61 protein-coding genes and 4 tRNA genes (1 of these 65 cut by a window edge) are annotated in these 57,295 nt (G+C 44.2%); 21 read left to right on the forward strand and 44 right to left on the reverse strand.

Features of this window, described 5'->3' with window-relative positions; genetic code table 11:
* Positions 1–131: 131 nt before the first annotated feature.
* The 14 genes from MHN32_RS13205 to aspS form a co-directional block, all read right to left on the reverse strand.
* A tRNA-Lys gene (locus MHN32_RS13205) sits at positions 132–207 on the reverse strand.
* Positions 208–237: 30 nt separating this feature from the next.
* Positions 238–313 (reverse strand) — tRNA-Lys (locus tag MHN32_RS13210).
* Positions 314–342: 29 nt separating this feature from the next.
* Positions 343–418, reverse strand: a tRNA-Lys gene (locus tag MHN32_RS13215).
* 29 nt (positions 419–447) lie between these two features.
* Positions 448–523, reverse strand: a tRNA-Lys gene (locus MHN32_RS13220).
* Between the two features lie 149 nt (positions 524–672).
* Complete coding sequence (ybgF, locus tag MHN32_RS13225; protein WP_130163846.1) at positions 673–1,425, reverse strand: tol-pal system protein YbgF; 753 nt, start codon at positions 1,423–1,425, stop codon at positions 673–675.
* A 12-nt stretch (positions 1,426–1,437) separates the two neighbouring features.
* Positions 1,438–1,974: a peptidoglycan-associated lipoprotein Pal gene (pal, locus tag MHN32_RS13230; protein WP_010605122.1), complete on the reverse strand. Its 537-nt coding sequence runs from the start codon at positions 1,972–1,974 to the stop codon at positions 1,438–1,440.
* Positions 1,975–2,014: 40 nt separating this feature from the next.
* Positions 2,015–3,373: a Tol-Pal system beta propeller repeat protein TolB gene (gene tolB / locus MHN32_RS13235; protein WP_010605123.1), complete on the reverse strand. Its 1,359-nt coding sequence runs from the start codon at positions 3,371–3,373 to the stop codon at positions 2,015–2,017.
* Positions 3,374–3,382: 9 nt separating this feature from the next.
* A complete protein-coding gene (tolA, locus tag MHN32_RS13240) occupies positions 3,383–4,324 on the reverse strand; it encodes a cell envelope integrity protein TolA (RefSeq protein WP_010605124.1) in 942 nt (313 codons plus the stop codon).
* Positions 4,324–4,752 carry a protein TolR gene (tolR, locus tag MHN32_RS13245; protein ID WP_010377593.1) on the reverse strand — a complete coding sequence of 143 codons (429 nt, stop codon included), beginning with the start codon at positions 4,750–4,752 and terminating at the stop codon, positions 4,324–4,326. The genes tolA and tolR overlap by 1 nt, the downstream gene beginning before the upstream one ends.
* Positions 4,739–5,443, reverse strand: a complete 705-nt coding sequence (tolQ, locus tag MHN32_RS13250; protein WP_010605125.1) for a protein TolQ — start codon at positions 5,441–5,443, stop codon at positions 4,739–4,741. The genes tolR and tolQ overlap by 14 nt, the downstream gene beginning before the upstream one ends.
* A gap of 993 nt (positions 5,444–6,436) precedes the next feature.
* Positions 6,437–7,441: a Holliday junction branch migration DNA helicase RuvB gene (ruvB, locus tag MHN32_RS13255; protein ID WP_010605126.1), complete on the reverse strand. Its 1,005-nt coding sequence runs from the start codon at positions 7,439–7,441 to the stop codon at positions 6,437–6,439.
* Positions 7,442–7,443: 2 nt separating this feature from the next.
* Positions 7,444–8,061: a Holliday junction branch migration protein RuvA gene (ruvA, locus tag MHN32_RS13260; RefSeq protein WP_239421975.1), complete on the reverse strand. Its 618-nt coding sequence runs from the start codon at positions 8,059–8,061 to the stop codon at positions 7,444–7,446.
* A 2-nt stretch (positions 8,062–8,063) separates the two neighbouring features.
* On the reverse strand, positions 8,064–8,585 hold the full coding sequence (gene ruvC, locus MHN32_RS13265) for a crossover junction endodeoxyribonuclease RuvC (RefSeq protein WP_010605128.1): 522 nt from the start codon (positions 8,583–8,585) through the stop codon (positions 8,064–8,066).
* Positions 8,586–8,708: 123 nt separating this feature from the next.
* Entirely contained in the window at positions 8,709–10,493 is a 1,785-nt protein-coding gene (gene aspS / locus MHN32_RS13270) for an aspartate--tRNA ligase (protein ID WP_239421977.1), read from the reverse strand.
* A gap of 194 nt (positions 10,494–10,687) precedes the next feature.
* Here aspS and MHN32_RS13275 point away from each other — a divergent pair, with 194 nt between their 5' ends.
* Both MHN32_RS13275 and MHN32_RS13280 read left to right on the forward strand, forming a co-directional pair.
* Positions 10,688–11,536, forward strand: a complete 849-nt coding sequence (locus tag MHN32_RS13275) for a DUF72 domain-containing protein (protein WP_158299115.1) — start codon at positions 10,688–10,690, stop codon at positions 11,534–11,536.
* Entirely contained in the window at positions 11,536–12,042 is a 507-nt protein-coding gene (locus tag MHN32_RS13280) for a YgjP-like metallopeptidase domain-containing protein (RefSeq protein ID WP_010605132.1), read from the forward strand. The genes MHN32_RS13275 and MHN32_RS13280 overlap by 1 nt, the downstream gene beginning before the upstream one ends.
* Before the next feature lie 27 nt (positions 12,043–12,069).
* Here MHN32_RS13280 and MHN32_RS13285 read toward each other — a convergent pair whose 3' ends face one another.
* Entirely contained in the window at positions 12,070–12,867 is a 798-nt protein-coding gene (locus MHN32_RS13285; protein ID WP_010377574.1) for a M48 family metallopeptidase, read from the reverse strand.
* A gap of 231 nt (positions 12,868–13,098) precedes the next feature.
* Here MHN32_RS13285 and MHN32_RS13290 point away from each other — a divergent pair, with 231 nt between their 5' ends.
* Positions 13,099–14,304, forward strand: coding sequence for a Bcr/CflA family multidrug efflux MFS transporter (locus MHN32_RS13290; protein WP_239421978.1), 1,206 nt, complete (start codon positions 13,099–13,101; stop codon positions 14,302–14,304).
* Between the two features lie 55 nt (positions 14,305–14,359).
* On the opposite strand, the gene MHN32_RS13295 is transcribed toward MHN32_RS13290, so the two are convergent.
* The 5 genes from MHN32_RS13295 to MHN32_RS13315 all read right to left on the reverse strand — a co-directional run bounded on the left by MHN32_RS13295 (position 14,360) and on the right by MHN32_RS13315 (position 20,416).
* Complete coding sequence (locus tag MHN32_RS13295) at positions 14,360–14,923, reverse strand: YSC84-related protein (protein WP_010605134.1); 564 nt, start codon at positions 14,921–14,923, stop codon at positions 14,360–14,362.
* A gap of 74 nt (positions 14,924–14,997) precedes the next feature.
* Positions 14,998–16,104, reverse strand: coding sequence for an aminotransferase class I/II-fold pyridoxal phosphate-dependent enzyme (locus MHN32_RS13300; RefSeq protein ID WP_239421979.1), 1,107 nt, complete (start codon positions 16,102–16,104; stop codon positions 14,998–15,000).
* A 52-nt stretch (positions 16,105–16,156) separates the two neighbouring features.
* Complete coding sequence (gene ovoA, locus MHN32_RS13305) at positions 16,157–18,262, reverse strand: 5-histidylcysteine sulfoxide synthase (protein WP_239421980.1); 2,106 nt, start codon at positions 18,260–18,262, stop codon at positions 16,157–16,159.
* Positions 18,263–18,564: 302 nt separating this feature from the next.
* A complete protein-coding gene (locus MHN32_RS13310; RefSeq protein ID WP_102057041.1) occupies positions 18,565–19,428 on the reverse strand; it encodes a DUF417 family protein in 864 nt (287 codons plus the stop codon).
* A gap of 118 nt (positions 19,429–19,546) precedes the next feature.
* Entirely contained in the window at positions 19,547–20,416 is an 870-nt protein-coding gene (locus MHN32_RS13315) for a LysR family transcriptional regulator (protein WP_239421981.1), read from the reverse strand.
* 103 nt (positions 20,417–20,519) lie between these two features.
* Between MHN32_RS13315 and MHN32_RS13320 the strand changes: the two genes are divergently transcribed.
* The 5 genes from MHN32_RS13320 (at position 20,520) to MHN32_RS13340 (ending at position 24,829) form a co-directional block, all read left to right on the forward strand.
* A complete protein-coding gene (locus MHN32_RS13320; RefSeq protein ID WP_239421982.1) occupies positions 20,520–21,497 on the forward strand; it encodes a TDT family transporter in 978 nt (325 codons plus the stop codon).
* Between the two features lie 93 nt (positions 21,498–21,590).
* Positions 21,591–22,076, forward strand: coding sequence for a MarR family transcriptional regulator (locus MHN32_RS13325; RefSeq protein WP_039497284.1), 486 nt, complete (start codon positions 21,591–21,593; stop codon positions 22,074–22,076).
* Entirely contained in the window at positions 22,069–23,133 is a 1,065-nt protein-coding gene (locus tag MHN32_RS13330) for an HlyD family secretion protein (RefSeq protein WP_010605141.1), read from the forward strand. Before MHN32_RS13325 ends, MHN32_RS13330 begins: the two co-directional genes overlap by 8 nt.
* A gap of 1 nt (position 23,134) precedes the next feature.
* Complete coding sequence (locus MHN32_RS13335) at positions 23,135–24,166, forward strand: DUF2955 domain-containing protein (protein WP_010605142.1); 1,032 nt, start codon at positions 23,135–23,137, stop codon at positions 24,164–24,166.
* Positions 24,167–24,181: 15 nt separating this feature from the next.
* Complete coding sequence (locus MHN32_RS13340) at positions 24,182–24,829, forward strand: tRNA (adenine(22)-N(1))-methyltransferase TrmK (RefSeq protein WP_239421983.1); 648 nt, start codon at positions 24,182–24,184, stop codon at positions 24,827–24,829.
* Here MHN32_RS13340 and MHN32_RS13345 read toward each other — a convergent pair.
* The 4 genes from MHN32_RS13345 to MHN32_RS13360 form a co-directional block, all read right to left on the reverse strand.
* Positions 24,819–25,412 (reverse strand): DUF998 domain-containing protein, encoded by a 594-nt coding sequence (locus MHN32_RS13345; protein ID WP_239421984.1) that lies wholly within the window; start codon positions 25,410–25,412, stop codon positions 24,819–24,821. The two genes, MHN32_RS13340 and MHN32_RS13345, sit on opposite strands and share 11 nt — an antisense overlap.
* Before the next feature lie 85 nt (positions 25,413–25,497).
* Positions 25,498–26,247, reverse strand: a complete 750-nt coding sequence (locus tag MHN32_RS13350) for a transporter substrate-binding domain-containing protein (protein ID WP_010605145.1) — start codon at positions 26,245–26,247, stop codon at positions 25,498–25,500.
* 156 nt (positions 26,248–26,403) lie between these two features.
* On the reverse strand, positions 26,404–26,985 hold the full coding sequence (locus MHN32_RS13355; RefSeq protein ID WP_239421986.1) for a nucleoside deaminase: 582 nt from the start codon (positions 26,983–26,985) through the stop codon (positions 26,404–26,406).
* Positions 26,986–27,025: 40 nt separating this feature from the next.
* Complete coding sequence (locus MHN32_RS13360) at positions 27,026–28,420, reverse strand: PLP-dependent aminotransferase family protein (RefSeq protein WP_239421987.1); 1,395 nt, start codon at positions 28,418–28,420, stop codon at positions 27,026–27,028.
* Positions 28,421–28,515: 95 nt separating this feature from the next.
* Here MHN32_RS13360 and MHN32_RS13365 point away from each other — a divergent pair, with 95 nt between their 5' ends.
* Positions 28,516–29,898 (forward strand): pyridoxal-dependent decarboxylase, encoded by a 1,383-nt coding sequence (locus MHN32_RS13365; protein WP_239421988.1) that lies wholly within the window; start codon positions 28,516–28,518, stop codon positions 29,896–29,898.
* Positions 29,899–29,915: 17 nt separating this feature from the next.
* On the opposite strand, the gene MHN32_RS13370 is transcribed toward MHN32_RS13365, so the two are convergent.
* The 5 genes from MHN32_RS13370 to MHN32_RS13390 all read right to left on the reverse strand — a co-directional run bounded on the left by MHN32_RS13370 (position 29,916) and on the right by MHN32_RS13390 (position 32,949).
* The gene (locus MHN32_RS13370) at positions 29,916–30,758 is read right to left on the reverse strand and encodes a hypothetical protein (RefSeq protein WP_102057051.1); all 843 of its coding nucleotides are present in this window, start codon (positions 30,756–30,758) and stop codon (positions 29,916–29,918) included.
* Positions 30,759–30,773: 15 nt separating this feature from the next.
* Complete coding sequence (locus MHN32_RS13375) at positions 30,774–31,595, reverse strand: hypothetical protein (protein ID WP_010605150.1); 822 nt, start codon at positions 31,593–31,595, stop codon at positions 30,774–30,776.
* 126 nt (positions 31,596–31,721) lie between these two features.
* The gene (locus MHN32_RS13380; protein WP_239421989.1) at positions 31,722–32,102 is read right to left on the reverse strand and encodes a DUF4440 domain-containing protein; all 381 of its coding nucleotides are present in this window, start codon (positions 32,100–32,102) and stop codon (positions 31,722–31,724) included.
* A gap of 9 nt (positions 32,103–32,111) precedes the next feature.
* Positions 32,112–32,519, reverse strand: a complete 408-nt coding sequence (locus MHN32_RS13385) for a GFA family protein (RefSeq protein WP_239421991.1) — start codon at positions 32,517–32,519, stop codon at positions 32,112–32,114.
* 13 nt (positions 32,520–32,532) lie between these two features.
* A complete protein-coding gene (locus tag MHN32_RS13390; RefSeq protein WP_239421993.1) occupies positions 32,533–32,949 on the reverse strand; it encodes a GNAT family N-acetyltransferase in 417 nt (138 codons plus the stop codon).
* Positions 32,950–33,042: 93 nt separating this feature from the next.
* Between MHN32_RS13390 and MHN32_RS23860 the strand changes: the two genes are divergently transcribed.
* Entirely contained in the window at positions 33,043–33,237 is a 195-nt protein-coding gene (locus MHN32_RS23860) for a hypothetical protein (RefSeq protein WP_343224401.1), read from the forward strand.
* 28 nt (positions 33,238–33,265) lie between these two features.
* Here MHN32_RS23860 and MHN32_RS13395 read toward each other — a convergent pair whose 3' ends face one another.
* Positions 33,266–33,553: a hypothetical protein gene (locus MHN32_RS13395; protein WP_239421995.1), complete on the reverse strand. Its 288-nt coding sequence runs from the start codon at positions 33,551–33,553 to the stop codon at positions 33,266–33,268.
* The gene (locus tag MHN32_RS13400) at positions 33,554–33,943 is read right to left on the reverse strand and encodes an HIT family protein (protein ID WP_010605155.1); all 390 of its coding nucleotides are present in this window, start codon (positions 33,941–33,943) and stop codon (positions 33,554–33,556) included.
* A gap of 176 nt (positions 33,944–34,119) precedes the next feature.
* Here MHN32_RS13400 and MHN32_RS13405 point away from each other — a divergent pair, with 176 nt between their 5' ends.
* The 10 genes from MHN32_RS13405 to hisC all read left to right on the forward strand — a co-directional run bounded on the left by MHN32_RS13405 (position 34,120) and on the right by hisC (position 47,187).
* Positions 34,120–35,193, forward strand: coding sequence for an SGNH/GDSL hydrolase family protein (locus MHN32_RS13405; protein ID WP_239421997.1), 1,074 nt, complete (start codon positions 34,120–34,122; stop codon positions 35,191–35,193).
* A 402-nt stretch (positions 35,194–35,595) separates the two neighbouring features.
* Entirely contained in the window at positions 35,596–37,701 is a 2,106-nt protein-coding gene (locus tag MHN32_RS13410) for a TonB-dependent siderophore receptor (protein ID WP_239421999.1), read from the forward strand.
* 9 nt (positions 37,702–37,710) lie between these two features.
* Positions 37,711–38,430 carry an ABC transporter ATP-binding protein gene (locus MHN32_RS13415; RefSeq protein ID WP_039497249.1) on the forward strand — a complete coding sequence of 240 codons (720 nt, stop codon included), beginning with the start codon at positions 37,711–37,713 and terminating at the stop codon, positions 38,428–38,430.
* Positions 38,430–39,830 carry a DUF3526 domain-containing protein gene (locus MHN32_RS13420; RefSeq protein ID WP_239422001.1) on the forward strand — a complete coding sequence of 467 codons (1,401 nt, stop codon included), beginning with the start codon at positions 38,430–38,432 and terminating at the stop codon, positions 39,828–39,830. The genes MHN32_RS13415 and MHN32_RS13420 overlap by 1 nt, the downstream gene beginning before the upstream one ends.
* Positions 39,827–41,296: a DUF3526 domain-containing protein gene (locus tag MHN32_RS13425; RefSeq protein WP_239422003.1), complete on the forward strand. Its 1,470-nt coding sequence runs from the start codon at positions 39,827–39,829 to the stop codon at positions 41,294–41,296. The genes MHN32_RS13420 and MHN32_RS13425 overlap by 4 nt, the downstream gene beginning before the upstream one ends.
* The gene (locus MHN32_RS13430) at positions 41,293–42,627 is read left to right on the forward strand and encodes an alanine racemase (RefSeq protein ID WP_010605161.1); all 1,335 of its coding nucleotides are present in this window, start codon (positions 41,293–41,295) and stop codon (positions 42,625–42,627) included. Before MHN32_RS13425 ends, MHN32_RS13430 begins: the two co-directional genes overlap by 4 nt.
* A 36-nt stretch (positions 42,628–42,663) precedes the next feature.
* A complete protein-coding gene (locus MHN32_RS13435; RefSeq protein WP_239422005.1) occupies positions 42,664–43,722 on the forward strand; it encodes a cysteine synthase family protein in 1,059 nt (352 codons plus the stop codon).
* A gap of 2 nt (positions 43,723–43,724) precedes the next feature.
* Positions 43,725–44,708, forward strand: coding sequence for an ornithine cyclodeaminase (locus MHN32_RS13440; protein WP_239422007.1), 984 nt, complete (start codon positions 43,725–43,727; stop codon positions 44,706–44,708).
* Positions 44,702–46,078 (forward strand): MATE family efflux transporter, encoded by a 1,377-nt coding sequence (locus MHN32_RS13445; protein WP_206471011.1) that lies wholly within the window; start codon positions 44,702–44,704, stop codon positions 46,076–46,078. Before MHN32_RS13440 ends, MHN32_RS13445 begins: the two co-directional genes overlap by 7 nt.
* The gene (hisC, locus tag MHN32_RS13450; protein WP_239422009.1) at positions 46,075–47,187 is read left to right on the forward strand and encodes a histidinol-phosphate transaminase; all 1,113 of its coding nucleotides are present in this window, start codon (positions 46,075–46,077) and stop codon (positions 47,185–47,187) included. The genes MHN32_RS13445 and hisC overlap by 4 nt, the downstream gene beginning before the upstream one ends.
* A 22-nt stretch (positions 47,188–47,209) precedes the next feature.
* On the opposite strand, the gene MHN32_RS13455 is transcribed toward hisC, so the two are convergent.
* From MHN32_RS13455 to MHN32_RS13470, 4 genes are all read right to left on the reverse strand, one after another.
* Positions 47,210–48,100: a DUF1015 family protein gene (locus tag MHN32_RS13455; RefSeq protein ID WP_239422011.1), complete on the reverse strand. Its 891-nt coding sequence runs from the start codon at positions 48,098–48,100 to the stop codon at positions 47,210–47,212.
* A 165-nt stretch (positions 48,101–48,265) separates the two neighbouring features.
* Positions 48,266–48,853 carry a helix-turn-helix transcriptional regulator gene (locus MHN32_RS13460; protein ID WP_239422013.1) on the reverse strand — a complete coding sequence of 196 codons (588 nt, stop codon included), beginning with the start codon at positions 48,851–48,853 and terminating at the stop codon, positions 48,266–48,268.
* Between the two features lie 201 nt (positions 48,854–49,054).
* The gene (locus tag MHN32_RS13465) at positions 49,055–49,459 is read right to left on the reverse strand and encodes a hypothetical protein (protein WP_010605168.1); all 405 of its coding nucleotides are present in this window, start codon (positions 49,457–49,459) and stop codon (positions 49,055–49,057) included.
* A 101-nt stretch (positions 49,460–49,560) separates the two neighbouring features.
* The gene (locus MHN32_RS13470; protein ID WP_239422015.1) at positions 49,561–50,022 is read right to left on the reverse strand and encodes a GNAT family N-acetyltransferase; all 462 of its coding nucleotides are present in this window, start codon (positions 50,020–50,022) and stop codon (positions 49,561–49,563) included.
* 65 nt (positions 50,023–50,087) lie between these two features.
* Between MHN32_RS13470 and MHN32_RS13475 the strand changes: the two genes are divergently transcribed.
* Entirely contained in the window at positions 50,088–50,894 is an 807-nt protein-coding gene (locus MHN32_RS13475) for a hypothetical protein (RefSeq protein WP_239422016.1), read from the forward strand.
* Between the two features lie 12 nt (positions 50,895–50,906).
* On the opposite strand, the gene MHN32_RS13480 is transcribed toward MHN32_RS13475, so the two are convergent.
* The 9 genes from MHN32_RS13480 to MHN32_RS13520 form a co-directional block, all read right to left on the reverse strand.
* Positions 50,907–52,253: a DUF2254 domain-containing protein gene (locus MHN32_RS13480; RefSeq protein ID WP_239422017.1), complete on the reverse strand. Its 1,347-nt coding sequence runs from the start codon at positions 52,251–52,253 to the stop codon at positions 50,907–50,909.
* A gap of 324 nt (positions 52,254–52,577) precedes the next feature.
* Positions 52,578–53,960 (reverse strand): Na+/H+ antiporter NhaC family protein, encoded by a 1,383-nt coding sequence (locus MHN32_RS13485; RefSeq protein WP_237116591.1) that lies wholly within the window; start codon positions 53,958–53,960, stop codon positions 52,578–52,580.
* Positions 53,961–54,190: 230 nt separating this feature from the next.
* Positions 54,191–54,610, reverse strand: coding sequence for a hypothetical protein (locus MHN32_RS13490; protein ID WP_010605173.1), 420 nt, complete (start codon positions 54,608–54,610; stop codon positions 54,191–54,193).
* A gap of 65 nt (positions 54,611–54,675) precedes the next feature.
* Entirely contained in the window at positions 54,676–54,918 is a 243-nt protein-coding gene (locus tag MHN32_RS13495) for a GNAT family N-acetyltransferase (protein WP_239422019.1), read from the reverse strand.
* A 43-nt stretch (positions 54,919–54,961) separates the two neighbouring features.
* Positions 54,962–55,099: a hypothetical protein gene (locus MHN32_RS13500; protein WP_227387021.1), complete on the reverse strand. Its 138-nt coding sequence runs from the start codon at positions 55,097–55,099 to the stop codon at positions 54,962–54,964.
* A 31-nt stretch (positions 55,100–55,130) separates the two neighbouring features.
* On the reverse strand, positions 55,131–55,505 hold the full coding sequence (locus MHN32_RS13505; RefSeq protein ID WP_237116593.1) for a GFA family protein: 375 nt from the start codon (positions 55,503–55,505) through the stop codon (positions 55,131–55,133).
* Between the two features lie 139 nt (positions 55,506–55,644).
* Positions 55,645–56,112, reverse strand: a complete 468-nt coding sequence (locus MHN32_RS13510) for a DUF4265 domain-containing protein (RefSeq protein ID WP_239422021.1) — start codon at positions 56,110–56,112, stop codon at positions 55,645–55,647.
* 179 nt (positions 56,113–56,291) lie between these two features.
* Complete coding sequence (locus MHN32_RS13515; protein WP_239422023.1) at positions 56,292–56,555, reverse strand: hypothetical protein; 264 nt, start codon at positions 56,553–56,555, stop codon at positions 56,292–56,294.
* 145 nt (positions 56,556–56,700) lie between these two features.
* Positions 56,701–57,295, reverse strand: the 3' portion of a protein-coding gene (locus tag MHN32_RS13520) for a hypothetical protein (protein WP_239422025.1). Its footprint extends 1,664 nt past the window's final position; only the last 595 of its 2,259 coding nucleotides appear in the window; the start codon falls outside the window, past its right edge — the gene reads right to left on this strand; the stop codon is at positions 56,701–56,703.

A 57,295-nucleotide genomic window follows, 5' to 3' on the forward strand; every position in this document is an offset into this window, starting at 1 on the left:
ATTCATCCTGAAGAGGTGTTCCGGCTCGTCGTCCTGACTCGCGTTCAAAAAGCTGCGAAGCGATGCTTCGGTCTTTTTTCACCCAACTGAGCTAATGACCCGCTCAGAATCGAATTCGCAAGCTTATTAAGTGGTGGGTCATGATGGACTCGAACCATCGACCAATGGATTAAAAGTCCACTGCTCTACCAACTGAGCTAATGACCCGCTCAAAATCGAATTCGCAAGCTTATTAAGTGGTGGGTCATGATGGACTTGAACCATCGACCAATGGATTAAAAGTCCACTGCTCTACCAACTGAGCTAATGACCCGATCAAAATCGAATTCGCAAGCTTATAAGTGGTGGGTCATGATGGACTCGAACCATCGACCAATGGATTAAAAGTCCACTGCTCTACCAACTGAGCTAATGACCCGCTCAAACATGAATTCTAAAGCTTATAAGTGGTGGGTCATGATGGACTCGAACCATCGACCAATGGATTAAAAGTCCACTGCTCTACCAACTGAGCTAATGACCCACTTAACGCAGCAGTTTTTTGTTACCAATCGCCTGCTGCGGGCGCTTATAATACTTATTTAAATTTTGAGTGCAACTGAAATAGCTAGTTTTTTTCACTTTTTATGACTAAGCGCCTAATTTTAAGGCACTCAGCTCAAAAAGTGATAACTACATCTTCGCTAAACGCTCTGTTGCCAATTTTGCAGGCGTCGTACTTGGATACTCTTTAATCAATTTATTAAGGAGTGTCTTCGCTTCTGCTGCTTGTCCCTGTTTATGTAAAATAGTACCCAGCTTTAACATCGCTTCTGGACGTTTATTCGATTCAGGGAAATTATCAACAACGGTTGCGAAATGAGACTTAGCTTTACCATCGTCAGATTTTATTAAGAATAGCTGACCTAACCAGTAATGCGCGTTCGGCACATATACTGAGTTTGGATACTGCTGCAAGAAACTTTGAAACTCAGGGATCGCCGCATCGTAGCGTTTATCCTTCATTATCATGTTTACAGTACGGTCGTACGCTTCATTCTCTGATAGATTACTGCTAAATGCTTGTTCGGGCGTAACATCTGGCGTTACCGCAGCAGTTGTTTTTGACTGGTCGTAAGCTTGGCTAACGCGATTTTCAATCTCTTGATACAGCTCACGTTGACGTTGTAGCACTTTTTCAAGCTTATAGCTTTGCTCTTCCGTCACACCGCGTACTTGGCTTACTTCTTCTTGCAGCAGATTAAGTTGTTGCTGTAACTCAGCCTGTAGCAAATTGCGAGTTCTCATCATACTCTCAAGTTGAGAGACACGTTCTTCCAGTGTTTGATTTGAATTTGCAGCTTCTGAAACAGGAGCGGGAGCAGCCCAAACTTGGGCGCTCCCGCTCATGAGTAAGAATGCTGCCAAAATAGTATTCGGCTTCATAATAACTCTTTCTTAGTACACCAATACCGCGCGGCGGTTCTTAGCGAATGCTTCTTCTGTACGTGACTTCACCAAAGGTTTCTCTTCACCGTAGCTCACTACAGAAATTTGGCTGTCAGAAACACCAAGGCTTTGAAGGTACTTAGCTACTGCCTTACCACGGCTTTCACCTAGCGCGATGTTGTACTCAGGCGTACCACGCTCGTCTGCGTGACCTTCTACTAGTACTTTCACACTTGGGTTTTTCACTAGGAAATCAGCGTGCGCTTGAAGTAATTCGGCGTACTTACTCTGAATAGTAGATTTATCGAAATCGAAGTATACGATCTGTTCTTGACGTAGTGCTTCGTATTTCTCTCGTAGTTTTTCTTCTGCAGATTTCTCACGAGAAATAGTGTTTACGTCAACAGTGTTATTATCTTGATTGGTTGCCGCTTGATTGCTTTCGCTCGCCGCGCCCTCGTCAACACTTGAAGATGAGCTACATGCTGCAAGTGTCATCACTGGCAACGCGACCATTAAGGCTTTTAGAGTTTTGTTAAGTTGCATCGAGTATATTCCTATATCTTTATAAATCTAACCAGCAAAATTACTGTAAAAACGGCGACCAGGCTGGTGCCTTAACTTGGCCATCCAAGACAGGTAACCTTGCCTTAAAACGACCATCCATAGACACCAATGCCAATACCTGCTTATTATTGTGCAAGGTGCTGTATATTATCATCGAGCCATTTGGTGCAATACTCGGAGACTCATCTAATCTCGTACGAGTGAGAACTTGAAACAACCCGGAATCTAATTCTTTTTTCGCAATGTGGTAACGGCCAAGCGTGCGGTTAACCATAATCAGACGCTTTCCATCTGGTGTGATCGAACCTGCTAAGTTCATGTCGCCGTCGAACGTCACTCGCTTAGACCTACCAGTTTTTAAATTTAACTTATAAATCTGAGCATTACCACCCCTTTCAGATGTATACACAATTTCTTGACCGTTTGGGTGCCAAGAAGGCTCAGTATCTATACTACGGTGTCGAGTTAAGCGTGTTTCTTGACGAGTTTTAAGGTCAATTAGATAAACTTCTGTCGCACCACCTGAGTCCTTAGAGAGTACCGCAAGTAATTTAGTTCCATCAGGAGAAAACTGTGGCGCACCATTAATACCTGGGTGGCTAGTGATCAGTTCACGCTTTCCTGTATAGATATCTTGAATGTAAATTTGGGATTGGCGATTTTCAAAAGTCACGTACGCAAGTTTGTTTGCATCTGGCGACCAAGCAGGCGACATTAACGGCTCTTTTGAGCGCAATAACACCTGCTCGTTGTAACCATCATAATCGGCAACAACTAATTGGTATGGCTTATCCTGTCCGTCACGCACGATAATGTAGGCAATCTTAGTTCTAAATGCGCCTCGCTCACCTGTTAAAGCTTCATATACTACGTCGCTAATTTGGTGCGCGTAATTTCTAAAGCCTGTACTGCTAACAATACTTTGGCGTCCTTCAAGCACATGATCGTCGCTTTGCATTAAGCGACCATTCGACATTATGCGAGTTTCACCACCGGTCAGCTGTGCTCTGATCACGTCAATCAGTTCATACTTTACCAAGTAACGTCCAGCAGATTGCTGGGTCACGGTGCCTACAACTACCGCTTCAACCCCTGCATCGACCCATGCAGCGTAGTCGATTTCCGAGTCAGTTGTTGGTAATTGAGGCATGTCAGCCTCGGCAACAGGCTTAAATTTACCGCTGCGCATCAAGTCTGCAGAAATAACGTCACTTAAACTCGACGGCATTTCACCAGTGCCATTATATTTAAATGGTACAATTGCAATGGGTCTAGCACTGTCTACCCCTTCTGTTATCACAATTTCAAGTGCGGCTTGCGCAAACTGTGAAACACCCAGAGTAAAAACCAGCAATAAGGTTGTGAACTTCTTTAGCATGTTCGTCCTTTAAAAATTTGGTTTAATTGTTAAATTGATATTCTTAAGCTGTTCAAACACGTCTTTATCTTTAGAAACAGGTAAAGTATCTGCCATTTTCACAGCACGGATAGCGGCTTCACATACAAGCTTATCGCCACCCAATGACTCTACATGCGTCACAAGGCCATTAAAGGCAAGACGAATGTTTACTCGGCATTGTTTACCTTTCATTGTTTCATCAATAAGCAAGTTTGCTTGAATGCGTTGCATAATAAGCGCTTTAAACTTATCCACTTCGCTCAATACTTGCTGTTGACGGATCTTAGCTCTTGCTGCCTGCTCTTTGGCAAGCTGGTCACGCAGCATTTGTTCTTCAAGTGCCTTTTGACGTTGACGCTCCGCTTCTTCCGCTTTTCGTTTTTCCTCAGCTTCGCGACGTTTCCTCGCCTCTTCGGCCTTTCTTAAGCGATCTTCCTCAGCTTGGCGTTGGGCAGCAGCCTTTTTAGCAGCTTCTTCCGCAGCGGCTTTTTCAGCTCTCGCTTTATCAGCCTGCTCACGTTGCTTTTTCTCAATTTCGCGAGCGCGTTTAGCTTGCGCCTCAGCTTGGCGAGTCTCTTCCAACTTAGCTTGACGCTCTTGCTCCAGCTTTTTTATGCGCCGAGCTTCGGCTTCACGGTCTTTCCTAGCTTGCTGTGCTCGCTGTTCAAGATCGCGAATACGGCGATCTTCAGCAGCTTGCTTTTCTTCTTCACGCTTTTTTAAATCAGCAATCTTTTTCTCAACCGCTTGCTGATCAACCGACACTGCAGAAACCGCCCTTTCAGGCTTTTGATCTTTCTGCTGTGGATTTAAGGTGACTTCCATCACAGTAGGTGTTTCAACTTGAAAATTTGCCGTAGCAAATAGCAGACCGCCAATCGCGCCATGAAGCAATACTGACTTAACTACGCTGCTAGATAATGAACTCATTACTCATCCTCAAATGATTTAGTCATTAAGCCAACAGAAGGAACACCCGCTTTTTTCAAGAAGTCCATTAAATAGAGTACTTCTTGATATGACACTCTGCCTGAACCTTTGATCATCACAGGAGTATCTGGATTTTGTTCTAACTTTAGTTTAATCACCGCAGCTACTTCTACGGCATCCATCGGTGCTTCAGGATCGGTACCGACAGTAACAAAATAGCGACCTTCAGCATCAATGGTGGCAATAATCGGTGGCGAGTCTTTGGTTTCAACCAATTCAGACTCTTCCATCTGAGGTAAGTCTACTTTTACGCCGTGTTGGATAAGTGGAGCCGTTGCCATAAAAATGATTAACAGCACCAACATAACATCAATATAAGGAACGACGTTGATCTCCGCGACGGGACGACGTCTCTTACGCTGATACATTTTGTTTTGCCTCTACTTGTGTTGCAGCCTGACGATAAAGAATGTTAGCGAACTCTTCCATAAAGTTAATGTACTGAGTTTCTAGCTTTTCTACATTTTTGGCAAATCGGTTATACGCCATAACCGCTGGAATTGCCGCAAACAGACCCATGGCTGTTGCAATCAACGCCTCAGCAATACCTGGTGCAACCATTTGCAGTGTCGCTTGTTTCACTTCGCCAAGCGCGATGAAAGCATTCATGATCCCCCAAACAGTACCAAATAGACCGATATAAGGGCTGATAGAGCCAACTGTCGCTAAGAAAGAGAGGCTCGATTCTAACTTTTCAATTTCACGAGAAAGCGCGACACGCATTGAACGGTGAGTACCTTCAACAACAATCGAAGGAGATTGGATATTGCCTTTTTTATGCTTTGCAAATTCTTTAAAGCCGGATACAAATAACGCTTCTAACCCTGTTGCGCTACCAGCCCTTGCAGCTATTTCATTATAGAGTTTGCTAAGATCCATACCGGACCAAAATTTTTGCTCGAAATTCTTTGATTGGCTTTGGGCTTGAGAAATGACAGTTTTACGTTGAAAAATAATTGCCCAAGAAGCAATAGACAATCCCACCAGGGTCAACATTACAAGTTGTACCAAAAAACTGGCTTTTAAAATTAGATCGACAAAATTTAGTCCCGATTCCACGTTATTATACTCCCAAAAGTGTTTCGGCAATGGTAGCCATTTATATTCTTGCGCTCTACTGAGCAATATCTAGAGATAGACTAGATTTACTACCAAAAGGTTCAGCTAGTTTAACCACACTACAAATACCTTACAATCTCAATACTGCGAATTCATTGTATTTGACGATAAATAGAGCAAAACAGTGTAACTCCCTTTGCTTTACCCAAACTTAAGCAAATTCGGCAATCTCCATCACAGTCTCTAAATATGACCCAAAACTGCATAAAATAGGAGTTTTATGCACAAATAGAGAATAAAACCTCAAAAAACAGATTGGTCTTACCAATTAACAACAGATTATCTAATATTTACATTTTGCGCATTTAACATACAACCCCATATTTTACATGAACTTATACAAATACATCGCCACATTTAAGCTCACTTTTTAGCCTCAATAAAAATTCTGATATTAGTTTTTTTTATCTGAAAAAAGAATTTTTCTAGTTTGATGAAAAACCAAAACCTCTTTAATATACACCCTGTACTGAGCGAGCAGCTGAAGTTTCAGCAAAGCACAGTTACTTGCAATAGGATTCTGATTTTTCGTATTGCTTAGATGATGCATTTTGTGGATAAAACCCAAAGTAACTCATCTTGTTCCCTGGATTACTTCCTTCAACTTGTTGTTTTGCCCGCATTATTTGCGGGCTTTTTTTTGCCTGAAATTTGGTGCACGCCCCTTATTACTCTCCTCGTTTTCTTTAACACTCGATTATTTTGCGGTTTTTATTTAGCACTTGGTTTAAAGGACGAGGCAATCTACAAATAGTTTAAGCAACGTATAACACACAGGTAAATTACTTCAGCGGTAATGAATCTTGCTTGAATTGAGCTGATACAAAATTATGGATTTATGCAAACGTGATTTGCAAAACTCTAATGTAGAAATGAGATAGCCGAGTGAATACTCGGCTATGAAGAACAAAGGTGTTCGTTACCCAGTTTGGATTATTCTGGCTTGCTTAGCTCAAAATGCATATAGGCTTTATCAGAGACAATACGTCCTCTTGGCGTGCGTTGAATAAAGCCTTGTTGGATCAAAAATGGTTCTATCACATCTTCGATGGTTTCTTTTTCTTCTCCAATCGCCGCAGCAAGGTTATCAAGACCAACCGGGCCACCGGTAAACTTTTCTATGATTGCCAGCAGATATTTGCGATCCATATAATCGAAGCCACATTTATCAACATCGACCATATCCAGCGCCAAGTGTGCAATCTCTTCAGTGATAGAGCCATCGCCCTTCACTTCAGCAAAGTCTCTTACCCTGCGTAGTAAACGATTTGCTATTCGTGGTGTACCGCGCGCTCGACGCGCCACTTCAGTTGCACCCGACTCGCTGATCTCTAGATTTAAATGATGCGCTGAGCGCGTTACAATCGAAGACAAATCCGCAACCGAGTAAAACTCCAAGCGCTGCACAATACCAAAACGATCTCTTAATGGTGAGGTTAATGAGCCGGCACGTGTCGTTGCGCCAACCAAAGTAAAAGGCGGTAAATCCAGTTTAATCGAGCGTGCTGCAGGGCCTTCACCAATCATGATGTCCAATTGGTAGTCTTCCATAGCGGGATAGAGAATTTCTTCCACCTGAGGGCTTAAACGATGGATCTCATCAATAAATAACACATCCCCTTCTTCAAGGTTAGTGAGCAATGCGGCCAAGTCTCCCGCTTTTTCAAGCACAGGTCCCGAGGTGGTTTTTATATTAACCTCAAGCTCGTTTGCGACAATGTTCGCAAGCGTGGTTTTACCTAAACCCGGTGGACCAAATATCAGCAAGTGATCTAAGGCTTCCTGTCTTGAACGTGCCGCCGCTATAAAAATTTCCATTTGCTTTTTGACATGCGGCTGACCGGTATAATCATTTAGTAATTTAGGTCTAATCGCCCTATCAACTAAATCTTCATTACCTTGGATCTCAGGTTCAATTAATCTATCTGCTTCAATCATAGTTACATCATCGATTTAAGAGCGTCTTTAATGATACTCTCGGTCGTCATGCCTTCTCTGTTTACGGCTTTTACCGCTTTTTGTGCTTGAACTTGTTTATACCCTAATGCCATTAAGGCTGCAATCGCTTCATCTGCTGGGGTATCACTTACCGTCGGATGCTCTTGCGGCACAAGTACAGCGGCATCGCTAAACGGTGTGAGTAAGTCATTGCCAAAGTCTTTTAGCTTATCTTTCATTTCAAGCACTAAGCGCTCAGCGGTCTTCTTCCCAACTCCTGGGATCTTAACCAAAGTCGTTGCATCGCCATGATTCACGCAGCTAACAAATTGCTCTGCAGACATGCCCGACAAAATTGCAAGTCCGAGCTTTGGACCGACTCCGTTTGCTTTAATTAACGTGCGAAACAATGCACGTGCTATCTTGGTATTAAAACCAAACAGTAACTGCGCATCTTCACGCACTACAAAGTGAGTAAATACTGAAACCGGCTCGCCCACGCTCGGTAATTCATAAAAACAGGTCATTGGCATTTGTACCTCATAACCTATACCTGCAACATCAATTAATATCTCTGGTGGCTGCTTTTCTAACAGTGTTCCGCTTAATTTTCCTATCATCGTTATCTCAACCTTCCTCTTACGGTTTTACGCGCTGCGCCTGCCATTTTTATTAAGTTTTGCCTTGAGTGCGCGTGACAAATCGCCACCGCCAACGCATCTGCTGCATCAGCTTGGGGTGTGCCTGGCAATTTTAATATGCGCTTTACCATTTCCTGTACTTGGGCTTTGTCTGCACCACCGGTACCCGCAACGGCTTGTTTAACTTGCCTTGCCGAATATTCACTCACAACCACTGACTGCATGGTCGCTGCAACAATGGCCGCACCTCGCGCTTGACCAAGTTTTAAGGCTGAGCTTGGATTATGCGCAACGAACACTTGCTCAATCGCAAAGTCGCTCGGCGAAAACTGCTCTATGAGCTGTGTGATCCCTTGATAGATCATTTTTAATCGAGTGGGAAAGTCATGTTCACCAACTTTAATGCAACCGCTCCCCAAATATTGGAACTTTGCACCTTGGTGAGCAATCACACCATAGCCTGTAAATCTTGACCCCGGATCAATTCCTAAAATGACAGCCAAACGCATCGTCTCTTGGTTTTTTGGTTATAATGCCAAAATACTGTATAGATTACCAGTTATAAGCTAGTTCATCTGATCAAAAAAGGCGACCTAAGTCGCCTCTTTTACATCAGGTTGACGAACTTACTCGCCTTCACCTTGCTCTGTTAACTGCTTTTCTATTGAGATAGCAAGCTCTTTTAGCGCATCTGGGTTTGCAGGGCTTGGCGCATCAGTCATCAAGCACGACGCTTGCGTCGTTTTCGGGAACGCAATAACGTCACGGATGTTGTCAGTGCCACACAGTAGCATCACCAAACGGTCAAGACCGAATGCCAAACCTGCGTGCGGAGGCGTGCCATACTTCAGAGCATCGAGTAAGAAACCAAACTTCTCTTGCTGCTCAGACTCTTCAATACCTAGGATCCTGAACGCCGCCTGTTGCATTTCGTTGTTGTGAATACGAACCGATCCGCCACCGACTTCGTAGCCGTTAAGTACCATATCGTATGCATCTGAAAGTGTACCGGCTGGATTTTCTTCAAGTTCTGCAGCACTTACGCCTTTAGGCGCGGTAAACGGGTGGTGTACCGCGTGTAGGTTACCTTCGTCGTCTTCTTCGAACATCGGGAAGTCAACAACCCAAAGTGGTGCCCACTTAGTTAGATCAGTGATTTCTAAATCAAGACCAATCTTCAGACGTAGCGCGCCCATCGCTTCGTTTACAGTATTACGCTTGTCTGCGCCGAATAGAATAATGTCACCTGTGTTTGCGCCTGTGCGCTCAAGCAGTGCATTGATCACTTCTTCATTCAAGAACTTAGCGATTGGTGACTGTACGCCCTCGATACCCGCATCACGGTCGTTCACTTTCATCCAGGCAAGGCCTTTCGCACCGTAAATACCTACAAACTTAGTGTATTCATCGATTTGCTTACGTGAAAGTTGTGCGCCACCAGGTACTGATAGTACTGCAACACGACCTTTTTCGTCATTCGCAGGGCCACTTAGTACTTTAAATTCAACGTCTTTTACGATGTCTGCAACGTCGATAAGCTCAAGCGGGTTACGTAGGTCTGGTTTATCCGAACCATATTTGCTCATCGCTTCGCTGTATGGCATCACAGGGAACTCACCCAAATCCACATCTAGGAAAGACTGCCACATTTCACGGATCATTTTTTCTGTCACGCCACGAACTTGGTCTGAGCTCATAAATGACGTTTCGATATCTATCTGAGTGAACTCTGGCTGGCGATCGGCACGTAAGTCTTCATCACGGAAACACTTTACGATTTGATAGTAGCGGTCAAAACCAGACATCATTAGTAGCTGCTTAAATAGCTGCGGCGACTGCGGTAGCGCATAGAAACTGCCTTTGTGAACACGACTTGGTACTAGATAGTCGCGTGCACCTTCAGGTGTCGCTTTCGTTAGTACTGGCGTTTCAATGTCTAAGAATGCATTTTCATCCAAGAAACGACGCACGAAGCTACTCGCTTTAGCACGCATTTTAATGCGATCGCTCATTTCTAGACGACGTAGGTCTAAATAACGGTACTTAAGACGACGCTCTTCAGAGTTTTGCTGATTGAAGTCAAGCGGTAATGGTTCTGAACGGTTGATAATGGTTAAGCCAGTACCTAAGATCTCAACTTCACCCGTTGCCATGTCTTTGTTAACTTGGCTTTCAGGACGCGCACGGACAACACCTTTGATCTGAACACAGAACTCTTGGCGCAACGTATTCGCTTTATCCATTAAGCCTTCCACTTCAGGATCGAATACCACTTGCACAAGCCCTTCTCTATCTCTTAAATCGACAAAGATTAGGCCGCCAAGGTCACGACGTTTATTGATCCAACCACATAGTTCAACTTCCTGATCTACATGGCTCTTATTTAGTTTTCCGCAGTATATAGAGCGCATAAAATTCCTGTCAGTCCAGTTTGCTCTTACGACTAATCACTTCTCACCACACAATATGAATTCACAGTATTGGTAAGCCAGTCGCTAAGACTCATTTTCAATAACCGCCAATTATATAAAAATACGCTGCATTGTCATCCTCAATCTAAGGATCTGATACACTATTCACACATTTAATCGTTGTTTTGATCACTATGTTGTATCTGGGTTGCCCACAATGGAGTAGCGCACACTGGAAAGGTCGAGTATTTTCCAGCCATTGTAGTGCCACAAATATGCTCAAAGAGTATGGCCAAATTTTTAATAGCGTTGAAGGCAATACGACTTTTTATGCCGATCCAAATCCGCAGACCGTATTAAAATGGCTAGAACAAGTGCCCGATGACTTTCGCTTTACGTTTAAAATTCCTAAGCGTTTTAGTCATGAAATGGCACTTAGCCACTGCCAAGATGAATTATTGGCTTGGTGTAAAAACATGGCGCCGCTGTTTCCTAAATTAGGCGTGTTAATGCTGCAATTACCTGCACAGTTTGCGCCTGAACATATAAATAAAATGCGACAATTTTTATCTTGGTTGCCCAAAGCGCTAACTGTTGGTGTTGAAGTACGGCATTGGGACTTTTACCGCAAAGGCGATGCTGAGCGCAGATACAACCAATATTTAATCGAAAATAACTACAACCGCATCGTGATGGATACTCGCGCACTCTTCAGCGAGCCTGCCAGTACTCCTGCGATAGTAGATGCACAGCAAAAGAAGCCGCGATTACCTGTGCATGCAATTGCCACTGGAGACAGCCCTATTCTGCGATTTGTTGGTTGCTCTCAGCTTGAGTCTAATAGAGACTTTTATCAGCCTTGGTTAACTAAACTCAATCAATGGCTCAGCGAAGGTAAATCACCTTATGTGTTTTTCCATACCGCAGACAATTTTGATGCGCCATTTTTAGCGAGACAATTTATTGCAGATTTAGAGATACATCATCAAGTAAGCAATCCATTCCCCGCTGAAAAAGAAGCAAAGCAAGAGGCGCTGTTTTAATGTCCCATCCCTATTTTTTAAACTACTCAGAGCAAGTCCAGACTCAAGTCACTCAATTAATAGAGAGCAAGCGACTCAGTGCTTTTTTCAAAAGCCGCTATCCTGAAGCGCATCAAATCAAAAGCGATAAGCTACTTTACGAATATGTGGAAGGATTAAGACAGCAGTACTTAAAAAATACCCCACGGGTATCGCAGGCCAAGTTTGAAAAGCGCAACAATATGGTATTGAATGCGTTAGGAACCCATACGTTCAAAACCACACGACACGGGCAAAAACAAAAAACGTCGCACCAAATACACATCGCAGCACAGTTAAAACACGCACCCGAGGCAGTGCTACGAGCATTGGTTGTACACGAGCTAGCGCACTTTAAAGAGAAAGACCATAACAAGGCGTTTTACAAGCTTTGTCAGCATATGGAACCCCACTATCATCAACTTGAGCTAGAGCTACGGCTATTTATGCTGATGTGTGAAACAGAAGGCAACACCAATTACACTTAACTTAAGGGTAATTGGTGTTTTGAGAAATTAGCGTTTACAGCTTGGTGCAAAACCACCCGTACGCGCTTTGTTAGCGGTTGCTTGGGCAGTTGTCATGTTTGCTTGTAATTGCTTAATTCGATTTTCAGGCGCAGGGTGCGTCGACATAAATTCTGGTGGACGCTGTTCGCTCATTTTCGCCATATTTTGCCAAAGCGCAACCGAGCCTTCAGGGTTAAAGCCAGCCTTGGCCATTAGATCTAAGCCGATAACGTCCGCTTCGCTTTCATGAGAGCGGCTAAATGGCAGCGCGACACCATACTGCGCGCCAAGACCTAATCCCTGCATAATGGCATTGCGATATTCGATATTATTCATTTCAAGCACCGCCGCCCCTGCCTGCAGGCCAAACTGCAACACACTGTTTTGCGATACGCGCTCATTAGCGTGTTCAGCAATAACATGTCCTACTTCATGGCCCATCACCGCAGCAAGTTGATCTTGGTTTTCTGCAACTTTGAGAATCCCCGTATGAACCCCGATTTTGCCGCCGGGTAGTGCAAATGCATTAGCAGAGTCATCTTCAAATACCACAACTTCCCATTGCTGGTTTGCGTAGTTTGCTGGGAGTTGTGCTATTAAGGCATTTGCAATACACTTAACGTAGCGATTGGTTTTAGCATCAGTATCAACTTTTTGCTCTTGCTTCATTTGTTCAAAGCTTGCAACACCCATTTGGTCCATTTGCTGCTCGGAATAGAGTGCTAACTGAGTGCGTCCGGTAGGCGATGTTTTGCAGCCAGCAAGCGTTGCTGCCACAGCTATCGCGAGAACCAGTTTTTTCATAACTTGTTCCTTTTCTTATTTTATAACTTAAGTTTCTCTAAGTTTACCGCAATTTCGTCACTTAACGAGACTAACTTAGTACAATATAAAAAATTTTTCATGAACTTCTGCTGATCAGAACGCCGTCTTTTCGTTGCTCCACTCTAGTGCACCGAGTTCCATTTCCATATAAAGCGTCTCTGATTAGTGTATTTATTCTGCTTAACATTAACAAGGTAACAATACCAACATATGAAGTCATCAACACTCCCATCAATACTCTTGCCATTACTGGCTAGTATTGTCGCGATAACGCCTTTGGCTATCGACTTGTATCTCCCCGCGATGCTTGCGATTGCAGACAGCTTGAATAGCCCGCTTGAGCAAGTACAGGTTTCTCTTAGTAGCTATTTAGCAGGTTATGCTGTCGGCATGATGGTGTTTGGCCCCCTTGCAGATAGATTCTCAAGACAGACGTTAGCTATTTGGGGCTTGGTCGGCTTTACCGCATCGTCAATTGGGCTTGCGCTAACTAATGACATCGATATGTTTTGCTTCTTACGTGTTGTTCAAGCATTTTGTGGTGCCGCAGCGACTGTCGTTGTACCAGGTGTGATCCGCTATTATTACAAAGAACACACAGCCAAAGGGATGTCTTATGTTTCGATGATCATGATGATCGCGCCACTTATTGCTCCCTCTCTTGGTGCGTTGATCTTGTTGTACTTTGATTGGCACGCCATTTTTTGGTTCTTAGCGGTTTATGCGGTACTGGTTATCATCGCATTACAGTTTTTCTGTATTGCAATTCCAACCAAAGCCGATGTACCGCTTAGCTTATCGTTTTTCTTAAAAAACTACCGTATTGTATTAACACAAAAGAAGGCCCGCTACGATATTCTTTCTTCGATGCTGGCATCATTCGCATTCTTTTGCTTTTTAACCTCAGTTTCGTTTATCTATCTTGAATATTATGGTGTGTCGGAGCAGCTTTTTGGAGTGTTATTCGCCATGAATGTGATTGCATTGATGCTCGGTAACTTTGCCAACACGCGTTTAGTGCCAAGGCTTGGTTCTAGGAAAATGCTCAATATCGGTCTTACTATTGGTATCGTCTTCGCGACACTACTGGTCATACTCAGCAGCCAATCAGTCTCGGTTTGGGTGCTAGCTTCTGCCATTGCACCTTTGATGATGAGTTTGGGGATCATTGCCAGCAACGCTGATGCGCTGATATTACTGGGCTTTGAGCATCAAACCGGTACCGCTACCGCGGTGATAGGCACGCTACGATTTGGTAGCGGCGCTTTGGTCGGCCCCTTACTTGCACTCGCGGTTCCTGAGTCACCTTTGCCGTTCTCAAGCTTTATGTTCGCTGCCATTGTGTTGACTATCGTCTGCCAATTGTTAAATAGGCGTTTTGAGAAAAGTCTCAACGCCACAGAAATCAAAGAGTAAATCACAAAAAGCCCCGACTTGCGGGGCTTTTCTCTAAAATCGTTATTATATCAGGTTAATTTAGCTCTTTATCTTTCCAGAACTTAGTGCCTTTTACTGTTGCTTGCAGTGCCAAACCACTTTCAGTAAAGGTGTACACAGTAACATCACCATAATAGGCTTCGCCTTCTACCGACGCACCTTTTTTAGCGGCTTTCGCTGCAGCATCTGCATTTCCGCCAAACGTCCAGCCTGAAGTAACAAACTTATTCATTGCTTCAGGAGTATGGAATACCATCACAATACGATAATCTTTTACACCTAGACCAAGGCCTACACCACCTTCAGCCATATTCATATAGGTGTTACTTCCTACCGTATTATCGTGTACGACACCGTAACCTGTTCCAGCTGCAACAAATAGCAGATTAATATTGGCATTAGAAAAAACAGCATAGCCCGGCGCTGCCGCAATTTGCGAACGCGTATCTGGCTTTTTGCTGTAGAGCTGAGTAAGTACATCGTTTTTCATATCTAGGATGGCACGTTGCTTTTCAACCTTGTCACCATCGCCCATTGAAGCACATGCACTAAGCATGACGGCCAAAAAGCCAGCCATTAAATGTTTAACGTTTACCATAGGTTTTTCCTTTCCTGCATTAATTGAAAATAACATTACCTATCATAGACGCTTAGTTTGAATACTGGATTAATTTAGAGGTATGTTTCGAGTCTTGCCAAACCAGCGGCAAAGTTACGCTTACCCGTTCCTAAACGGAAGTGGCACTCGCTCTCCAATAGAAATAACTTTGCGGGTAACAATAGCGTGTTCGAGGTCTCTGCAAATTGACGTGACCACTTTTCAGAATCCCTTACTGAATTAATCTTCAGTAATGACAACACACCGCCATGCGGCTCTACCCAAGTTACTTTTTGCGAGTATAAACTGACAAATTCACGCATCAATTGGACGTTGTTTGCAATGATTTTCACATTATACGCTAAGATAGTTTCACTATGCAGTAATGCGGTCGTCGCCAATAAATCATCCACTTTACTGCCACAAATGCTTAAGTAGCTTTTACCGGCCAACAGCGCATCTGCTAGTGCTTTCGAACCGCAAATTGCCCACCCTACTCGGATGCCAGGCAAGCCCATACTTTTGGATAATACGCCTAACGTAATCGACCGCGGATAAGCCGAAAAACGCCCACCTGCGGCGCGGTCATCGCCATGGCTCTGTGCTGATACTTCATCACTTAATATGTAAGCACCACACTGCTCTGCCAGTTGTTGTATTTGTCCAACTTCATTGTCAGTCAAGCCTGCGCCCGTTGGATTATGAGGAGCATTAACGATAATGAGTTTGGTTTTTGTCGTCACTGCGTTTTTGAGTCTTTCTATATCAACCTGCCAGTTGTCCTCTTCTCGCAATGCCACCGTGTTGACGATAGCGCCAAACTGTTTGGGAAGTGTTGCAAGCGATGGGTAACTTGGCGTACAGACCACCACCTCATCTTGTGGGTCTAGTAATTGCGCCATCGTAGTGAAAATAGCTTCTTGAGCACCGCTAAATGACACGATTTGATTAAGATCCACACATGCCGTCGTCGGCAGATGATAAGCTTTAATCGCCGCTTTTAGCCCTTCACTGCCCGCAATCGGATTGTAACCCAGTTCAATGTCTGGCATTTTACCGCCACCAAGCTCAATAAGTTCACCAAGCGTCACACCTTGAGCGCAGGAATCACTCAAGTTGATGTCGATGGGAGTAGCCAAGCTTTGACTAAACTTAATGTGATCGGGTAATACTAATTCCATTCTCTAACCTAAAAAGTCATGCCAGCACTTTGGCTGGCATGTGTATCAACGACTATTTAAGACGCCATAGCGTAAGTTGGCATCGCTCTAGTTCAACTTTACGTGCGTTTTTGCTTATGGCGGACATTACTTCATCTTCAGCCAACAGTTCAAAATCTCGTCCCAGTAAAATTTCTAAACCATCACGGCCCGTGACGTTCTCACCACTGACCTTATAACCGCCCAACCAGTTTTGTGCTTGGGTTAGCGCTTTGTCCCACTGATAGGCTGAGCTTATCGCAAGGATCCCGCCTGCATTCAAGCGCGATTTAATTTGGTTTAAAAAGGTTTTTGGTGAATATAAGTATTCCACAACACGATGACACAAGATTAAGTCATACTCGGCGAATTGTGGTTTAAGGTTATGCCCATCCCCTTGGCAGAAATGGATACGCTCACTGAGTTCATTAAAACCTAATTGCGAAGTAGACACTTCGTGGAAGTCCACAATTTCACCTTCAATCTCGGTAGCAAAGCGTACCGGCGTGCCTTCTTTTAAGGCCAACGCGTGTTGAATATTGCGCGCAGTAAAATCAATGCCATCTACTTGAGTAAAGTGTTTCGCTAATTCAAAACTTGCACGACCGACCGAGCAACCCAAATCCAGCGCTTTATCTGTATTACCTTGATAATGCACCATTAGCTGTGAAACAACACTTTGCAATGGATTGCCAAAATGCATAACAGGCTTGCCGTAGTGGCTATGTAGCGCATTGGCAACGTCCGCATCCATTTCGCACAAGTTGACCTTTTGCACTGGCACTTGTGGGCTCTCACTTTCGATGTATCTGAATCCTGCATGTTGGAAGAAGTGGCGTCTAAAGGCATAACGAGAGTCTCGCACGGCTTCGTTACCTGTAGAAATCCAAGAACCACCTTTTATCAGATTATGTTTACCGTCAAAAATGGGAGTCGAGAAATCATCGTATAATGGATGCACTTTAAAGCCGCTGTATGCGTCGATCGGACTTTCCGTCCATTGCCAAACATTGCCGATGATGTCGAATAAACCTTCAGTTTCAAAACGGTTAACCGGACAGCTTGAAGCACATACCTCAAGGTTGATGTTTCCCGGCGCTTCGCTCCATGTCGGCAAGTCAACATCGAGCTTATCGCGCAGTACTTGCCACTCTGCTTCTGTTGGTAAGCGTACAAAGTGCTCACTTTGCTCAGACTTCCAGTTACAAAAAGCCTTCGCTTCAAGGTAATTAACCTCAACTGGCCAATTGAGTGGTAATGGAATTTCCTCGGCTAAATTTCGTTGCCAAAAGCCTGTGTCTTTCTTTATCCAAAAGCGCGGCATGGTTGATTTAGTTGAAGCCAACCAAGCTTGACCTTCAGCCGTCCAAAACTCAGGCTGATTGTAGCCACCAGCTTCGACAAAGGTTAAAAACTCTTGGTTTGAAACCACATATTTACTGGCCTTGAATGGTGCCACTTTGACGTCTTGTACACCATATTCGTTATCCCAACCGTAGGTTTGATTTGATTCAGGTTTACCGAGGCGAACATCATAACCGCTTACTGAGATTAGGTTGTTGTCAGGTGCATCACCGTACTCATCACACGCTTCCCAACCGGGTTGTAAAGTCAAGTCAGCCAGCGGCAGCATCCGCATTATTACAGAAGAGGTTTCTAGGTGGATACGTTCGTGTTCAATCCCCATTAGGACAACCCACGCAAGGCTATCTTGAGTGATTGGTAGGGTAATATCCATCTCATCGATTAACCCGTTAATAAGTGCATTCACTTGTTGGCGATAAGCACGCACTTCTGGCACTGTTGGCCAATCGTAATTATTGCTATCAAGGTCATCCCAAGACATTTCGTCTACGCCAACTGCACAGGTAGATTCAATGTGTGGATTAACGCGTTGAGTGATATATTTCCCTAACATCAACTTATTAACGTAAAAACAAGCGGTATGACCGAAATAGAAAATGAGCGGATGCCGTAACCGCTCTGCCTTCACAAAATAGGCGTCGTCATTGTTGATATTGCTAAATAATGATTCGTACTGCTGCCAGCTATTGTTGAAGTATGCTTTGATCTCAGCGCGCTTTTTCTCCACGTCGCCACCTGAAAGCCAGATTGGCTTTAATGTATTTGGTCTTTCCATACAATTATCTTCTTTAAACTTGCTACTTCGATACATACACCATTTCAATGCATGCAGCTTTTAAACTTTGCTCACTTTGCCACTTAATGCCAATGGCATCTTGCTGTATACGTTTGATAATCTAGCTTAGACCACTGATATCAACTTTTTATGACCTTAACTTATTCACATTTAATTTTCACTGCCGACAAGACTATTTTCGGAAAAAACTTCACTTGGTACATCTGGCATATGTGATAAAAATAAAAAGAGCGCAACTTAGGTCACGCTCTTTTGGCAGCCGGGCTGCATCACAATGAAATTTACGCGACCACGGGCTCTAAAGACTCAGCTGAGCTGGACTCCAATGTCAAAAATACCATCACCATGATATTGGCGATAAACCACAAGTCTTTAATCACAAATTGTCCCAAGCCACCCAGCAAGCTCATGTCGCTAAACGCACCGGCTGCGGTAAACAGAAAGCTTTGCGTCATAACAAATACCGCTAGACACCCAAGGCTTGCAACACTAATCAAGACTCGCTGTTTGAACCAAATGCCAATGCCAAGCAAGCCTGCCATCAAAATGTCATAGGCGCCTATCACGTTTGAAGCTTCTTGCACGGAAAACAAGTCATACATCCAAGACATAAACGGTGAAGTTTCTACTAGCGGCACGATTGCCTTTGCCTCAAGTTCGAGAAATTTCATTCCACCGATCCAGACTAAAACCAATGCCACCGGGAAATAGTTCGCCCACACTAGCGTTCGCGTGTTGGTATGATGACGACAGTATAGAAATAGTGCGATGGGTACTAACGCAAAATACTTGATGATCCCTTGCCCAGAACCAATAACGGGAAAGCCGCCATGAGCTGCTATCCAGCGGTTTTCGGCAAACAACGTCAACAAAGTAAATAAACTAATGATGGCGATTAAGGCAAGCGGCCACGCCGCAGGAATAATCTTACATTGCTGTAAAATGACTAGACCCGCGGCAACCATTAACGCAAAGCCAAATACAATGCCAAGTGTGGCAACAGGCACCCACTCTGTTAACCCGTAAAAGCTAAAGGTACCAGAAATGGTACTTGGCCCAGCGCCAAACAAAAATGAAATGCCAAGCAGTAATAAGCTCACTGCTAACACGCCTGAAATAGAATAATCGATAGTTCTAAACGACATATCTAACCTCTTAATATGCTATTGTCTATAAGACCCGAGGTTTTAGAAAGTTCATTCAGCGTTTGTGAAGTTTATACCCATTGCAAGGTATACTAAGTAGTTAGGTCCACAACCCAGTTCAATGCCAGTGCGTCGCAAAGTCAATGAGTCGCGTTAATATTGGGCTTTGAAATTTATCTTTACGCGTCACCAACCAAAACTGCCTCGGTGCGGCTTTTAAACCTGAAAGCGCCTTAATTCGTTGCTGTGCTATGGCATGTTCAGCGGAGTATTTTGAGATACACGCTAAACCGAGCCCTGCCGCCACACCATTTATAATCGCCTCGGTGGAATTTAACTCAAACGCGATTCGCCACGACGTAAGCTGCGCTGCAATATTTGCTAAGAAAAATTCTCGACTGCCGGAGCCTTGTTCCCGCAACAACCAACGAGATTGACTTTGTATCAGCGTTTGAAAGTCAGTTACCGCAAAGTCCATTGCACTCACGATACACATTTCATCTTCAAACCAAGGCATGATGTCTAAACCTTCGCCTATCACTCGGCCTTCAACAAAACCAATGTCTAATTCGTAGTCACGAAGCATAGCGCACACTTTCGCCGTATTGGTGATAAACAACTGCTGCTGCGTATGCCCTGTTTGCTGCTGAAAAGCCGCTAGCATGGGAGGCAGCAAATGATTGCCTAAGGTATCGCTGGCACCAATTTTAATTTCGCCATATAGCCTCTCGCTTTCTTTAAATAGGGACTCTAAGAAGCGACATCTATCTAGCACTTGATGCGCATGCGGTAGTAATAACTCTCCGGCTGGATTTATCATTAATCGATTATTTACACGATCGAATAATGGTTGTTCGAGGTGACGCTCTAACTCCGCCAGAGCCATGCTAACAGCAGCCTTAGTTAAACATAGCTTATCCGCTGCAGCCGTGATCGAACGCTCTTGCACGATTACCGTAAATACATTGAGTTGCTTAAGGGTTACCATTGACGTTAAGATTTACTGAACACTAATTTAAATATATTCAGATATTCTTAATTAAAGCGCAAGCGTATTATTCCCTCATCGAACAATTATTGTGAAATTACGCATGGCTACTCTTCATTCTTACAGTAAAAAACTCACCGCCAATATCCCCACCCCGATGTCTGGTCTTGCTCTTGGGCTGGCTAGTTTAGGCTGGTGTATCAGTAACCTGTTTCCCGCATTTTTTGTGTTAAAACCTTTAAGTGCACTGCTGGCTGGCTTTATTTTATTGCTGTTAGTGCTTAAGTTTATTTATCAACCTGCTCAATTAAGAGCAGATCTCGCGCATCCAGTGGTTGGGAGTGTATTACCAACCAGCGCCATGACAATCATGGTTATTTCTCATAGCATCGCGGCCTATTCTCACCTTATTGCAACTGTGGTTTGGCTACTTGCTATTGCAGTTCATCTGGGTTTGCTAGCCAGCTTTGTGTATTTTCGCAGCCGCAATTTTGAGCTTAACCAGCTTGTGCCAAGTTGGTTTATTCCCCCAGTGGGGTTTGTCGTTGCCGATGTCACCTTTAACGGCATGTCAGCGTTGCAACCATTGGCGATGGGGCTTTGGTACTTGGGAGTGATATTTTACTTACTGCTGCTACCGTTCATGATTTACCGTTTATGTAGAGGCAGTGCCATACCACAGCAAACCCAGCCCACAATTGCAGTCATGGCAGCGCCTGCGAGTCTATGTTTAGCAGGATATTTAAGTGTCCATCCAATGCCAGCGGCTGGCGTGGTGTTTGCCCTACTGAGCGTCGCTATTATTATGACCCTAGCGATATACCTTGCTTTTATTCAGCTGCTGCGGCTGCCATTTAGTCCTGCCTTTGCGGCATATACCTTTCCATTAGTCATCGGCGTCACCGCCATTAGTAAAGTCGTCACTTGGCTAAGCAGCGAACACTTAAGCCCAGGCTGGTTAAGTGTGTTGCAATACCTAGTTTGGCTTGAACTTGTCGTTGCGATCGCAGTAATTAGCCACGTTTGTATTCACTATGCGCGATTCTTACTAAAAATAAGCACTGCCAATTCAGAGAGTTAAAGCTAATATTGCAATAACCTAAACACACACCATTTACTTAGCATGCTAACTAATCTAGAATACTTAGCATGCTAAGTAAATATATCTTAAGTTATGTCGTCACTTCCATTTCATGAAACGCTCGATCTTAGTCTCTGTGGCAAGTTAGGCCGAGTCCATAGAATTTGCCGTCAAGCCGTAACCCAAGCTGTGGAGCCACTCGGTTTTACCCAGCCACGCTGGACCGCCATGATGCATATTCATCATTTGGGTGAAGGTTGCACACAACACCAATTGGCGTGCAGTTTAGATATCGAAATGCCGAGCCTGACTCGCACGATGAAACAGTTAGAAGAAAATAACGTGATAGAGCGCCGCATTGATAAGCAAGACAAACGCTGTCGTAAAATCTACTTCACCGAACACGGGCAAGCCCAGTTAGCGCAGCTAAAGATGCGGATCAGTGAAGTGAAGGCACTTTTATATCATGGGCTTAGCGATGACGAGCTCAATGCTATCGCACATGCGTTGGTCAAACTTGAGAACAATGCTCAGCAATGTTGTGACAATATTTCTGAAAATGGGAGTACCAGTGAGTAAACTTAGTCCAGATCAGCAATTTTCCCGCTACGTAAAGGTTTCAATCGCCCTTTTTGCCCTCTGCTTTAGCTATTTTATCTTTGCTGATCTCTATATACCAATGACGCCTCAGGCACGTGTGTATCATCAAGTAACCAAAGTGACGCCCAAAGTCAGTGGTGAAGTGCTTGCCGTGAATGTCAGCAATAACCAAAGAGTTCAGCAAGGGCAACTACTACTTACTATCGATGAAGCGCCGTATCGTTTAGCATTAGCTAAGGCTGAGCTCGCTTTGGCAGAAGTTAATCAACAGAACAAACAATTAGACGCACAGATGGTTGCGCAGCAAGCACAAATAGAGGCTGCTGTAGCCAAGTATGATGAGCAACAGCGACTTTATAAACGCAGCCAATCTTTGCTGTCACAACACGCAATTTCAACGCAGGAATCAGATCAAATTCAAGCAAATTTTGCGACGGCTAAGTCACAGCTCAGTGCACTCAGAGCTAATCTACATGCGCTTGAAGTAAAGCGTGGTGCAACCGACGAACAGAATATTGCACTAATGCAAGCACGAAATGCCGTAGAGCAGGCTAAATTGCAACTCAGTTACACCGAAGTCCGCGCGCCCCATGATGGCATCATTAGTAACTTACAGATCACCACGGGAACCTATGCTCGCACGGGTGTGAGTTTAACCAGTTTGGTTTCGGACAATGTTGACTTAGCTGCGGATTTCAGAGAAAAGTCGCTTTACCACGTCAAACTTGGCGAACAAGCGCTAGTGAGCTTTGATGCGTTACCGGGCAAAGTCTATCCCGCCGTGATCCATGAATTTTCTGCCGGCGTCAGTGATGGACAACTCAATGCCGACGGCCAATTGGCAGCCGTTGAGACCTCCAACCGCTGGGTGCGAGATGCGCAGCGTCAACGCGTTCATTTAGCATTTGATGAGCCATTACCTTTACTAGCAAGTGGTGCCAGAGCGACAGTTCAAGTCCTGCCTGAAAGCACTTTGCTTGCAACCCTTGCACAAGCGCAAATCAAATTCGTCAGTCTACTTCACTACGTTTATTGATATGAAAGTTGCACTGAACGCCAATGACCTAAGACAGATGCTGCGTATTGCAACTGGGAGTACGCTAGGCTTTGCACTAAGCAAACTGCTCAACTGGCCGTACGGTATCTTTTTTACCGTATATCCCATGCTGCTACTTGGGTTAGTACCAATGTTAAACGCACACATAGTGCGCCAGTTTATCTTAAGTGGGTTGGTCTGTGCCTTTTCGGTATTGGTGCTACAAGGGCTATTTGGCTTCCACCCTGCGTTAATGTCCTTACTCACCTTTGCCTTATTTGCCTTTTTGTTTTTGCAAATGAGCAAAGGCGTTAATTTCTTATTTGGTGCAATGAGTGTGGTGGGACTATCAATCCAACTTCATTTTGCCAGTTATGCTTCAACCAGTGGTGGCTTATATTCACTCATAGCCAGTAACTCTCTGGCTATTATCATTAGTATCGCAACCGCATATGTAATGCATTGGTTATTTCCGGACGTTACTGTGCGTCAATTACCGCCACGGCCAGCAAAAGATGCTGCAAGTATTCGCCATGAAGTCTTACTGTGCGCCACCGTAGCCACACTCTCATTTATGGTATTCCAAATCCTAGATTTACAAGATTCTGTTTCCGCCCAAGCGGCATCAATATTAATCCTCTTTCCACTGAGCTGGAAAGCGGCGGGCACAGCGGGCTGGCAACGTGCAGTTGGCACGCTGATAGGTTGTAACTTGGCATTAGCAGCGCAAATCCTACTGCAAACCTATAGCCAAATTTTGCTTTTTCCAATTTTGATTTTATGGATCTTAGTCTTCATTTTTAGTCGCTATCACTTGTTAAGTGGTGGTGCTCCTGGGATTGGCTTTGGTATTATTACCACTTTTGGGATCTTGTTTGGTCAGTCTCTCGCACCAAATCAAGATTTGATCTACAGCGCACTGTATCGCTTCAGTTCAGTGAGCGTTGCAATTACGGTAAGTCTCTGTGCAATCTACCTTATTCATCGCCTACTTAACCACTTTAGTGCAACGCGCCACCATACCTACGCCTGAATAAAAGGAATCCACTTGAAGCTTGGAAAACGCTTACAGACTTTGCATGATGTTGTTACTGAAGACTATCAACATATTTGGGACTGCTGCTGCGATCATGGCCAGCTTGGCGCACAGTTTTTAGATTCGAGCCAAGCGCACATACACTTTGTTGATGTAGTCCCAGCGCTTATCGCGAAAGTGAAACTGGATCTCACACGCTTCTTTCCAGAAGCCGAAACGCGCTATAGCCTTTACACCCAAGACGTTGCGAAGATCCCTCTTGCACAATACTCAGGCAGGCAATTAGTGATCATCGCAGGTGTTGGCGGCGACTTAACCGCAGAACTGATGACAAGTCTTTGCTGCAATTTGCGTGACGAGGTCGATTTCTTGCTTTGCCCAGTTCATCATCATTATACCCTGAGGCAAACCTTGCAATCTTTGCCACTTAAGCTGACCCATGAATCACTGGTTGAAGAAAATCGACGTATTTACGAAGTGCTCTATCTTACTTCAGGTAAGACTGGCGCTGCCATAACCCCGTTGGGCGAAGCGATTTGGCAACAAGGAACGCTTTCCAAACGCTATTTAGAGAAAACGTTGGATCATTATGCACGAGTTGCCAAAGGCAAACCCGAAGCGCAAGCCATTTTATCGGCTTATCAACACCTTACACTATAAAACACAGCGCACTCAGCCAAACTAACTGAGTGCCATAACTTAATCGCTGATAGAGCCCACTATTACGTTTTTGTTTGTAAGCGTTGGCAAGCTGATAGCTAAAACCGACACAAACAAGTACACAAACGGTAGAAAACCAAGCAAATAGCGAGTTTAACGGGCTTACAAACCAGACCAATAAAGGGGCGATGAGTAAGCTTAATAGCATTACCATACCCGCGAAAGAATGAATATTACACGCTCGACTTGGCGAGGTTGTGTATGGATCGGGATCCATAGGAAAGAAACCTGCAACAGCGGTTGCTAGACCATGACAAACAATCAAACCGCCAATAACACCTAACGCCCAGTTCCCTTCGGGTACCAAGATGATATAAAAACCAAAACAACAAAATAGCAAGGCTAAGGGGTAATTATTAACTGCGGGAGACAATCGTTCTGTTGGACTACCACTGGCACCTAACTCACTACAAAATTGATTTTTGTGACTATAATTTGGATAACGCTTGGCAACGCCATACACCCCTACCAGCATCCATATACTTGCTAGTATGCCAAAATAACTCACCAACTCTTGCAACATCACGCCTATCCTTAATGCGCTAAATTTATGTCTACACACTTTATACTAATTTAGGAACATACGAAACCGAGCAGCTGCATTCAATTTAGTGTATTTTCCAGCGCTCCAAAATAGCTTGTTGTTGACCACTTTGACTTAATTCCGCTAGTGCGTGCTGCAGGCGGTTCGCAAGCTCATTGGGAAACTCTGCATTCACCGCCAGAGCCAACTCACTTGGGAAATGCTCAAGAAGTAACTTATGCTCAATTGCTTTTGGGTCCAGCTTAAGGGCGTTTAGTTCTTTCTCGAGTGTTAGTGTGTTGGTTAGTACAAAATCAATCCGGCCCTTAAACAATAAATTCCAAAGACTTTGGTAGTTTGACACTAATACCAACTCATAACCTTCAGAAAAGCCAGCTTGTTTGAGAAAGGTTTCACTATAATAACCGCGTATGGTTCCGGTACGATAGCGCTTTGCAGCGTCAAGATCGTTTATTGGCGTTTGAGATTGTTTCAGGCCAATAAGTGATGCGGACGTATGGCACATAGTCCCCAAAAAGCGGAAATAGACTTCTCGAGTTGGTGTTTTTAGCCAAGATAACAGCACCACATTAGGTTTAGTTTCTAATTCGTGTAACACACGTGCCATCGGCATTATTTCAATTTTGGCAGTAACATTTGCTTTATCTGCTACCGCTTGAGCAAGCTCAACTAGGCCACCATCCACTTCTCCTTGGCCATTAATAAAATGATAGGGAGGCAAGTCTTCCGCAACAAAATGCACTGTTTCTTGCGGCGAAGCAATTATTTTGGTTGATGCAAGTAGCGCTACAAGGAATAAAATCTTCCTAATCATTTTATCTCAATAAATTAAACAATCATTCGGTCAGTGTGCCCGTATTTGCATTGCAATTCAATCCGCAGCAATGGCTAGATTGCTTCAGAAAGTATTTCATTTGATAATCCAGTACATCATGTAGTAATGGTTTTACCTCGCCATGGGTACAGTTATCTACTTATGACCTGCGTTTACCGCTGCCAGACCTTGCCAATCTTCTAAATCTTGTTCTGGCTTTTCAGCACGAAATTGTTGATACAATACGATACCTTGCTCATCTTCTAAAATATCGACTTGTACGCCCTTACTTTCAAGTAACGGCTCATTGCCTGAAGCATTAGTGATATCCCCTACCACGACTCGCTGAAAACCACGCATGTAGAGTAATGTTGCGCATACGTCACAAGGACTTAGGCTGGTATACAAAGTGGTTTTACTAAAATCAATCCGTCCCGCATCTCGAATTGCCGAGGTTTCACCATGGTTATATGGGTGGCTCTCTTGCACTAACGTATTATGTCCTTTACCTACAATTTGATTGGTCTCGTTATCAACAATAACCGCACCAATTGGGCAACCTCCCTCTTCATAACCCTTTTTTGCCAGCAAAACAGCAATGCGCATAAAGTCTTGATCGCAAAGCTTACGCGTAAAGTCGCTATCGAGTAATACGCCAAGACTCTTGGTTGGCATATGTGCAATGGCATTGAGCGCTTCGCTATTTACTTGGATTTCTGCGTTGAGTAATACAGTCATTTTTTTATTCCTTGTTGTATTATATGAACCGAGCTTAACACTATAATTTGGCGCAATTATGAAGTACCCAATCACATAGCTTATCTAACCAAGGTTTTGCCACATCAAGCGGCCAACCACAATTGATCCGCAGATGATCTTGATACAACTCACGACTTGTAAATAAGCTGCCTTGGCGAATCTCAACCCCAAGTTCAGCTAGACGTAAAGCGAGTGCATCACAGTCAATATTAGGCAGTTTCAGCCATAATGCCATTCCGCCCTGAGGGGAAGATATTTTACAGCCCTTTGGTAAACGCGATTTCAAATAGCTTTGGTAAGCGAAGCAGTGTGCCGCTAAGGTGCGATTAAGCGTCCGTAAATGGCGCTGGTAATGTCCTGTCTCAATAAAGCGTGATACCGCCATTTGTAAACATTGATTTGGCATGCCGTGAAACGCCTGCATGAGCGCGGCCACTTGGCTTTGATAACGCCCAGCTTCACACCATCCAACTTGCAAGCCCGGCGCTAACGTCTTAGACACTGAGCTACACCAAATTACATATCCGGCTTTATCCCACGCCTTTATCGGTAAAGGCATTGTGTGATTATGGCTCAACTCCCCAAAGACGTCATCTTCGATAATCGCCATTTGATACCGCGCAGCAAAATCCGCAAGCCACGCTTTTTGTTGCACAGATAGACTGTGCCCCGTTGGGTTTTGGTGGTTTGCTGTAAGCAAACACGCAGATACCCTTTGCGTTGTCACTACCTGTTCCAAGGCTTCTAGGTCGAGTCCTTCGGGCGTCGTTGGGATCTCAATCACCTTGAGCTGTAGCGTTGCAAGCAGTTGCAATAAACCTTGATAACATGGTGACGGCACTACCACACAATCCCCCGCTTTTGTAACAGCCTGCAGTCCCGCCATCACGGCTTGAATACAGCCGCCAGTCACCACGAGATTATCAGGATTCAGCGCCAACCCCTTTTGTTTAAAGTGCTTGGTTAGATTCTCTCTAAGCGACGTCAGTCCCATCGCATTGGGATAATGAAAGTGGTGATACTGAGGAGAGTCGAACGCTTGCTTTATAAACTTAGTCAGGCGATTTATGGGCATCAACTCGGGTGCTACTTGCACCGTCGATAACATCGTATTGAGCCCTACGACAGAGGGTCTTAACGCACTTTTGGGAGATTTCACTTCACTCTTAAATGTAGCAAAGTCAATGTCGCTATTTTTGGCCTCAGGTTTACAAATATAAAAACCAGATTTCTCTTGAGAAGCTAAAAAGCCATTATCCTGTAATTCCTCATAGGTTCTAATGGCAGTACTCATGCTCACGCCATGCTGCTTGGCAAAGATCCGAAGCGAAGTCATTTTTTCACCGACTTGACGCTCACCGGCGTTTACCTCTGCTATCACCTGCTCACTTAATGTAATAAACTTTCTCGCCATCTGTATCCCTAACAACCAAGAATTCTGTATCTGTACTGCATTTTTACCGAAGTTACACTGTAATTCCAGTATTCGTTCACAAATGGGATTGACACATGACGATGACACACAACCAATGGCAAGCATTACCCCAATTGCTCACTGAGTTTTCTAAACTTACCGAGGCGTTTATACAGTCTAACAATAGCCGTCCAGTCGCTGGTCGAGATACTGCTCCGCCCGACCTAATACTCACAGAGTCTGGAATTGCATTTGAATCACTAATAGAGATTTTTAGTAAACAAGTAGTGCCAAACTTAAGCACCAGTATTGGACCTAGGTATTGGGGATTTGTCACCGGCGGCGCAACGCCTGTTGCCACCTTTGCCGATTGGCTAGTGTCAACCTATGACCAAAATGTCTCAAAAGGCGATGGCTCCATTGCGACCAGTATAGAGCGGCAGGCCATTCGCTGGCTAACCGAATTATTCGACCTACCAGCAAGCTTTAATGGTCTTTTTACTACAGGGGCGACAGCGGCAAATTACTTAGGTGCGGTCGTAGCTCGCCAGTTTGCAGGACATCAACAAGGGATCAATGTGGCAGAAGATGGAGCCTTCGGTTTGGAAGTTGAGGTTTTTTGCGCGACGCCCCACGCGAGTATGATTAAGGCGCTTGGTCTTGCAGGCCTTGGCCGCAACCAAATCACGAGAGTCGCAACGCAAGTAGGCAATGAGGCTACGGATATTGCAGCGCTTGAGTCAGCGCTTACAACAAGTAACGCCAAAGGAAAAGTTGTCATCGCCAGTGCCGCCACGGTTACTGGCACTAATTTTGATGATTTAATTCAGATCCGCCATTTATGCGATAAACACCAAGCTTGGCTGCATGTTGATGCTGCATTTGGCATTTTCGAGCGTCTGGTCTCTGGCTCAGAAGGTCGCACTAAGGGGCTAGAGTTAGCCGATAGTATCACCTTGGATGCACACAAGTGGCTCAATGTACCATACGACTGCGGTATTTTTCTCACTCGTCATTTGCACTATTTGGTTGAAAGCTGTGATGTTCCAGCTCCTTACTTAGTCACATCAAAAGCCGAACCCGACTTTTTTTCGATGGGTGTAGAAAACTCTCGTCGATTTAGAGCGCTGCCCGTTTGGATGTCATTACTTGCGTATGGTAAAGACGGGATCCGTCAATGGGTAAGCAAAAATATTGCGCAAACTAAACAACTTGCAGACTGGTTTACTGATTCTCCACACTATGATTTAGTCTACTACGGAGAGCTGAACGTAGTGCTTTTCAAGCCAAGTGGCAAAGACGAGGCAGCAACAACCGCCCTGCTTCATGCCATTAATGCGGACGGCCGTATATTTGTCAGCCCAGGGAGTTGGCAAGGACAGAAGGTGATCCGTGCTGCGCTCAGTAATTGGCAAACAGAGCAAGTTGATTTAGACATAGCAAAACGCGCATTAACCGAATTAGCTAAGGCGCTTTAAGATTATAATATTTGCAGTTAGCTAACGCTGTGATTAGGAGTAATACTTTGCGCCAATTTGCGACTGTATTCCTCAAAATCGATATTGCTTTGCTCACCAAGTCCAGCCACCGCATGAGAAATAAACTGCGGTGGTACAAATAGATAAGTACGTTTTTTAAATTTCCAATGACGCACGATGTGCTTGGGCTGATGCTTGTCTTCATCTAACCCAGCCAACGAAAATAAATCTTGCCAGTCACTCTCGGTATCGCCGGTCGACTGGGCAACGCTTTGTGGTTCAATACTGAGCAAAATTGCCGACGTTTGTGGCACACCCATCAACAGCTCACCAATAAAAAAGATGCTACCACTGCGGCACAACTGCTGCTGCGCTTCCGTCATCTCAGATTGCTCTGCCATCTTCGCCCTTTGATATTGCATACCATTAAACATGGACTTGGCAAAAGGCAGCTGCTTTTCAGAAAACTCTCGATTTAAGACATGCTGAAACAGCGCTTTGCCAAGCGTATTACCTACGCCATCGTGACTAAAAGTGCCTTCTTCCACATTGGTTTCAATGAAAAGCCCAGACTCTACCAAAATATTTTTCACAGCTTGGTAGTTAAATATTGAAAACGGCTTACCCGTCACCGGATTTGTTGTCGACGTCACCGCTTTTGTCATCGCAGCAAAAAACACACTAATATCAACGAATGCACTTTTTAAGTCAGTGTCAAAGCTCTGAATGCTATCCGCCGTTGCACACAACATGATATTACCCGTTTCATTAAACACATAATGTTTAGTAATTGGGGTATATATTGGCTTTGATTGCAGTTTTGACGGTTTATCTTGCTTGCTAAACCAAGTTGAGAACATTGTTTACTCCCAACATTAACTGTCCTTTTTAGTCGTTTTACTGGCTGCTGTGGTTTGCGGCGGTGCGGCTATGACACTTCGCATTGATTCAATCAGGTTATTAAACTCTGGATCTGACATCGCCTCATTGAGCGATGCCGCTTGCTTAACAAAAGCAGGAGGAACGAATAAATAAACAGACTTACAAAGTGTAAGTTGTATCTCCGTATGGCCCCCTTTTAAACAAGGGCCTGCTTGCCACACCGATTTGACATCATTGGCATCCGCTGAGATAACAATTGGCGCAATAGAAATAGCACCGAGTAAATATTCGCAAACAAAAATGATGGTGCCGACCTTTTTGTCTTGACTGTCGGAACTCGCACTAATACTTACCGAGGCTTGCCCCATACCAGCGATCATATCCATCAATGATTTACCTATGGAGGCTAAATTACCACTGAGCCCTAGTAAAGTTTGAATCAACTGGCTCGATAGTGTGACCCCTGTCTGTTTACTCTCAAACTGAATATTACTCTCTGTCACTTTGACAAAAAGACCTGAACTTGAGACTAATTTATTGAGCGCGTCATAGTCATATAAACTCGTGCCTGACTCTGCCATCGCCTTGGTTAAAGCAGCAAAAAATACACTCACTTCACCAAACGCATTTTCAGCTTCTTGCGGCAATACACTTCCACCTGCGGTACTGTTTAGCGTACTTGCGATAAATAAGTTGCCGGTGGCATTCACTACAAATTGTTTAGTCGCTGGCACTTCATTGCTGTTTGTCGTCGTTAAATTAGCGGCTCTGGTTTGTGCATTACTCACAACAGTGCCGGGTTGAGGTGTTGACATACTCGTTCCTTAGATCTTGGTCTAGCAGATATTCTTCTTATGTCGATTTAGTGTAGTCGCATTTTCAATTACTTAAAATTTACTTTTGTGATTTTTTACAACCCAACCTATGTCGTAAAAACAGCACTAAAATAAACTGGTGGGCGTACCCTGATGATGTAACAACTGCCACTTATCATTTTGCTCGACCCATAAAGATGATCGATAGGCATGCTCTGAAAGCGTGCCATCAGTGTTCCGCCATGCGGAGCGATAAGTAAGAAGCAAAGCGTCACTATTCATATAAGCACAGTGAAACTGCTCTGCTACTACCTCCCCGTCTGGCCATTCTTCTTCATTCATTAAGCATAGGTTCTGGCCTAAGTTATATTGGCTTCCAGAGCGTCCAACCTCAATAAATTTAGGGTGAAGGAGTTCGCGACACAGCGCCATATTATGCCTATTTTCTTTGCGGTGAAGCGCACACTCCTTCGCGATGATCTGTTCAATAATTGACGTTGAACACATCAGAGCAGGCTAAGGCTGTTTATCAAATACGATGACGCCCTCTGGGATGGTATACCAGTCTTGCTTTTCACTAACCCATGCATGAACTGTCGGTTGAATAAGGCGAGTATCGTCCAAATTACTTGGTTTGAGTTTAATTGAATTTGGCTCTGCTGGATTAAAGTGGTAAATGCGATTGCCGCAAGTTGGGCAAAACTTAGCTCCGCTAACGTTACCGCTGTCAGCTGGGCGCCGCCATTCTTTCATCAGACCCGAAAATTCAATATCGTCTTTATCAACAATGGCAGTAATGCTAAATGCGCTGCTTGACAGTTTTTGGCAAGCCTTACAGTGACAGGCGACCACCATTCTAGGTGCTGCTTTTAACGTGTAGCTTACTTCACCACATTGGCACGAGCCGTTAATTGGAAATGTCATAAAATATCCTTGCTTAAGTTCGATCTAACCTCATTGGAACAAATCTAATACCGTTTTTCTGTGCTTCTTGCCCTGTAGCCTGAAAACCTAGCGCAAGATAAAACGATGCTGCATTAAGCGATGAACATAGCGAGATTTGAGCTGCGGATGTACTCGCTAACACAGTATCTAATAACTGCCGGCCAACCCCTTTACCTTGAGCTGACTTAGCAACAAATAAATGGGTGAGGTAGTTACCGTCTCTTAATAAAGCAAACCCGATCAGCTCACCGTTTATCAACGCCTTGGCACCGACAAAGTTGGCGTTGCACATGACTTGAGTTACTTCAGGTATTATTTCGTTTAGATAAGTGTCTTTGCCAAGCTGCGAAAAATTCGGTAAGACGTCAGCCTCTGAGACTTCACGCATTAGGGCCTGTTGATCTTTCAAGTTTGTTTTTGCAGCAGCTTGATTGGTATTTATACAAGGCAGAGCCAGCGTAGCATAGTCATTCTATGTAAGTCTGGCGATAACACAGTAGAAATGCCAATCAAGCGCTGCCCTTTGGGTTCATCTGGGTGCGCTTTGTTCATTGTTGCTCAACTTTTGCCTAGATTACTAGGCTGCAAGTCGAGCGTCGCGACCAAAACACACTCAGAAGAACAAAAATCAAACAGCAAAGGTCAACAGGCCCTAACCTTTCGATGGCATCCGCATCCTCGCCCTGAATCGCATTGATGATAATCTTCACTTATGACCTTTTGATTTATTGCGTGCTTACATTTCTGGCAAACGTTATCCCAAAAAAGCAATGCATTGCCACTAGGCTAAATATTAACTTACTTAAACTGGCATCGAAAAACCAAATGCCAATAGCAAATACGGGATGCATAGCAACCATTACCCACCAGCACACTCGGCCAATGTTGTAGAGTGGGTAGCCATGTTTGTTTTGGAAATTTAATAACCCAAACGCCCAAGGCAACAAAGTCCAGACAAGTGACATACAAAGCAATAGCGTCACAACAACCTTAATTAATACTTCCCCGAGCATCTATAACCCCTCAAGTGAGGTACGCAAAACCTCTTGAGGTTTAATATTGAGCCCATCGCGTCCAAACGCAAAACTATCTCGCTTATAGCGGGGGAAAATATGCAGGTGATAGTGGCTCAATTCGTTAAAATGCCCGTTGTTTTGCACCAGCGTAATCCCATCTGGGGAAAATTTACGCTCAATTCGCACATAAAGGTCACGCGCAACGCGGTGGATTTCAGCCAGTATGGATTCAGGGACCTGAAGAAGCGTTTCATAAGGGGATTTGGGGCAAATTAAGATATGGCCAAAGTTTATGGGGTCGTGATCGGCAAACGCAATCACCTGCTCTGATTCATATACAATAACCGCTTCAATATCTCTAGCAACTATCTGTTCTACAATCGTCATCAGCTACTTCTCCTTAACCTGATTACATAGAGTAATGTACCTGAGCGACTCTCTTCCTGCCAGTGATATATTCTATTTTCTCCTTTGTTAAGTGAATAATTTTCAAGCCCAAATTAACTCACAACCTATTTAAACCAGTTACATTATTCAATGAATAACCCTACAAGGAATACAACATGTTAAAAACGTTAGTTACGGTGGCTTTATTAGCTTTTGGAAGTGTAGCCAGTGCCGCAAATCACGCAGCGACCCATCATGCGATTCATTATGAAGGACGCGTCAGTAAAAACTATGCCGATGGCAGTGTGAGTTTTAATTGGCCGGGTAGCCAGCTGCATACCAAGCTCACTGGTCGTGCCTTTCATATCGAGTTGATGGGCTATGGCGATCAATTCGATGTATTGATTGATGGCAAATTTACAAAAAAGCTAAAGACCAACGCCAATGGTGTTGCGGAGACCTTCACGCTATTTGAAAGTACAAAGACAGAAACCGTCACAATTGAACTCGTTAAACGCTGGGAGCACTATGACCACAATACCCAGATCCTAAGTGTTGATGTGGACGGAAAATTAGACTCAATCCAGCAGCCACAGCCCCATATCTTATTTATTGGCGATTCAATTAGCGCAGGCTTTGGCAGTGAGTCCACTCAAAGACAGTGTGAATGGAGTGAAATTCTTGATTTAAGTAACGCGCGTAAAGCATTTCCGTATATAAGCGCGCAACAGCTGGGAGCCAGTTTTACCCAAGTTTCATACTCAGGTTTAGGCTTAATTCGAAATTGGGGCGGCAATCAACCACATCATACGTTGCGTAGTTACTACGACAAAATGTCAGCAGTATTTACCGACAACACTGACTTTGAAGACAAGTTTCCACAACTTATCGTCATTGAAGTAGGCACCAATGACTTTAGTACCGATCCAACCCCTGCAGAGCCTTGGCAAACTATTGATGAAGTCAAAACGCAGTGGGTAAAAACGATGGTCGTTTTCACCAAACAGCTGCGTGCAAGATATCCTGCAGTCCCCATTATTTATATGCCTCGTCCGTCATATCCATATAACTTTATTATTCCAGCAACTCACGATGCAATTGCAAAGCTTAATCAGCAAGATATCAGTAAACTATACAGTCATACATTCGACTCACCATTAGAAGGCTGTGTGTGGCATCCAACCGCTTCAGAGCATCAAGACATTGCTGAGAAACTCGTTACCTTTATCAAGCAGCAAGCACTTCTCTGAGCATATGTTCAGCGTTATTCAGTGAGATTAAGCTCGATGTACTGAATAACACGCAAACCATTTACAAACTTTCACATTGTTTTTTATACAAAAATTCACAACAAAAAATCAACTCACCCGCTTTAAAAACAAACTAATGAGAACGATTTTTATTTGTAAAAATAATACTTGTTGAGATTTATACTTTTTCAACACGTAAAGCCGGTACTTTGAACGAACTACATTAATTTCACTTTTTACAACAAAAATCACCAAGGGTAACCTTTTGGCAATAACTCCCCTCTTTTCAAGCACGCAAAAACATGATTAAAATCGTTACGTTATAACATTTTTAAAAATAATCATTTGTATCAAATAAATGATGGTTCTTTTCACATTCGTTTTTGCAGTTGGAATAACAAAATGACAAGGTCACTCCTGACAGTTAGCGTGCTTAGTAGCTTATATTCTTCACTTAGTGTTGCCGAACAATCCATTGAAACAATTGATGTGCATGGCACTCGCGCGCCTCTTTACAGCACGAGAGACGTGAACGCTTCGGCGTTGGGGATGAAAGATCCACAGCTTCTTCCTATTTCCATTCAATCATTTTCTGAAGAACTGATCAGCAATCAAAGAGTAAAAACGCTAGGCGAAGTGCTTGCCAACGATGCTTCTGTTCAAAACACCTCAATTGGTACGGTTTTCGACTTTGTGAGTCTGCGTGGCTTTCAACTAGATTGGACTAACGGTCTAAGACGCGACGGTTTAGCGCTTGCCCCCTACCAAGATGTACCGCTAGAGAATATTCAGCGCATTGATATCGTTAAAGGCCCGTCAAGTCTCGTATCAGGCTTTAACAACCCCGGCGGTACCATCAACTATGTGACTAAGCGCCCAACCATGGACGCCTTTTTGGATGTCACAACAGAAGTACGTAGCCGTGGAGGAAAGTATTTACACATCGATCTCGGTGGACCAATTTCCGACGAGCAAACGCTCGGCTATCGTATTAATGCCGCAGCAGAGAAAAACGGTGACTTTACCGGTGGTGATGACTTAGAGCGCTATTTCTTTAGTGCAGCACTGGATTGGCAAGTCTCAGATCGCCTATTTATCCGATTAGATGGCGATTACCAAGACAAAAGCACCGTATCACAGCCTTTGATAGGACTTGCCAGCGACCCCAATGATCCTGACCGTAAAATATTGCCGCCCTATGTCGACACCAGTGATGTATTGCTCGGACAACCTTGGGCAAAGTATGAAACCGAGTCATATAACCTTGCCGCACGTGCTGATTTTTGGTTGAACGACACGTGGCAATGGGTAAACCAAGCTGCGCTTTCTGGTAATGATAGGTTTACCGTTTTTCCTGATATCTACTCGGTTGATACACAAGGCAATGTGCTGTCTGCTGCTATCCACATTACCCCAGATGAAACGTATGACACGCTCTCGGCACATAGTTTTATCAGCGGTCAACTTACCACCGCTGCAGTTGAACATGAGCTAGTCGTTGGCGTTAGTATTCGTGATTATGAGTCGAAGGATGGCCGCTGGTTTGAGTTAACCAACCCCGTTGGCAATATTTTCAATCCAATTCATAGCAGTAAACCGCAGTTCCCTGATTATCCAGAACCAACTAAAACTGAAGCCTCTGAAAGCGCGTTGTTCATCACGGATACCTTGCACTTTAACGATGTATTCTATGCCACCTTAGGGCTGCGTCATATTCAATACAAAAAGGAGCAAACTCTACCTGGCCAAACTAAAACCACGCTAGACGACCGAACTTTTAATACTCCCATCATAGGTCTTAACTACAACCCAAGCGATCAACTCGCGTTTTACGCCAGTTACTCAGAAGGCGCGGGAGAAGGTGGTGTTGCAGTCATCGGCAGCGGTGCAATAAACGAGGGCGAATCACTCGGCCCACAAGAAAGCGAACAAATTGAAGCTGGCATAAAATACCAAACGGACACCATGAACTACTCGATAGCCGTCTTCGAAATAGAAAAAATGTTGGAGTACCACAATCACATTACTAACTATTTCGTGCAAGACGGTGTCCAGTCACATAAAGGTATTGAGCTCAATGCTAGTGGTTCATTGGCTCACGGTCTTGCAACCGTAGCATCCATCACCTTGATGGACCCCAGCTTAGATAAGCTCGACGGCGAGCCCGCGCTTAATGGCAACACCCCAGCCAATGTGCCTGAATTTCAAGCAAATCTCTATGTCGACTATCAGCTGCCATTTTGGGAGGCGTTAAGCATCAATGCGGGTATTTTCCATGTTGGTGAGCGCGAACAAAACGTCAATAACACGCTAAAGCTACCAGCCTACACGCGCTTCGACTTGGGCGCTAAATACCACTTTACTGACATTAACACCACGCTACGACTCAAGGCCGAAAACCTGTTCGACAAAGAATATTGGCTATCTGGCGGTGCCAAAGGCATAGACTGGGGAGTCGCTCCCGGTCGTGGCCGCACCTTTATCGCCTCATTAAGCGTGAGCTTTTAAGGATAATTCATGACTACACCTGTTATTCAAATCAATAACCTGCAAAAGCGCTTTGGTGAATACCAAGCGTTACAGGGATTAAACTTGAGCGTACATCAAGGTGAAATTCTAGCGCTGCTAGGCCCAAATGGTGCAGGTAAAACCACCACGATTAATTGCTTACTGGGCTTTTTACAACCGGATGCCGGGGAAATCACCATCGCTGGAATTAATCCACAACATGACGTAGTAACGGCAAGGCAGCAACTGGCTTATATTCCTGAACAAGTCGCGCTCTATCCGCGACTTAGCGGACTTGAGAATCTCGCGTATTTCAGCAAAATGGCCAGCATAGAAAAGACCGACGAGGCCTTTCGCACACTGCTCAGTGAAGTAAAACTGCCAAGTCACGCTGTAGACAAACCCGTTGCAACCTATTCAAAAGGGATGCGACAAAAGGTGGGCATAGCCATTGCCCTCGCAAAACAAGCCAAGGCATTGATCTTAGATGAGCCTACATCAGGTCTTGATCCTTCAGCCAGCCATGAATTTAGCCAGCTCATTCAGTCATTAGCAAAGCAAGGCGTCGCGATTTTAATGGCGACCCACGACTTATACCGTGCTCAAGAAGATGCCCATCGCGTGGCAATTATCAATCAAGGGCAATTAGTCGATACCTTAGTCTATGAACAACTGCAAGAAGTCCAACTTGAATCCGTTTACCTCAAGCATATCAAGGTGGGTGTCTGATGTTTCAAACGACATTAAAAAAGGAATGGCTCGATACCAAGCGGCAGGGACAAGCGCTTTGGCTTGGAGGCATTGCAGTATTGCTGCTCTTGCTTGCCTGCTTGACCGGTTTTAAAAGCCACCAAAGCTATCAGCAAGCCGTTATTGAGGTGTCTCAATCAGAGCAATTACGCTGGTTAAATCAAGGTGAAAAAGGCCCTCACTCCGCCGCCCACTACGGTATTTACGTGGTCAAACCCACTACCCCACTGGCCGCACTCGACGCAGGATTACAAGCATATCAAGGGAATGTGTTGAGACTTGAGGCCCATATTCGTAACGATAGCATGTTTCGAAGTGCGCAAGATAACTTGCCGATGTCACGTTTTGGCAGCTTATCGCCCGCCTTTGTGCTGCAAGTGTTACTACCGCTATTGATTATATTAATTGGCTACCCACTACTTGCCCGAGAGCGTGAGCAAGGCACCTTAAAGCAACTGCTCGCATCGGGCGCAAGCCCTGCAAAGCTGTTTATCGCCAAATGTGCACTACTTTTTGCTATTTCTTGCTTATTTTTGTTGCCTGTTGCGCTTTTTTTACTTTATAGCCAAGTAACAAGCACGGAGCCTCATACACTCAGAAGTTGGCTATTTTTACTATTTTATTTGGTTTACTTATTGCTTTGGTCGTTACTCACCACCACACTTTCAAGTTTACTTCCAACGGCAAGGCGCGCATTGATAGCGCTATTAACCATTTGGGCCCTTACAACACTTTTACTACCAAAACTGGCGATGAATATCGCAACCACCATTCATCCGCAAGGTTCAGGTCAAGCGTTTCAAGCAAAGCTTGAAAGTGAGGTTTATACCGAGGCACGAGTTGAAGCAATCGCAAAGTTCAAACAACAAACATTGACTCAATATGATGTTAGCAATGTGGAAGACTTGCCCTTTGACTATGCCGGAGCGCAACTCCAATTTGGTGAACAATACGCAGATAAAATCTTTGACCGCTTATTTTCAGCGCGTTTAGCTCAACTAGAAGCGCAATCACAAAGCTATCAACTTGCAGGAATGTTAACGCCATTTATCGCGATACAAACGCTGTCGATGGCCACCGCCGCCAGCGACTTTACCCACCAGCAAGCATTTGAGAATGCGGCAGAGCAGCACCGCCGCCTGATGCAAGAGGTGCTTAACTTTAATCAAAGAGATCACGGTCACAAGGCGGACGGACATTACACCGCGGGCGAGGAATTATGGCAGCAGATCCCAAAGTTCGCATTCCAATACCCCAATTTCATTCGTTACTCGCCTCACTACGTTATAAGCCTGTTTAGCCTGAGCTTTTGGTTGATTGTGCTAGTGTTATTGAGTTTCTTCGCGATTAAAAAACTGCGCTTGGAGGAGCAAAGATGAAACGCTTAATGTTAGCTACTGAGTTTAAAAACCTCTGGCGAGAAAAGCTCGTACTCGCGCTGTTTGTGACCACTACCATGCTTGCACTAGTGGCATTTTTTAACGCCCATTACTTTGCTAAAAAACAGCATGATGTGGTGCTTGCCGCGCAGCAAATGCAGCAACAGGCCATCCAAGATGCCAAAGCTGGATTACCAGAAAGACTCGCCAGCACAGCAGACTATAAATGGTGGGAAGACCCATACGACCTGCGCGGACAGGCTTTTTACTTAATGCAAAATTACGCCACCAAAACCCCGCTTGCAACGTCGCCAATCGCAACAGGGCAAGCCGACGTATTACCTTACTATTTTAAGATGCTAATCAAAGAAAAACAGCACATCGTTCATCAATATGACTATGTTCATCCGCTATCTCTGTTGTTAGGCCAGTTCGATTTAAGTTTTGTGATTGTCTATTTACTGCCATTGCTCATTATTGGCATTTGCTTTAATGCCTTGGCAAGTGAACGCCAAGATGGGCAGCTAAGACTACTGATGCTTCAAGGAGGCAGTGCGACCCGCCTTCTGACCTATCAATTATTGCTGCGAAGCGCGTTAATTGTGCTGCCATTTTTAAGTATTAGTAGCCTGCTTTTAATAACAATACGAGAGCAGCTAGGGGTGGTTGAACTGCTGAGCTATAACCTTATCGCACTATGTTATTCTGGGTTTTGGATTGCCTTAACCGCTTGGGTAAATAGCAGAGCCAAAAGTGCAGCAAACAACGCAGCTACCTTAGTCACCTGTTGGCTTGCCTTAGTGATTGTGGTTCCAGCTTTGGTCAATACCAGCATCGCTTTGCTTGACCCAACCCCTTCACGAATTCACTATATAGATAGCCTCCGTGCCGCTAGCGACGATGCCCAAAAAGCGAGTGAAAAGACCTTAGCTCAGTATTTTCAAGATCATCCAGAACTTGCGAAGAATGGCAGTGGTTCCAGCGATTACGCAACCAAAAAAATCGCCACCATTAATTCTGTTGAACGCGCAATGGCGGCCGAAGATTTACGCTTTTTAACTGCGCAACAAGCACAGCAACATAATGCACAAAAGCTACAGTATCTCTCCCCCGCACTCATCACACAAACACTGCTGGTTGATTTAGCGGGCAATGGATTAGCACGTCATCACGCCTTCATGGCGGAAGTTGAAGCTCATCATCAAGCACTACAAGGTTTCTTTGCCAACGAAATTGCCAAAGCCAACCAAAGAGGAGACTTTGCTCCTTGTGAGGGTTGTAGCGCAAAGCCAACGCTCACGGACTTAGCTGATATTCCTCAATTTAGCAGTGACTTTGCCACACCAGTGAACAACTACACGCCATTAATCTGGTTGCTGCTACTAGCCGTCGGCCTGCTCCTTATAGCAAAACGCCGTGTCAACAAGATAGACAGTGCAAACAACAAAGAGGTGTTAGTCGTATGAGTGATGCCTTCACTGCAAAATTGCATCCGCAAACGCAGAGCCTGCTATCGGAGCACCAAGCCAAGTTATTTGAATGGGCGGCAGCATTGGGAGCGCCGCTACATTTAGTGTTTCCTCAGCGTTTTGCGGAAAATATCGAAACCCTGCAAGCTAACTTAATAAAGCTCGGGCTTGAACATGAGATTTATTTTGCCAAAAAAGCCAACAAAGCCCAATGTTTTACTCAAGTCGCGTCCAATCACGATATAGGAATAGACGTGGCTAGTGTGCAAGAGTTTGAACTTGCCCTAAGCGGTGGTATTCAAGGTGTAAAAATTGGTGTATCTGGTCCGCATAAATCAGATGCACTACTTAGCTTAGCACTTGTGCATCAAGCACTTGTCGCCATAGATTCAAGTGCTGAGTTAAGCTCCATCATTACACTGGCCCGCCAGCGAAAGCGCCCAGCGCGAGTGCTACTGCGTTTACAAACACAACCAACTAAAGCCTCACGCTTTGGTAGTTCACTGTGCCAGCTTACGCCGCTATTAGCACAGTGCCGAGAATACAAGGAATGGGTAAGCTTAGAAGGATTTAGCTGCCACTTAAGCGGGTACTGCCCACAAGCACGTGGCGAGAGTATCCATACCTTAGTCGGTGCAATAGACGAGGCCAAGCAAATGGGGCTGTCGCCATCAAAAGTGAATATTGGCGGTGGCCTGCCCGTCTCCTACTTACAGAATGAGCAGTGGCAACAAGCCTTGGACTTTGAATGCTTTTTTGCAGATAAAACCTTTGCAGGATTTTATCCCTACCATAACAAACAAAGCCCTGCGGACACCTTACACGCTATTTTGGCAGTGAAGAACGCGCATGGACAAACCGCATTAGCGGCATTACGCCAAAGGAACCTTACATTGATGCTTGAACCTGGGCGCGCACTGCTCGACGAGGCTGGCATTAGCTTGTTTAAAGTGCAAGGGACAAAGCCGCACCTAGGCACATCAGACTGCCATATCGCCACACTTTCGGGCTCAAGCTTATCACTGTCAGAACAGTGGTTTGAAAGCGAATACTTGCCGAGTCCGCTGTTACTCACGGCACATTCAAACCGCAAACAAGGAACGTATCGCGTTGCTTTTGGCGGCGCAACCTGCCTAGATAACGACATGATAAGCTGGCGGTTTATTCCCTTGTCGCAACTACCGCAGCGCGATGACCTAATGGTTTACCTCAACACTGCAGGATATCAAATGGATTCAAATGAATCTGAATTTCACTCTATGCCATTGCCACGAAAAATCGCCGTAACGTGGGAGCACAACAGACTTTCTTGGCAACTACTTAGCTAGAAAAACCCCAACAACACAACGTAAAGGAGCCTATTTATGAACATAAATGTGCAGCATTCACTCGCCTCGACATTATCCCTAACCCCCTATTTAAGGGTTTCGCAAAGTATTGGTAATACCCCGCTAATGCAGTTTTTAAGTCTACCAAACGGTAGCAAACTGTATCTTAAACTTGAGCAGTTTAACCCCACCGGTAGCACTAAGATCCGAATGGCGAAGTCTATGTTAGATGAAGCAGAAGCCAGTGGCCAACTGAAGCCGGGGGGCTGGGTCGTTGAGTCAACCTCTGGCAATACCGGCGTTGGCCTTGCGCTGCTTGCAGCTGAGCGTGGCTATCGCTTTACCGCACTTGTGGATAACCATGCGGCAAAAGAGAAAATTAGTAATATGAAAGCCTTTGGCGCGGAAGTGATCTGCGTTAGCGAAGCTGGAGACGACAGCCTATCTACTGATATTCGCGATGCAATGGCCGCGAAGCTGGCACAAGAGCAAGGCGCATTTTGGACCGCCCAACACAATAATTTTGCCAATAGCCGCGGTTATACAGGACTTGCGCAAGAGGTCTTTCATGAACTTGGTGAACACATTACTCACCTTGTCGGTGCGGTTGGCACAGGTGGCTCGCTATGCGGCACAACAAGGGCTTTGCGCGACTTAGGTTGTCATCAACTTACAACGATTGGAGTTGAACCTGTAGGGTCTGTGATTTTTGGTGGACCAGGACTGAATTATCATCAGTCAGGAACGGGGACGCCGGAAGGCGCTGAGATAGGTCCCGTTATTGAGTATGAACTTATCGACAAAGGCGTGAAGGTATCTGACAAACAAGCGTTTAATACCGCCAGATATCTTGCCAAGCACTACGCCCTAATGGTCGGTGGCTCGGCTGGAGGAGTTATATACGAAGCAGTACAGGCGTTAAAAACCGCCCCCGCCGATAGCTTATTTGTAGTGCTCGTTTGTGACGGTGGCGAGAAATATCTCGATACCGTATTCAATGATGATTGGATGGCAAAACACGACCTTATCGACATTAACATCGAGCAAGAGCTCGATGACCTATTAACGCAATATAAACCTGCCGCGAGAGCCTAACCATGACCCAACAAACTGTTCTGCCGATACTAAATGAAGCCCGACTGGCGCAACTTGATTTTCCCTATAGTAAAGTCATTGAGGTGGTGGAAAATGCCTTTCGTTCACTGCACCACCCTGACTCTGCCAACCCACTCAAAGTGATTATGACGCCACAAGATGGTCGATCCATTGCCTATAGTATGGCTGGCCGAGATGCCGCAAGTAATACCGTAGGGTTTAAGGTGGTCTATGAATACGACCCAGACAGAAGTCGTAACCAATATCAATTCTATTCCTTTATTTTCCTTTGCGATGATGCCACAGGCCACCCTGTGGCCCTAATGGATGTAAAAGAACTAGGCCCTATGCGCACATCAGCCACCTCCGCCTTGTTTGCAAAGTATGCCGTTCATTCAGATGCCAAAAATGCGTTGGTTGTAGGAACAGGTGTTCAAGGGCAAATCGCTTTACCAATGCTCGTCACGGCATTACCACAACTCACACACTTAACCGTCCACGGCAGCTATCAAGCAGGTTTGGAAGCGGTTCAGCAAAAACTAAAGGAGCATCACCCACAGCGACAAGTTGCGGTATCACAAGACTTAGAAGCTTCAGTAAGACAAGCCGATGTGATCCTTGCCGTTACTGGGTTATCCGCCAAAGAGAACATTAAATATGAATGGTTAAAACCGGGCGCTGTGGTGATTTTAGTTGGCTATGGGATCGAAAAGCCAGTGCTACACCGAGCTGATAGATTGCTCACAACGGATGCAGAACAAATGAAGGTCACCGGAGACGATTTATTAGACGAGAATGATAAGCTACCCGCCGTTGATGCGACATTGACGGAAATACTAAATGGTGAAAAGCCGGCACGAACCCACCCTGATGAAATTATCTTTGTCTATAACAGCGGCATGATCATTACTGACGTGGCACTAGGACGAGCGGTTGCAGACTTTGCCATCACACAAGAAAACGTGGAGGAAGTAACGTTATGGTAGCTTCAGCGCGCGCCGATATTTTTAAAGTAAGTCAGCTCGCAGGGCCGCTTATTCTGACCAATCTGCTCTACGTGGCAATTGCAACGATAGATCTTATCATGCTCGGTATGTTGAGCCCGTTAGAGCTGGCTGCTGGCGGCCTCGCCATTGGTATTTTTAATCAATTTAGAACCATGGGAACGGGCGTAGTCACGGCAACGGGTAATTTGGTATCTGATGCAATCGGCAAGGCTAAACTAGATCAGATCACTCCTCTTTTTAACGCCAGCATGCTTATCGGAACATTTTTAGGTCTACTGTTTGCCGCCGCGATGTTTGCCATAGAGCCATTTTTAAGGTTTATCGGTACATCCGAGGCAATTGCCAATTTGACGACCCAATATTTAACCGTTGTCGCTTTGGGCTTATTACCCTGTTTTTGGTTTCAAAGCGTGCGGCATTTTAGTGTTGGATTGAAAAGACCAGGGCCATTGATGTTAATAACGGGTGTATCTGTTGTACTCACTATCGTGCTCAATTACGGTCTAATTTTTGGTCAGTTTGGCCTACCACAACTCGGCTTTGTGGGGGTTGCAGCCGCCACGTGTATCGTGCTGTATTTATCGTTTTTACTGTTTGTACTATTTGCCAAGCGCGATGACGTACTCAGCCCCTACCTCACTATAAAGTTTTGGCAAACCGACCGTGAAGCACTTAGTAAAACATGGAAAATGGGCGTGCCAATTGGCGCAACTTACGGGCTTGAAGCTGGTTTTTTCACCGTGCTTGCGTTGTTTGTGGCAACACTCGGCGTAAATGCCTTAGCCGCCCACAACGTGGTAAGCCAAATGGTGTACATCGTATTTATGGTATCTGCTGGCATTTCATCTGCTTGTTCTATTTACATCAGCGAAGCCAATGCTGCGGGGGACTTTCATCATGCAAAACGCATCGGCAATTTGGGGATTATTTGCGGTGCCGTGGTCATGTCTGTTTTCGCCTTAATCTATTTATTCACACCCGAGTTTGTACTGCTGCCATTTTTAAGTGCAGAAGAATTACAAAACTCCGACGTCGTTGTTATCGCTATAGAGCTACTCGTTATTGCCGCCTTTTTGCAGTTTTTTGACGCGTGGCAAAATATCGGGCTCGGTATCCTGCGTGGACTTGGCGATGTTAAAAGCACCCTAATGCTGTCTTTAATTGGTTATTGGTGCATTGGTCTTCCCGGTGCGTGGTTATTTCAAGAATTTTTCTCTTTGGGTATTTTGGGCGTTTGGTACGCCTTAATGTTAGGACTTGCGGTCACAGCGCTATCTGAGATTTGGCTTTTTAATCATAGGGCTAATCGTTTACTTGAGCCCACATCACTCAAGGAGCAAAACGCATGACAACGACAATGCCAAACCCAGCCCGCAAGGAAGTCATTGCACTACCGCCCTATGGTGCGGGACAAACCATTGAGCAAGCAGCAGCGCGTAATCTCCACCCCAATATGATAAACCTCTCAGTGAATGAAAACCCTTTAGGGCCAAGTCCTGCTGCGCTTAATGCTTTTAAAGCACAACTGCATACCGCTAGCTGCTATCCAGACAGCCAATGCACTGAGCTAAATGAGCAGCTGGCAACTAAACTTAACGTTGCCAGAGAACAAATTGTACTCGGCAATGGCTCTGAGGATGTACTCTCAATGCTCTGTAAAGCTTTCCTCAGTCAAGGCGATAAGGTGTTAGTGGCCAAGCCTACCTTTGCGCTTCATGGGATTTACGCCAATATGATGGGGGCAAAGGTCCTAGAAGTGCCGATGCAAAGCGATTTGTCCTATCGAATTGATGATTGGCTCGATGCTATCGCATGCCACCCAGATTTAAAAATGCTTATGCTTGCTAACCCATCCAACCCCATAGGTTGTACGTTTGATACCAATAATTTGCAGCGCCTCATTGATGCCTGTCCGCTCAATACGGTTATCGTCATTGATGAAGCGTACTGCGAATATGCCCAAGGCCATAAACAGTTTGTCGATAGCTTAACACTACTTCAAACACAGCCTCGTCCCTACGCGGTATTACGGACTTTTTCCAAAGCCTATGGTCTTGCAGGGCTTAGAGTGGGCTACGGCGTAATGGCAAATGCCCAATTGGCGGATTATCTGCACCGCGTACGTACACCGTACAATGTAAATCGACTAGCACAACTTGCTGCGATTGCGGTATTGCAAGATCCCTCCTATTTGGCAGACACGGTCACGCAAACGAATCGCGAAAGGGAAAAACTCAGCGCCGCCCTCACCGAGCTGGGTTATTTTGTCGCGCCAAGTCTAGCCAACTTTTTATTTATTGATGTCAAGCAGCCGTCTGCGCATGTCGCATCTTTGCTGCTGCAACAAGGAATAATGATAAAACCATGGCTAGAATCAGGTTTTGATCATTTTGTAAGAGTAAGCATCGGACTGCCGGAGCAAAACCTTAGGGTGCTTGAAGCCTTTAAACAGTTGTAAGTATCGCCCTCTGTGAGGGCTTTTAAGCACAAGCTGCCTGCTGATTTAAATGGTAAAGTACTTGGCTGTCGGCCTTATGAGTAAATAAGGTCGACTTTTCTGGAAAGTACTTGCCTGCTTTGGCAGCAGCAAAGATGTCTTCAATTATGGGGGCGCGACAGATGGCGGTTACAATATGAGCGTCATCACTTAGCTCAACTTTATTTTTAGACCACAGCTCCTCAAACGCTGGCAGTGCCTGCAGTGCTCTACGCAACTGGGTCTGAATAAGATAAGAATCGCTTGTCGCGCATTGGAGAGCAAAACATAAAGCAGCTTTCCCCAACCAAATAGTATAATCGCCCTCAGTCTCCGGGGATTCACAGATATCAAAATCGCTAAGGTGCTGTTTGAATTTAGTAACATCTACAGCTTGTGTGTAAGATGCCTGCACCGCGAAACTCGTTATCACCGCATCTTGCTGTGGAACTAACCATGCCATCATCCGAGATTGAGGCGCATGACGTTGGCTGGCAGCAAACATCCTGTGATGTCCATCAGCAATTAGCCATTGTTGGTGCATTGCGATCTGCTGTCTGAATTCTTGTAGCACGTGACGATTTTCAACAGCATAGAGGCGATGAGTACACTCACCGCAATCACTGTGCCACTGCGCAGTTTCAACACATTCCGCTTGCCATCGCACCTTGTCCAAATTAAGTTTTCCGACCAAAAGACACGGGGGTAAGAGCAACTTCTCGAGCTGAACACGCTTTTTCAGCGCCATAGCATGGGTAACCGAAACCGACTCGTGAGGCAGAATCGCTTGCTCAGGTAACACTGAAACGTCAAGCTCGGCCAAAATGCCTGTAACCAAAATACCACCTTGCTCCACTTGGTAAAGATGAAGTGGTCCATCCGTTATTGTGATCATAAAATAAACCTTGCACCATTTTAGATACAATATAACATACCATAAATTGAGTAACATCAAGTTTACATGACAATTTATACTGACTTGTTTAGTGTGGTTATTGCTTTGCTTCAATAATCGAAAAAAAATTCAGTAAGTTTGCTTTAACTTACTGAGCTTTTTGTATTACAGATTTGGTGACAACGAGAGTTGATAATCATCAAAGTGTACTTCAGCCTGTTTTTGATGTTGAACCGTAACACTAGGGGAAGCTATAAGAACTTGACCCTCAGAAGATAAGCTGTAAATCTCGGTCACTATTTTCACTTGGTTTTCTTGTTCAATTTTTGAGGTGAGGCGAATTTTTAGCTTATCTGAAAATACAATCTCGCTGAATGCGCCTTCGTCATTCAAAACCTGAACATCAGCCAGCGTTTGTCCCTGAGAGGTTAGTATAAGGTCAACCATCACGGGCTTAGCTGACGCCGTTAAGGTAAAAACACTTGCAGCCATCACAGCAGTACCTGCAAAAAATGCCGCAGCTTTGCGTGTTAATTTGGCACCTTTTAGCTTAGGCTGATGTTGAATTTCTATCACCTTAACTTCATAAACCGCAGCAAGTGCTTTTATCGACTCGAGCGATGCCGTCCCTGACTTTTCGATACGTTGTACGGTTCGCAGGCTTAGCCCAGAAACCTGTGCCAATTCGGATTGACTCCACGCCCGCTCTACTCTTTTCGATTTTATAAGTTGTTTGTTAATTTGCATTTCCATGATTGGTCTCCTGTATTAGTTAGCTCAACTATACTCGGAGACCTTCCTACTGATTACGCCACTTAGGCGACATAGGTATGTCAACTCTATGACATTAAAGAATAAATTAAAACTCTTTCACTGTGTTCTGACACATAACGTTTAAGAGTTAAGCATTAATGATATTTTCACTTAATATTGGCAAATCAGTTTACACAAATACTAAATGGACATTTCATCGAGTTGTTTCACCATCGACTTTAGCTCATTAACTGTGACTTTTTCTGCACTAAACTCTTTGCTAAGATTTTGCTGGGCTGCTGCGAAAAACGGCTCAGCTGTTAGTGAGTTTCCAAGCTTTTCGTGCAATAATCCGATACGGATGTAAGTAAATGCTAAAATATTGGGCCCTAATTCAGCACGAACGCTTGAGGACTCCGCTTGATTCAAAAGCCTAGCCAACGACTCTAAAGCATAGATTCCACTTTCAATTGAGCCATCTTTATATTGCTGAAATGATATTTCAACCTCATTTTTAATAAAATCCATTTCCATATCTTCTGCATAAGCGGTTGTTGTATTGAGTGTAATTAAGCCGCATATGCCTATTAAACATCCTTTAATCATCGAATTCTCCTTAGCCTGTTGTAACATTTATTTTTAGAGTTCGTACCTTTTATAGCAAAAAAAGTTTACTGTGTACATTTTATCATCTTAAGGATGAGTTATTATTGAGCGGGTTTAATTACTGATACAAACGCCAGCTTCTCTATTCCATGTGTTGGCAACCAACGTTTAAACTCAATAAATCCATACTTTTGATAAAGCGCTATGGCGGGGATATTTGCGCTAGCTGTTTCAACTATTACCTTCTCCGCACCCAACTCAGCTAACGCAAAATGCAGTAATTTACCCGCAATCCCTTTGCGAAAATAACTGGGATCAACGGTCAGGCTATCTATTTCTAGCGTTTTCTCAACAATGACAATTTCAATGACAGCGGCAAGATTTTGATTTTCAAAATATCCATAAAAGTGACTCGTCGCACCGCATATACCTTCTATCGTTCGAGATAAAGGCGGAAAATAACTCGCCCCAATTAACTCTGCTTCTATTTTGTATGAGCGTTGAAATACATTGAAAATCTCTCTCGCCACCAACGCATCGCGATTGTTTAATTTTTGGATCATATATTCCGCTTCATAAAAGCGTTCCCACAATTGTACCAATTGATGACCAAAAAAGTATCAATCTCTTGGTTAAAACACAACGCAACCAGTTGAAAAATTTCCAAGTTTCACGGAAATACGATATAAATGGATCAGGATCATTGCTTTTATTAATATCAAGGAGGTGCCCTATGTCGTTAGCTAAACACACACTCGATTTATCACTAACGGATAAAGTGTGGTTCAAATATGTGACTCTAAAAAACAAAAATGAATTGAATGATGACTCTCAAGTATCACTCAAATCTATCGCAGCGCTGGGCATGCTTTCCGGTAGCGCTGAGTTTTTATTTGCATTATTAGTCTTCGCCTTGGCTATAACAGCGTCGTTTATTGATGGCGAGTACCCTCGCTACCTTGCCTTTCCTGCTTGTTTAATCGCATTTTTAATTATCTTTTTCACTAAAAGAGTCATGCTGTACAAAAAATTTGGCTTTGGCTCTCAATGGGTGATGGACGTGTCGAAAAACCAATTAACCATTTCGCCCAAAGCAATAAAAACAAAGGTAACTGGTACGCAAAAAATTGCTAGAGAAGATATTACTGAAATCACCTTTCATTACTTACTATTAAAAGACCGCAAAGGCGGAAGAATAAAAACAACGGCCAATTTATGCTTTGCCGAAATCTTATTAAAAAATGGTACAAAAGTAGAACTCAATGGCACTCGGATCGGTTTTTTTGACTTACTCTACTTACTTATATTCTTTGATTATCCCTTAGTTTATCGAAATACGTCTGCAGGCGGCAGCTCTGATATTGCCATCGTTTTACTCAGGTTACTCTCCCTTTCTGCCATTGCCGCCGGTCTTGCTAAGCTTGCGCTGAATTAAAAAAGTTCGCGCTTATTCTCGTGTAAATTGAGTAATAAGCGCTTCTCCTTTGTCGCCATTGATTTTCTCAATGGCCTCGAGCATTTCAATGATCCGTTGACGGTCAAACGGGTTAGTGATGGTATTGCGCACATCGTCGATGATGGCCTCTAGATAATTAAATAAACTTTCCGTCGCTTGTTGATCCGCACTTGAGCGAAACAGTATATTTTTAAACGCTTCCAACACATTAACCATGACATAGCCATCGGTCTTTGCATAGTTTCTTATCGGCGTAAAATTATCATGCAGTAATTCATCAAAAGACGCTTCGTGAATATATAAAAGCGGCTCATTTTTAGCGTGTTTAAAGGAGTAGTTCACATCGCAAATACCCAAACGCTGGATAAGTAAAATACTCAGCATATCAATCGCCTTTACCGCAGTACCGGGGTCATTAATCCCTGGGCTCATGGCTTTGACTGCAATCTCCGAGATTTGTGTTAAACCATAGCGATAATGGTCGCTGATGTACTCTTCAACATAAAAAATAAAACAGCCAAGTAACGCATCCTGTAGCGCCTCATTTCCACTAAGATCCTTATTACACTTAAGAAACGGATAGCCTTTAACGGTAAAAAACCCTTGTTTAACTGCAATATATATTTTTAAGTCATGTTGCTCGCACAACCCGCACAGTTTGTCACTGTGTACTCCCTTAAAATATCCCTCTTCTGTGCTGGGTAAATTATGCCAACTCGAAAAGTCAGGAAAGTTATCAAAAGGCTGCTCTTGCTGTTTGGTGATAATATTCTTCATCTCATTCTTGGTGTTGTTAAACAGGTCATTTAGCACATTATCGACCTGTATGGCGCGGGAGATTGAATGGATAAAAAATACAAAAAGGCCTAATGAGATCAGTCCAAACACCAGCGAAAATAAAACCCCTAACGCCGGGATCCCAGTTTCACCATTGCCCACACCACGAATGTTTATCAGCATAATGATGGCATAAATGATACTGCCGAGATAAAACCCCAATACCAGCTGGTGTGACTTTCTGGTGATAAGACCCGGCAGCACTCTAGGTGATAACCCAGCGCTGGCATTATTCAGCACAATCATCACCATTGAAAAACTAAATACCGTCAATGAGATGATACTACCCACGAGCGTGCTTAAGATGGTTCGTGCGTTCTCTTCACTGTCGACCAGTACAATCGCTATAAGCTCCTTAAAGTTGCTGATAGGAGCTGCATATTCAAGTGCCGTGGTTATGAGCGCGAAAATAAAAAATGCAACTGCAAGTAAAGAGGGGTAGAAACCGATACTACTTATCAGTTCGCGATAATTTTCGGCCAACTTGCGAGGTGTGAACATTGCTATCCTTACACTTTGAGAATCTGATTATATAGCCTAGCAAGACTTGAGCAATAGAGTAAATAACCTGAACTCAGCATAACAACTTGTTCCCTAGCAGCTGTTATCCCTTACTACTGCGTTAAATTTGCTTGCAATAGGCTAGCTATTGACGCACAAATTTGCCTTGTATTAAGAAATAACTTCTGGCTAGAGTGATGTTACACTTTTGAGATTCGGTATTTTAGTCAATTAACTAACTTCTTATCCCGAGTTCAGGTTAAGTAAAACAGCAAGTATTTTAGGAAGTTAGCTTTGAAACTAACCCCAAAAACTTACTTGCGATTATGCAATGAACAAGAAGCCAACAAAGGCGATAGCAGCCGCAATCAACGCATAAGGTAGCTGAGTGATGGCGTGACTGACTAAGTTACAATCTGAGCCTTGAGCTGCCAATACTGTAGAATCCGAGTAGAAACACGCTTGACTACCAAATGATGATGCCGACAACAATGCACCTATCACCAGAGGAATATTAGCATCTACAGCAACGGCCAATGGCATCACGATAGGGATAGTCACAGCGAAGATCCCCCAACTAGAGCCTGTTGCAAAGGCCAAAATAGCCATAGATAAAAACACCATCGCAGGCAGTAAACCAGCTGTCATATAAGGACTCAGCGCATTTATCACATATTGTGGCAATAACAGTTGATCGCACACATCCTTAAAGATAAATGCGGCGATAACCGTTCCTATCGCGGGTAGCATGCATTTAAAACCATTGATCATTTGCTCAAGCATGTCTGCAAGCGGCATCAACCTTTGCACCATATAAAATGGGATAGTCACAGCCAAAGTCGCTAACAAGCCTTTCCATACATCAATGTCAAAATACACCGTAAACGCCACCAACAAACCAATGGGCACTAAAAAGTTAACCAGTTTGCCTTGAGTGTCGGCTTGTTCAAATTCCTGCTCAATGGCTTTTGCAGCATAGTGATCCGGTGTATGCACTTCTTCCAAATCAACCTGCTCAAGCGCAGGCTGTCCTTGTTTAGCTGCAAGCTCTGCTTTTTTCATTGGGCCGAATAGTGGAACAACACCAAATATCACCAGTGGCACCATAATTACAGCCACCCAAGCATACAGCATGTAAGGAATGGCCTGAATATACGTGCTGATCCCCTGTCCTTCTCCGGCGACACCGTTATCAACCAGCAAACCACCAAAGAACACTGCCCAAGTCGAAAGTGGTACTAGAACACAGATAGGCGCAGCGGTTGAATCCACTACATAGGCAAGCATTTCCCTAGAAATCTTAAACTTATCGGTAACGCGACGCATCGTCTCACCAACCGTCAGCGCATTAAGATAGTCATCAATAAAAATGATCACACCTAAAAAATAGGTCATAAGCAAAGACGACTTTGGCCCTTTTGCCATTTTCAGTGCATTGCGACCAAATGCTAAGGCACCACCCGTGTGCACCAACAATGCTATCAAAGCACCAAACGTACCACATACCAGAATAAGCCAGCCGATGGTTTCATCGCCCATCACTTTTAGCGAAGCATCAGCAAAATTTGCCAATACGGTGGCAGGGTCTAACAATGCGAGTCCTACAAGCGCCCCTAAGACAAGGGACAAGATAGGACGACGTAAGATAATTGCAAGCGTCAATACGACGACTGGGGGAATGATGCTAATTGCACTTGGCTCAGCCATGCGAATTTCCCAAATCAAAGGAATTTGAGCAGCGGAAAAAAGGGACGCAACATCGGCTATAAACAGCGGCTGATGCAGTCTTATCCGTTTCCCAAATTCAGAACAAAAGGTTAAAATCACAGGCACTTAATGCGTGTGAGGATCTGCCTAATATTGGGTTGACGAGTTGACTGTATGGCCCTCATTGAAACATCGCGGAGAAAATATACAGAATTTGACTTTGCGTCAATTTATTTTTTGTCTAATGCTAGTTTTGCCATGTGCTTATTTACTTGCTCTATCTCTTCAGCGGTCAATTCGGCGTAACGTCTAGGATAAGACCACCCGTATCCCCAACGAAATGGCGTAGGTAAATAAGGAAGCCCACCAAGTCGTACACCCGCTAACATCAAGGTTGCCACTTCTTCTTGACCTACCGCAGCAACACATTTTTGCAAGGCAATGTCGGCATTTTCGCGCTCTATAGCGGTACCACCTTTCCAGTAGGCAAGGTCGTGTGCCGTGCAACAGCTCAACCACAGTTCATTTTGCGCCAAAGTACCATCAGGAAATGCACTACAACCATCGCTTGTGAATGGCTTTAATTCATCAGCACTGCCGTGGCTAGATGCAAACAGCAGCGAGAATATAATTACTATTTTTTTAATCATCGTAAATTACCGTATGGCTACTTTCCTTCCAAGCTTAGCTGGCGCACCTTACACTTTCATTTCCATCAGCAGCGCATCTTCACCATAACTTTTGCATACCTTAATTGGCTTTGGAACATCAACCAAAACCCCACGCTATTTTGTACAGCCACGAGCCGAATGCGACAGTACCCCATTTGAGTTGCCAGCTCAACTAAGCGTTTAATCATCAAGGCACCAATTCCCTGCCCAGATACGGCTTGTGAAACAACTAGGTCATGTAGAAACAACGACGAACTAGGCGGTTGTTCAGGAAGTAATGTAAACAAACTAGGGTGCGCCAATAAATAGGCATCCACGGCTCGATGTTGTTTAAAAACAACTCTTTGGCGAGCGCATCCATTTACTTTTTAGGATATCCACAGTTTCCGGCGCAACATCATGATACGCCTGACTTTGTAGCGTTAGGATCTCAGGCCACGACGCATCTTCGATAGCGTAATAAGTCATAATATACTCGCATACGACGCTTAGGTTAACTTCATCCTATGCGCCACCATTTTGGCCTTTTTGAAATATAAGAATGAGATTTGGGTTCTAGGGCTTTACGACTATTGGCATCAAAAACGCCGAGCACTAATGCAATGACAGGTGCGTCATCTATTGCACCTAATGTGCTACCACACTCAGGGCAAAAAGCGCGCGATGAATAATCCGATGAACGCCACGCCTTAGGAGCACCGCCAGGCCCATCCCAGCTTACCTCTTCACTTGCGAACTCTACCCATGTAACGGTTAGAGCACCGCTATGTCTTTGGCACATTTTACATGAGCAGGTATGAGGGTTACGAGGGACGCCAATCGCAGTAAAACGGATCTGCCCACATAAACATCCTCCAACAAAATTGACAGCCATCCTTGTGTTTCCTTAGTATTTCACCATTATCCTAAATTAAGTACGATAGTAAATTACCGTGCCTATAAAGTTCCAAGTGAAACACAAAACTGAACACTAAGCCACTGAATTTGTGATGCATTAGTTAGGTATCTCTTAGTTACGCATTGTTACCATCGAAGTTATCGTGGGGCTCGCCGGCAAGTTCATACTTCAATACTCCAAGCTCCTGATAATAATGCAAGATATCGATAAAAGATTCGTATTCTCTTTGCGGTGAAACCGTCAAGGCAAAGCACCCATCATCCAATTGCTCGCTCTCCACGCCAGATAGAGTAAGCTCTTGAAGTAGCTCTATGTTTTTGGCATTTTCTAACTCGTTTGTAAAGCGGATCCGCAAAGAGTGATACTCACTTCGAGCCACAATCTCGATGACGTCTAAAGAACCTTCGCTATCTGGTGCAACCAAAACGTGGTCGTCGTAGTTAACACCAAAAGCAAAAAGCGGAGCGCCTTTTATTTGATAAATATTATCGCTCACTGCCGTCGCAACAATAAATTCTTCAGCACATCCTTGAGGATGGTTTTTAAAAGTAAACCGTACTTTGTCAGTGACTACATCATTCATATGGATACAAACCGCCTTTACATGGACTGATCTCGTTTTATTTAACCGACCGTAAGTCCAACAAATAAAAGTTACCCACAATTACAATGTGTTACTTGTATATGGGTTTAGATTGCAAACATGATGCAGTAGCGAAACTGAAGAGAAAATTAAGCGACGATCTATAGAAAACAAAGTGGTTAATCACCAGCTAATTTTAGCTTTGAGATCGACTGCGTGATCTTTCTTTTTATAATTTTCTGTTCAATATATAAAGAGACTCCTACTCCTATCATAGCGGTGATAAGCATCACTAACCAAAAGGACAAATTGTCGTAAGACAATAACCCAGAAACGGCAAGGTAGACGTTAAACGGTACTACAATAAACAATACACCAAGCACTTTGAACAGCTCATTTAAGGTTGCCGAATCTGCTTTCGCTTCTGTAATTACCTCATGCAATATCCGATCGCCTATCGGTTCAATTTCTGTAAAATTATTCCTTATCCATCGTAAGTAATCCAATTTATCTTTGCCTCCAAATTTCGGTTTTAGATATAACGTATACAACTTGGGAACAGGGCGCTCTGAGACTCAAAGTGGCATACTAACGTTTGCCCCAAAGCACATCAATTTCTTTACCGTCTTTAACAAACTCTAGCTTCACCGTCACTTTGGTACCATTTTGTGCCTGAGGAAAAGTGCGCGTACATTGCAATACATAATGGGCGAAAAAGCGGTTATAAAATCCATGTTCGCCCATGTCATCAAAAAGATTAAATGCTTTTTCAAGCACAGAATAATCCCCTTCTTGGTGATAAGCGAGGTTAAGTTGTGCAAAACCATCGCATAGGTTTTTAATGTCGTGCAAAATCCGCGGATGCAACTCGACTATTCCTGCAAGGGTTTGGAATTTACTCGCACCTAGCCTGCGCCAATCCCGCTCTTTGCGTGCAAGTTTTCGACATCCCTTTGCTTTGAGATATTGATATGTCGCCAGAGCCACTTCGTTATGAGAGTTAAGTTGCGAATTTAACAATGCCTCAAAAATCGCATCATATAATTTCACCCGATTTTCTATAGTTGCCCGCTCAGGAAGTATTTTGTGATTAATGGGTAATGCAGCGGCAAGCGAGATGGCCAGTCTTCGACTTTCAAACTGACCTAATAAAGGTAGTAGCTGAACAAACGCGTCATGGTCA

The organism is Pseudoalteromonas sp. Of11M-6 (genome assembly GCF_022347905.1).
GTDB lineage: Bacteria > Pseudomonadota > Gammaproteobacteria > Enterobacterales > Alteromonadaceae > Pseudoalteromonas.

Excerpts from the sequence above, each read along its gene's own strand:
- ybgF (WP_130163846.1), bottom strand. The coding sequence starts at position 1,425 with ATGAAGCCGAATACTATTTTGGCAGCATTCTTACTCATGAGCGGGAGC.
- pal (WP_010605122.1), bottom strand. The coding sequence starts at position 1,974 with ATGCAACTTAACAAAACTCTAAAAGCCTTAATGGTCGCGTTGCCAGTG.
- tolB (WP_010605123.1), bottom strand. The coding sequence starts at position 3,373 with ATGCTAAAGAAGTTCACAACCTTATTGCTGGTTTTTACTCTGGGTGTT.
- tolA (WP_010605124.1), bottom strand. The coding sequence starts at position 4,324 with ATGAGTTCATTATCTAGCAGCGTAGTTAAGTCAGTATTGCTTCATGGC.
- tolR (WP_010377593.1), bottom strand. The coding sequence starts at position 4,752 with ATGTATCAGCGTAAGAGACGTCGTCCCGTCGCGGAGATCAACGTCGTT.
- ruvB (WP_010605126.1), bottom strand. The coding sequence starts at position 7,441 with ATGATTGAAGCAGATAGATTAATTGAACCTGAGATCCAAGGTAATGAA.
- ruvA (WP_239421975.1), bottom strand. The coding sequence starts at position 8,061 with ATGATAGGAAAATTAAGCGGAACACTGTTAGAAAAGCAGCCACCAGAG.
- aspS (WP_239421977.1), bottom strand. The coding sequence starts at position 10,493 with ATGCGCTCTATATACTGCGGAAAACTAAATAAGAGCCATGTAGATCAG.
- MHN32_RS13275 (WP_158299115.1), top strand. The coding sequence starts at position 10,688 with ATGTTGTATCTGGGTTGCCCACAATGGAGTAGCGCACACTGGAAAGGT.
- MHN32_RS13280 (WP_010605132.1), top strand. The coding sequence starts at position 11,536 with ATGTCCCATCCCTATTTTTTAAACTACTCAGAGCAAGTCCAGACTCAA.
- MHN32_RS13285 (WP_010377574.1), bottom strand. The coding sequence starts at position 12,867 with ATGAAAAAACTGGTTCTCGCGATAGCTGTGGCAGCAACGCTTGCTGGC.
- MHN32_RS13290 (WP_239421978.1), top strand. The coding sequence starts at position 13,099 with ATGAAGTCATCAACACTCCCATCAATACTCTTGCCATTACTGGCTAGT.
- MHN32_RS13295 (WP_010605134.1), bottom strand. The coding sequence starts at position 14,923 with ATGGTAAACGTTAAACATTTAATGGCTGGCTTTTTGGCCGTCATGCTT.
- MHN32_RS13300 (WP_239421979.1), bottom strand. The coding sequence starts at position 16,104 with ATGGAATTAGTATTACCCGATCACATTAAGTTTAGTCAAAGCTTGGCT.
- ovoA (WP_239421980.1), bottom strand. The coding sequence starts at position 18,262 with ATGGAAAGACCAAATACATTAAAGCCAATCTGGCTTTCAGGTGGCGAC.
- MHN32_RS13310 (WP_102057041.1), bottom strand. The coding sequence starts at position 19,428 with ATGTCGTTTAGAACTATCGATTATTCTATTTCAGGCGTGTTAGCAGTG.
- MHN32_RS13315 (WP_239421981.1), bottom strand. The coding sequence starts at position 20,416 with ATGGTAACCCTTAAGCAACTCAATGTATTTACGGTAATCGTGCAAGAG.
- MHN32_RS13320 (WP_239421982.1), top strand. The coding sequence starts at position 20,520 with ATGGCTACTCTTCATTCTTACAGTAAAAAACTCACCGCCAATATCCCC.
- MHN32_RS13325 (WP_039497284.1), top strand. The coding sequence starts at position 21,591 with ATGTCGTCACTTCCATTTCATGAAACGCTCGATCTTAGTCTCTGTGGC.
- MHN32_RS13335 (WP_010605142.1), top strand. The coding sequence starts at position 23,135 with ATGAAAGTTGCACTGAACGCCAATGACCTAAGACAGATGCTGCGTATT.
- MHN32_RS13345 (WP_239421984.1), bottom strand. The coding sequence starts at position 25,412 with ATGTTGCAAGAGTTGGTGAGTTATTTTGGCATACTAGCAAGTATATGG.
- MHN32_RS13350 (WP_010605145.1), bottom strand. The coding sequence starts at position 26,247 with ATGATTAGGAAGATTTTATTCCTTGTAGCGCTACTTGCATCAACCAAA.
- MHN32_RS13355 (WP_239421986.1), bottom strand. The coding sequence starts at position 26,985 with ATGACTGTATTACTCAACGCAGAAATCCAAGTAAATAGCGAAGCGCTC.
- MHN32_RS13360 (WP_239421987.1), bottom strand. The coding sequence starts at position 28,420 with ATGGCGAGAAAGTTTATTACATTAAGTGAGCAGGTGATAGCAGAGGTA.
- MHN32_RS13365 (WP_239421988.1), top strand. The coding sequence starts at position 28,516 with ATGACGATGACACACAACCAATGGCAAGCATTACCCCAATTGCTCACT.
- MHN32_RS13370 (WP_102057051.1), bottom strand. The coding sequence starts at position 30,758 with ATGTTCTCAACTTGGTTTAGCAAGCAAGATAAACCGTCAAAACTGCAA.
- MHN32_RS13375 (WP_010605150.1), bottom strand. The coding sequence starts at position 31,595 with ATGTCAACACCTCAACCCGGCACTGTTGTGAGTAATGCACAAACCAGA.
- MHN32_RS13380 (WP_239421989.1), bottom strand. The coding sequence starts at position 32,102 with ATGTGTTCAACGTCAATTATTGAACAGATCATCGCGAAGGAGTGTGCG.
- MHN32_RS13385 (WP_239421991.1), bottom strand. The coding sequence starts at position 32,519 with ATGACATTTCCAATTAACGGCTCGTGCCAATGTGGTGAAGTAAGCTAC.
- MHN32_RS23860 (WP_343224401.1), top strand. The coding sequence starts at position 33,043 with ATGCCAATCAAGCGCTGCCCTTTGGGTTCATCTGGGTGCGCTTTGTTC.
- MHN32_RS13395 (WP_239421995.1), bottom strand. The coding sequence starts at position 33,553 with ATGCTCGGGGAAGTATTAATTAAGGTTGTTGTGACGCTATTGCTTTGT.
- MHN32_RS13400 (WP_010605155.1), bottom strand. The coding sequence starts at position 33,943 with ATGACGATTGTAGAACAGATAGTTGCTAGAGATATTGAAGCGGTTATT.
- MHN32_RS13405 (WP_239421997.1), top strand. The coding sequence starts at position 34,120 with ATGTTAAAAACGTTAGTTACGGTGGCTTTATTAGCTTTTGGAAGTGTA.
- MHN32_RS13410 (WP_239421999.1), top strand. The coding sequence starts at position 35,596 with ATGACAAGGTCACTCCTGACAGTTAGCGTGCTTAGTAGCTTATATTCT.
- MHN32_RS13415 (WP_039497249.1), top strand. The coding sequence starts at position 37,711 with ATGACTACACCTGTTATTCAAATCAATAACCTGCAAAAGCGCTTTGGT.
- MHN32_RS13420 (WP_239422001.1), top strand. The coding sequence starts at position 38,430 with ATGTTTCAAACGACATTAAAAAAGGAATGGCTCGATACCAAGCGGCAG.
- MHN32_RS13425 (WP_239422003.1), top strand. The coding sequence starts at position 39,827 with ATGAAACGCTTAATGTTAGCTACTGAGTTTAAAAACCTCTGGCGAGAA.
- MHN32_RS13430 (WP_010605161.1), top strand. The coding sequence starts at position 41,293 with ATGAGTGATGCCTTCACTGCAAAATTGCATCCGCAAACGCAGAGCCTG.
- MHN32_RS13435 (WP_239422005.1), top strand. The coding sequence starts at position 42,664 with ATGAACATAAATGTGCAGCATTCACTCGCCTCGACATTATCCCTAACC.
- MHN32_RS13440 (WP_239422007.1), top strand. The coding sequence starts at position 43,725 with ATGACCCAACAAACTGTTCTGCCGATACTAAATGAAGCCCGACTGGCG.
- MHN32_RS13445 (WP_206471011.1), top strand. The coding sequence starts at position 44,702 with ATGGTAGCTTCAGCGCGCGCCGATATTTTTAAAGTAAGTCAGCTCGCA.
- hisC (WP_239422009.1), top strand. The coding sequence starts at position 46,075 with ATGACAACGACAATGCCAAACCCAGCCCGCAAGGAAGTCATTGCACTA.
- MHN32_RS13455 (WP_239422011.1), bottom strand. The coding sequence starts at position 48,100 with ATGATCACAATAACGGATGGACCACTTCATCTTTACCAAGTGGAGCAA.
- MHN32_RS13460 (WP_239422013.1), bottom strand. The coding sequence starts at position 48,853 with ATGGAAATGCAAATTAACAAACAACTTATAAAATCGAAAAGAGTAGAG.
- MHN32_RS13465 (WP_010605168.1), bottom strand. The coding sequence starts at position 49,459 with ATGATTAAAGGATGTTTAATAGGCATATGCGGCTTAATTACACTCAAT.
- MHN32_RS13470 (WP_239422015.1), bottom strand. The coding sequence starts at position 50,022 with ATGATCCAAAAATTAAACAATCGCGATGCGTTGGTGGCGAGAGAGATT.
- MHN32_RS13480 (WP_239422017.1), bottom strand. The coding sequence starts at position 52,253 with ATGTTCACACCTCGCAAGTTGGCCGAAAATTATCGCGAACTGATAAGT.
- MHN32_RS13485 (WP_237116591.1), bottom strand. The coding sequence starts at position 53,960 with ATGGCTGAGCCAAGTGCAATTAGCATCATTCCCCCAGTCGTCGTATTG.
- MHN32_RS13490 (WP_010605173.1), bottom strand. The coding sequence starts at position 54,610 with ATGATTAAAAAAATAGTAATTATATTCTCGCTGCTGTTTGCATCTAGC.
- MHN32_RS13500 (WP_227387021.1), bottom strand. The coding sequence starts at position 55,099 with ATGACTTATTACGCTATCGAAGATGCGTCGTGGCCTGAGATCCTAACG.
- MHN32_RS13505 (WP_237116593.1), bottom strand. The coding sequence starts at position 55,505 with ATGGCTGTCAATTTTGTTGGAGGATGTTTATGTGGGCAGATCCGTTTT.
- MHN32_RS13510 (WP_239422021.1), bottom strand. The coding sequence starts at position 56,112 with ATGAATGATGTAGTCACTGACAAAGTACGGTTTACTTTTAAAAACCAT.